Raw genomic sequence first — 57,671 nt, forward strand, 5'->3', positions numbered from 1 at the left:
GGTCGGCTACGCATCGTGGCCTTGGTAAGCCGTTACCTTACCAACTAGCTAATGCGCCGCGGGCCCATCCTACAGTGTTAGCCAAAGGCCAACTTTCAACGTTGCATCATGCGATGCTATGTATTACCCGGTATTAGCTCCGGTTTCCCGGAGTTATCCCAGTCTGTAGGGCAGGTTGCCCACGTGTTACTCACCCGTCCGCCGCTGAGAAATGGGAGCAAGCTCCCATTTCTCCGCTCGACTTGCATGTATTAGGCACGCCGCCAGCGTTCGTCCTGAGCCAGGATCAAACTCTCCGATAGAAAGTTCAATCTAGCTTTAAAACTTGTTGTTTCCGTAGAAACAATTTCTTGCATGGCGTTTCGTTCAGTTTTCAAAGATCGATTTGTTTCTTTCGTTTTCGCCGTTTTTTATCGGCGACTTAAATAATATATCATGGTAAGCATGATCCCGTCAACAACTTTCAACAAGTTTTTTATAATCAATTTGAAAGGAGTCAATAACGCCTCTCAAAGCGACGGAATTACATCTTACCACGTGCATTTAGTGGACGCAAGGGGTAAATACAAAAAAATAAGAAGAAGGTTTCCCCTCTTCTTATCTCTTCGTTATTCTTCACTATCGTCGGATTCATTGTTTCCTTCAATAGTTGTATTTTCATCTTCTTCATTACTTTCTTCAATTGTTTCTACTGTAGAATCGGACTCTAATGCTTCCTCTTCTAGATCTTCACCTTCGATACCCTCTTCATTAATCTCTACCTTAGCAACAGTTGCGACTGAGTCGCCTTCTGTTACGCGGATTAATTTAACACCTTGAGTATTACGACCTGTTTGAGAAATGTCCTTAACGTCGATTCTGATTACGACACCACTTTCAGTAATGATCATACATTCTTCATCAAGAGTGACAGTCTTTAATGAAGTAAGCAATCCGTTTCGATCTGTTAAGTTGCAAGTCTTAATCCCTTTACCGCCTCTAGTTTGAACACGATACTCATCTGTTGGAGTTCGTTTGCCATAACCTTTGTCGGTAACGATCAGTACATCTTGGTCTTCATCTAGCGTTCCAACACCCACGACACGATCGTCTTCTTGAAGAGTGATTCCTTTAACGCCAGTTGCAGTTCGGCCCATAGATCGTACGTCTGTTTCAAGGAAGCGAATAGCCATACCTTGTTTTGTACCTATTATAAGCTCTTTAGATCCATTAGTAAGACGAACCCCCATCAACTCATCATCTTCCTTGAAGTTGATCGCGATCAAACCGCCTTTTCGAATGTTTCCAAACGCTGATAGTGGAGATCGTTTTACAACACCTTGCTTTGTAACAAAGAATACATACCAGTCATCAACGAATTCTTCTACTGGAATAATCGCTGTGATGTACTCATCCTTTTCAATTTGAAGCAAGTTGATAATTGGAATTCCCTTAGCTGTTCTACTAAGGTCAGGAACCTCATAACCTTTTAACCTGTATACTTTCCCTTTGTTCGTAAAGAAGAGAATCGTATTATGAGTTAACGTTGTGAAGAGGTGCTCTACAAAGTCACCATCGTTCGTCCCCATTCCCTGCACGCCTCGACCACCACGTTTTTGACTGCGATACGTGTCGATAGGAAGACGTTTAATATAGCCATTATGAGTCAACGTAATAACGATATTTTGTTTCGGAATGAGGTCCTCATCTTCAATCATATCGAATCCGACTGTAATTTCAGTACGACGTGGATCTGCGAACTTCTCTCTTACTTCTAAAAGTTCTTCACGGATGATCTCAAGAACTTTTTCTTCATCAGCTAGAATTGCTTTTAGTTCAGCGATCCTTGCCATCAGTTCTTTATATTCATTCTCGATCTTATCTCGCTCAAGTCCAGTAAGTCGCTGAAGTCGCATATCGAGGATAGCTTGTGCTTGGTCATGACTGAGTGAGAACTTTGTCATTAAGCCTTCTCTTGCGATATCTGTTGTCTCAGAAGCTCTAATTAGTGCGATAACCTCATCAAGGTGATCAAGTGCTACTCGAAGTCCTTCAAGGATATGTGCTCTCGCTTCTGCTTTATTAAGTTCAAACTGAGTTCTTCTTCTAATAACGACCTTTTGGTGTTCAAGATAATGTTCAAGACATTCCTTTAGCGTCAACACCTTCGGCTGTCCGTCTACTAGAGCAAGTGTATTGATTCCGAAGCTCGTTTGCAGTGCCGTTTGCTTGTATAAATTGTTTAATAGAACGTTCGCATTCGTATCTTTACGAACTTCAATCACGACACGCATACCGTTACGGTCGGATTCATCTCGAAGATCCGTAATACCTTCTATTTTCTTATCTCGTACTAGTTCAGCAATCTTTTCTACTAATCGAGCTTTGTTCACCTGGTATGGAAGTTCATTTACGATAATGCTCTTCTTGCCATTAGCGTACTCTTCGATCTCGGCTTTTGCTCGCTGTATGATAGATCCTCTTCCAGTGGTATAAGCTTTACGAATTCCTTCACGACCAAGAATTTCAGCTGCAGTAGGGAAATCAGGTCCCGGTATATACTCCATAAGTTCAGGAATCGTCATCTCAGGATTTTTACTTAGTTCAAGTAGTCCATCGATTACTTCACCAAGGTTATGAGGTGGAATATTCGTTGCCATACCAACTGCAATACCAGAAGCACCGTTAACGAGAAGGTTAGGAAATCTAGCAGGAAGTACAATTGGCTCGCGTTCTGAGCCATCATAGTTATCTTGATAATCAATCGTATCTTTATTGATATCCCTTACCATTTCCATTGAAATCTTCGACATTCTCGCTTCCGTATAACGCATTGCAGCAGCTGCATCACCATCGATGGAACCGAAGTTACCGTGTCCATCGATCAACATGTTGCGATAGCTGAAGTCCTGCGCCATTCGCACCATCGTATCGTATACGGCAGAATCACCGTGTGGGTGATACTTACCAATTACTTCACCAACGATACGTGCCGATTTCTTATAAGCTTTATCTGACGTCATCCCAAGGTCATTCATCGCATACAGGATACGACGGTGAACTGGTTTAAGGCCATCACGCACATCAGGTAGAGCGCGGCTAACGATAACGCTCATCGCATAATCCATGAAGGAGGTGCGCATTTCCTGACTAATATTTATTTCTTTTACTCTCGATCTTTCCATATCAGACATACGGAAAACCTCCAATTGTACTCTTGTTCATCTTTTACATAAGATTGCTCTTCAGTTAAAACTGGACTTTTGCACAATCTTTTAAAGCCTCAAATCCATTGGTAATAGTAGTAAATACTATTTACAAGAAGAAAAAGGGGAGTGTATCCCCTTTAGATTTTGCTTATACATCAAGGTTCTTAACGTAATGTGCATTGTCTTGAATAAAGTTTCTTCGCGGTTCAACTTTATCACCCATCAGCATATTGAAAACTTCATCCGCTTCGATTGCGTCTTGCATAGTTACTTGCAGTACAGTACGAGATTCAGGATCCATCGTCGTTTCCCATAGCTGAGTAGGGTTCATCTCACCAAGACCCTTGTAGCGTTGTATGCCGGGCTTAGGATTTTTCGGGATATCTGCAAAAATCATGTCTCGCTCACGATCATTGTAAGCATAGGTTATCTTTTTACCCTGAGTGATTTTGTAAAGTGGTGGTTGCGCAATGTATATATAGCCATTTTCAATCAATGGACGCATATAACGATACAAGAACGTTAATAGTAGTGTACGAATATGCGCGCCATCAACATCGGCATCTGTCATGATGATCACTTTATGATAACGAGCTTTTGAAATATCAAAGTCCTCTCCAATTCCAGTTCCCAGTGCCGTGATAATAGCGCGAACCTCATTGTTGGAAAGAATCTTATCGAGTCTCGCCTTCTCAACGTTAATGATTTTACCTCTAAGCGGTAGGATTGCTTGGAAGTGACGATCACGTCCCTGCTTTGCAGATCCTCCCGCGGAGTCACCCTCAACGACATAAAGCTCAGAAATAGAAGCATCTTTCGATGAGCAGTCAGCTAGCTTACCAGGTAATGAGCTAACTTCGAGTGCTCCTTTTCTTCTCGTTAGTTCACGGGCTTTCTTTGCAGCTGCACGAGCTCTAGAAGCCATCAATCCTTTTTCAACAATCTGCTTACCTACAAGAGGATTTTCAAAAAGGAACGTAGAAAACTTCTCTGCAAAAACAGATTCCGTAATCGTTCTTGCTTCAGCGTTTCCGAGCTTCGTTTTCGTTTGACCCTCAAACTGAGGATCTGGATGTTTAATCGAGATGATTGCAGTCAATCCCTCACGCACATCGTCACCTGTTAGGTTCGGGTCATTTTCTCTAAATAAACTATTTTTACGTGCATAGTCATTGATCACTCTCGTCAAAGCGGTTTTGAATCCATATTCATGCGTACCGCCTTCATGTGTGTTGATGTTGTTAGCAAACGAGTAAATGTTACTCGAGAAACCATCGTTATATTGAACTGCGATCTCAATAGAAATTCCTTCACGTTCACCCTCAACAAAAATAGGCTCTTCATGCAGGGCTTCTCTTGTACGGTTCAAATGCTCTACATAGGATTTGATACCACCTTCGTAGTGGTATTCGAAGCGACGAACTTCTTCTGGACGCTTATCCTCAGCATTGATTTGAATGCCGCGATTTAAGAAAGCAAGTTCTCTCAAACGATGTGAAAGAATATCAAAATCGTATTCAATCGTTTCTGTGAAGATTTCGGTGTCAGGAATAAAGTGAATCATCGTTCCTGTAATGTCACTCTCACCAATTACTTTAAGGTCTTCGTCTGGAACACCTCTTGTGAAGCTTTGGTAATATACCTTTCCGTCTCGCTGCACAGTGATTTCAAGCTTAGAGGATAGTGCGTTAACAACAGATGCACCAACTCCATGTAGTCCACCTGAAACTTTGTAACCTCCGCCGCCGAACTTACCACCTGCGTGCAGTACAGTCATGATGACTTCAACAGCAGGTCTACCCATCTTTTCATGGATACCAACCGGAATGCCTCGTCCATTATCCTGAACGGTTATGCTATTGTCTTTCTCGATACTTACGGTTATTTCCGAACAGTAACCCGCAAGTGCTTCATCAATACTATTATCAACAATTTCCCAGACAAGATGATGCAGTCCTCGTGCACTGGTTGAACCAATGTACATACCAGGGCGTTTTCGAACAGCTTCAAGCCCCTCGAGAACTTGAATCTGGGTTTCATCATATGTTTGTTTATTAGATTGCTGTTCTAATGTCATATCGATCACCTACATTTCTCTATCAAAGATAGACTCTGATCCAGTTTGTTTACTGGCTTTATGATGATTCTCCTCGAATCGTTGTTTCAACACTGTCTGATACGGTGTACGCTCTTCGTTTCAACGTTAGTGAAGATAGTGGAGATAAGAACACCATATCCGTCGTAATAACGATTGATTTCGTTAGATCGCCACCGATATCTTCAACAAGCTTATCCTTCGAATGCCGATGAAGAAATTCGGTCGTAATTTCAGCTTCCTCCATTACGTGCCAGTCGAATATTCCTACAACATCTCTGGACTGCACGACGACATCTTCTCCTAAGTGTATAAACACATCTTCACCTCACTTCACTTTATCGATCAGTCCTTCATGAACCTCGAAAGTCGTTGCTTTCTTTAACGTTTCATGATTGATTCCTTCAACGCTGGTTGTTGTGACAAACGTCTGGACCTTACCTTGAATTGTATTTAAAAGATGAGACTGTCTGAAATCATCTAATTCTGACAGTACATCATCGAGAAGAAGTAATGGGTATTCACCAACTTCACTATGGATCAATTCAATCTCGGCAAGCTTTAACGATAAAGCAGTTGTTCGCTGTTGCCCCTGAGAGCCATAGGTTTGAACATCTTTTCCGTTGACAAAAAACGACAAATCATCCCTATGCGGACCTACGAGCGTGACACCGCGATCCACTTCTCTTTCTTTTATCTTATCAAACTTTTCTTTATATCCATCTACTATTTTCGACAAATCCGCAGGTTCTGATACCTCAACCGTAGGATTATACTTGATTTCTAACTTTTCAAGCCCTCTACTAATTCCATGATGGATTGGTTCAGCCCATTTTTGAAGGAGTCGAACGAATTTCACTCTTCTCTCATAGATATTCGCAGCTGATTCAATCAATTGATCGGTGAGAATCTCTAACATTACAAAATCAGGGTTCTTCTGATAGCGAAGATCTTTCAACAAACTGTTTCGTTGTTGAAGTAATTTTAGATACCGACCAAGATGATAAAGGTAGACAGGTTGAACCTGTCCAAGCTCAATATCAATGAAACGCCGACGAACACCTGGATTTCCTTTTACAAGGTTTAAATCTTCAGGTGCAAACATAACCACATTTAATGCGCCTATATAGTTGCTTAGCTTTTGTTGTTCCAATTGATTTAATTTAGCTTTTTTACCTTTATGGGAAATGACCAGCTGGAGGGATAGGGGACCGTTCCGTTTTTCTATTCTACCTTCTATTTTAGCATACTCCTCATCCCAATTGATTAATTCTTTATCTCTTGGTGTTCGATGGGATCTTGCCATCGCGAGTACATAAATTGCTTCCATGATGTTTGTTTTCCCTTGAGCATTCTCTCCAAGAAAAACATTCACATTGTTTTCAAATGTAAGCTCCTGCTTACCGTAATTACGGTAGTTCGTAACTGTTAACGTGTTTAGATGCAACGGGATACCCCCATTCAGCTAGTTACAACAAACTCTCCTACTCCAGGAATCATAACTTTGTCCTGATTATAGAGTTTTTTTCCTCGACGATCTTCTAATTCTCCGTTCACATACACTTCATACTCTGACAAAAACCATTTGGCCATACCGCCAGTATCTATAACCCCGGCTTCTTGAAGAAGTTGTCCGAGTGTAATATGTTCTTTTATCAATTTAACTTGTTCCATGCCATTCACCTCAATTGTCCTTTTGAATATGTTCTTCCATATTCAGATTCAAGGATGCCAATAGTTTATTATACCTCTTTTTCACCAAAAACGCATGAAAAAACGCCGAAAAATTTATTTAGAATACAAAACAAGCTGCCAGGATGTAAACCCTGACAGCTTGTTGGTTATTTCAGTTGCGAAAAATTAATAAGTTCTTACCGGAAGAATCAGCTGCATGATCGCTGAACCTTCGATCGGTTTAATCAAGAAAGGTCGCATCGCTCCAGTGAAGCTGATGGTTACTTCGTTAGAGTCCATTGCTCTTAAAGCATCCATCATGTATTTTGCACTGAATGAAATTTTTAGTTCCTCACCATCATAAGAATGAGCTTGAACTTGCTCAATTACTTTACCAATCTCAGGTGAATTGGAGGAAATCTCTAGCGATGATTCTTCAAGGCTTGAAAGTTTTACTACGTTGTTTCGACCTTCTCTAGCTAGAACAGACGCACGATCGATCGCTTGAAGTAATTCTTTCGCTGAAACCGTTACGTTCGTTTTACTATCATTTGGAATCAAGCGACTTGTATCTGGGTAGTTGCCGTCTAATAGTCTTGAGAAGAACAAAAGGTTGTTAGCTTTGAAAAGGATTTGGTTTTCAGCAACCGTAATATCGACTAAATCTTCAGTGTCATCGATGATTTTGGAAAGCTCACTCAAACTTTTCCCTGGGATGACAACATTCGAAAATGAAAAGTCATTGCTGTTCGGCTCTACCTTTACAGATCGTAGAGCTAGTCTGTGACTATCTGTTGCAGTACAGTTCAACTCATCGTTTTCAAGCTCCCAGTTTACACCTGTTAACACCGGTCTTGTTTCAGAAGTAGAAACAGCGAAAACCGTTTGTCTAACAATGTTTTTTAGTAGATCAGCTTGGATTTGGAATCCTTCTTGAGCTTCTACTTCAGGTAAGCGTGGATATTCTTCTGGATCTAGTCCATTTAGATTGAATTCTGATGATCCAGAACGAATTCTAGTCGTTAAGCTATCGTATACCTCTATTTCGACCTGATCACCTGGTAGTTTCTTAACGATGTCAGAGAAGAAACGAGCTTGAAGTACAATACTTCCCATCTGTGAAATCTCAACAATTTGTTTATCGTTTTCTTCTGATGGTATAAAGCATTCGATTGAAATGTCTGAGTCGCTTCCTGTTAATGTTACCCCTTCATCACTAGCAACAATTTTGATTCCCGTAAGGATAGGAATCGTCGTTCTTGAAGATACGGCTTTCATTACATCTGATACGTTCGATACAAGATGATCTCTTTCAATCGTAAAACGCATAATTTACCTCCTAAATAAATGAACCTGATTAGTATAATTATTATTTAAAAATGTCGTAGTCTTACTAGTAGGGGCTGTGAATGTGTGGATAAGTATACACAACCCCTTGATACGAAAGTTATCCACCTGTGGATAGAGTGTTAGTAACTCTCCCATTCTGTGCACACGTTATTCAGTAGTATCCACATAACGAGGGTTAACCGTTTTTTAGTTGCTCCACAATATCCTGCAATTTTTTCTGAAGATCTTGATCAGTATCTAGTAGTTTTGAGATCTTCTCATGTGCATGAATGACTGTCGTATGATCTCTGCCACCAAATTCTTCTCCAATTTTAGGAAGAGAGAAATCAGTGAGCTCCCTAGATAGGTACATCGCTATCTGGCGAGGAAATGCGACTGATTTTGTCCTTTTCTTTGCAGCAAAATCCTCGAGCTTAACAGAGAAATGATCTCCAATCACCGTTTGAATATCATGGATGGTGATCACTTTTGGCTGTGAAGAGGGAATGATGTTCTTCAATGCTTCAGCAGCGAGATCAGCGTTCATGTCTTGATTGATAAGAGATGAATAAGCAACTACGCGTATCAATGCCCCTTCTAACTCTCGAATGTTCGTATCGATTTGATTAGCGATATAAAGCATGACTTCATTCGGAATGTCGAGACCTTCCGCTTTTGCCTTCTTCCTTAAGATTGCAATTCTAGTTTCGAGATCAGGAGGAGTAATATCTGTGATCAATCCCCACTCAAAGCGGGACCGAAGTCGGTCCTCAAGTGTTGGAATCTCCTTTGGAGGTCTATCACTAGAGATGACGATCTGCTTGCTTTCCTCATGAAGAGCGTTAAATGTATGGAAGAATTCCTCTTGTGTTTGTTCTTTTCCAGCAAGAAACTGAATATCATCGATTAGTAGAACATCTACATTTCGATATTTGTTGCGGAAATTTACTGTTCTGTTGTCACGAATCGAGTTAATGAACTCATTAGTGAACTTTTCAGAAGATAGATAGACTACTTTTGCATTAGGATTATGATCGATTACATAGTGCCCAATCGCATGCATCAAGTGTGTCTTACCTAATCCTACACCACCATAAATAAATAATGGATTGTATGCTTTTGCTGGCGCTTCTGCAACTGCAAGTGATGCTGCATGAGCAAAACGATTTCCAGATCCAATTACAAACGTGTCGAACGTATATTTGGAATTAAGCATGCTTTGTGGATTTTCCTGAGCAGGCTTTGCTTTTGGTTTTTTCTTCATAGTTTGTTCAATATCAAGGTCATCATCAGAATTTGTCTGAGGAATGATGAATTTTGCCCTAAGTTCACTACCGGTCAATTCGAGGAGTGTCTCCGTAATTAGACTTGAATATCTAGATTCTAGCCAATCTCTTGCGAACTCGTTGGGTGCTGTAATAATTATGGTGTCGCCTTCCATCCTGTTGGCGGAAGTTGACTTTAGCCACGTTTCAAAGCTTGGTTTACTAAGTTTCTTTTCGATTTCCGCTAGCGCTTGTTGCCAGAGATCCGTGATGTTTTCCAACGAAGTCCCTCCTTCTGTTTGCAAAATAAAAACAGGCTGTCACCGCTGGCGCTTATCGCCCTATCTGCCAACGTACAACCTTTGTACAACCGTCTGAATATAAAGTAATAAATATACCGTCCACAATTTTTAGGTAAGTCATATAATATAGAAGAAAGTCGAATTATCGACTGTGTTCACAGGTTTGTGGACAGGCTCATAAACACCCCTGAATAAATGTCCACATGTTTATCCACAAGTTGTGGATTTAATTTAATGCTCATAGTCTTATCAACGAGTTAAAACACAAATATCATAACAAAAGAATCCCTTTATTGCAATGCTTTTCAATTAGTTATCCACAGAGAGCATATCTTGTGGATTTGAGATGTCCACAGCGCTAGATTTTGTGTAGAAGCTGTCGATAACATATGTGAATAAGTGAAAAGTGTCGAAAAAAGTTATCCACACTGTTTTTATGGGGGATGCTGTAGAATGATTCTGGAGGGAGTAAAGATTCTGATAGAACTTCTTAAGAGGACGACGATCAATGTTAAAATATCGAAGAGTTTTCAATAGAACTTGACATATATAGCCTCTCTTTTTATAATGATTTAGACTGTCTTTATACAGTTTTTCCTCAGGGAGGTGTAATAGAATGAAAAGAACGTTTCAACCAAACACACGTAAACGTAAAAAAGTTCACGGTTTTCGTGCACGTATGAGCTCAGCTAACGGACGTAAAGTTCTCGCTCGTCGTCGCCGTAAAGGTAGAAAAGTATTGTCTGCATAGACCACTGATCATCAGTGGTCTTTTTTCAAGATAAGGTTTATAATGTGCTTATCCAAGCAACACTGGGAGTGTGCGGATTGAATAGCAACTACCGGATTAAAAAAAATTCGGAGTTCCAGAGTGTATTCAAAAAAGGGAACTCTACTGCAAATAGGCAATTTGTTGTTTATGTAATGAAAAGAAATGATCAACCTCATTTTCGATTAGGTCTTTCGGTTAGCAAACGAATCGGTAACGCTGTAACGAGAAATAGAGTGAAGCGACTCATTCGTGAATCATTTCACCAACTTTCTGATGATATTCAGGTACCGTATGATTTTGTCGTAATTGCTCGAAAGCCTGCATCGGAAATGAATTTAGAAGAAGTGAAGAGCAGCTTGATTCACGTGTTGAAACGCGCACGTGTTTATAAAGGTGCAAAACGGAATGGGAAAGGAAGGGGTACAAGATGAAACGACTGGCTATGTTGCTAATTCGCGGATACCAGAAGTTGATATCACCTTTGACTCCTCCATCATGTCGATTTTACCCGTCTTGTTCCCACTACAGCTTGGAATCCTATCAGAAGCATGGGTTTCTAAGAGGTACATGGTTTACGGTTAAGAGAATATCGAAGTGCCATCCGTTTCATCCTGGAGGATTTGATCCAGTTCCAGATAAAAAGAATTAAGGCATTGCTTTCCTTACATAAGGTATTGTCATTGTCGAGTTTGATTGCAAGGAGGATGAAGCGTGAGGAAAAAAGTTACCCTCGCATTTCTATTGATTGGTCTCGTTGCGGTATTGGCCGGATGTAATATCAACGAACCAATTAATGCAGACAGCACAGGATTTTGGAGCGTATATGTCGTATTACCTCTATCACAGCTCTTAACGTTTTTCGCAGACCTAACGGGTGATGGGAATTACGGTCTGTCTATCATTATTGTAACGATAATTATTCGTTTAGTATTGTTACCATTAATGATTAAACAAACGAAGAGTTCTAGAGCGATGCAAGATTTGCAACCTCAGATGAAAGAACTGAGAGAGAAGTATAGTAGTAAAGATCAGAAGACTCAGCAGCAGCTTCAACAAGAAATGATGCAGCTTTTCCAAAAGAATGGCGTAAATCCACTCGCGGGTTGTCTTCCGATTTTGGTCCAGATGCCAATACTACTAGGTTTTTACCATGCGATTATGAGAACCACTGCAATTGAAACGCATACGTTCTTATGGTTCAGCTTAGGCGATGCAGATATTACGCTTGCATTACTAGCTGGTGTTACAACCTTTATTCAACAAAAAATCATGATGGGTAGCGGTGGAGCAGTTCAGCCTCAAATGAAAATGCTACTTTATGTTATGCCGATCATGATTATCGTATTCGCAATCAATTTCCCTTCAGCTCTAGCGCTTTACTGGGTAGTGGGAAATATCTTTATGATTGTTCAAACTTACTTTATTACGAGACCTGCCACGAAAACCGCTAGTACGGATACGGAGGGAGCGAAGAAGTGAGAAGCGTTACGGTTACGGGGAAATCAGTTGAAGAAGCGTTGAAAGACGCGTTATCTCAACTTGAAACTGTAGAGGAACAAGTTGAAATTGAAGTGATTGAAGAGCCCAAAAAAGGGTTTTTAGGATTTGGAGGAAAACCAGCACGTATTAAGGTTATTGAAAAACCTGATGTGCTTGAGCAAACAAAAGCTTTCTTAGAAAAAGTAATTAGTAATATGGGTGTTGAAGCCAGAATAGAAGGAGTAAAGAAAGATCGAGATCTTTATTTTACGTTGTCTGGTGAAAAAATTGCTATACTAATAGGGAAACGCGGCCAAACTCTTAACTCGCTGCAATATTTGACAAACCTCGCCGCGAACCGATTTTCAGATCGCTTTGTGAGAGTAGTTCTCGACGCAGAGAACTATCGAGAAAGACGAGAAGATACGCTCAAGAAGTTAGCTGATCGTCTTGCTGATAAAGCGATCCATACGAAAAGGGACGTGCAGTTAGAACCGATGCCGTCGCTAGAACGGAAAGTGATTCACCTTTACTTAAAGGACAAGAAGGGAATCACGACTCACTCTGATGGTAACGATCCGCACAGACGTGTGGTTATTGTTCCACGTAATAAATAATTTCAAACCTTCGGGCTACTGTCCGAAGGTTTTTTTATGCTTTTCACTCACTACATTAGGAACCGAAAGACAGTTTAGGAACTAGTCCCAATTCTAGAGCCTTGTTATTTCTTTTTTCTTAATAATGGGTTACACTAAAAGGTATTGTGGATTAATCTCTGTCTTTTTTGAAAGAGTTATCCACTGTGGATAATTGGTTAAACTAATACTAGTCTTCAATCATATAAGAAATATAGTAAATAGATCTTCATTTTTATAGATAAGAGAGGTGAACAAAATGGAATATGAAACGATAGCAGCGATATCCACTCCTATGGGTGAAGGGGCAATCGCAATCGTACGGTTGAGTGGTTCTGAAGCGGTAGAGATTGCCGATAAGCTTTATAAAGGCTCAAAGCCGCTCGAAAACGTAGACTCTCATACCATTCACTATGGACATCTTATCGACCCGGATACAAACGAGTTAGCTGAAGAAGTCATGGTTTCTGTCATGAGGGGACCTCGAACCTTCACAAGGGAAGATATTGTCGAAATTAATTGTCATGGGGGGCTCGTATCAGTCAACCGCGTTCTAGAACTTGTATTGAGAAGTGGTGCAAGACTTGCTGAGCCAGGGGAATTTACAAAACGAGCATTCCTTAACGGCCGAATCGACCTTTCTCAAGCAGAAGGTGTCATTGACCTTATTCGAGCAAAGACTGACAGAGCGATGAACGTGGCTTTAAATCAAATGGAAGGTCGTTTATCTTCATTGATTTCAACACTTCGAAGGCAATTACTCGAGACTGTCGCACACGTTGAAGTAAATATCGACTACCCAGAGTACGATGCAGAAGAAATGACTCAGGAGCTTTTAACAAATCAGTTAAAAGAGGTAGAAGAGGAGATCAGACGCATCCTCGTCACAGCGAGACAAGGTAAAATCCTAAGAGAAGGACTTTCTACTGTTATTGTAGGAAGACCAAACGTTGGTAAATCGTCTTTATTGAACAGTCTTGTTCATGAAAACAAAGCGATTGTCACAGATGTACCTGGTACAACAAGAGATGTGATTGAAGAGTATGTGAACGTGAGAGGAGTTCCGTTAAGACTCGTTGACACGGCAGGCATACGTGAAACCGAAGATCTTGTCGAAAGAATTGGAGTAGAACGATCCAGAGAGCGTTTGAAGCAAGCAGATCTCATATTACTCGTTCTTAATTATAATGATGAACTTACTCACGAAGATGAACAGCTTTTCAAAGCAGTCGAGGGTATGGATGTCATTGTCATTGTGAACAAAACAGACCTAGAGGAAAAGCTTGATATAGAGAAAGTCAAACAGTTAGCGAATGAGCACCCGGTTATTACGACTTCCTTAAAAAATGAACAGGGAGTAGATGAGTTAGAACAATCTATTTCTGAACTATTCTTTGAAGGAGCGGTTGAATCACAGGATTTAACCTACGTATCGAATTCCAGGCACATTGCATTGCTTGAGCAATCAAGGAAAACACTAGCGGATGCATTGAGTGCGATTGAAGCAGGGATGCCGGTTGATATGGTTCAGATTGATATTACTCGAACATGGGAATTACTAGGGGAGATTATCGGCGATACGGTATCTGAGAGTTTGATCGACCAGTTATTCTCACAATTCTGTCTTGGGAAATAAGAATATAAAAGGAGGAATACGGCAATGGGTTACAAAGCCGATTCTTATGATGTAATCGTCGTTGGCGCAGGTCATGCCGGTGTAGAAGCAGGTCTTGCTTCAGCAAGAATGGGTGCAAAGACACTTATGCTTACACTTAATCTTGACTCTGTCGCATTCATGCCCTGCAACCCCAGTGTAGGGGGTCCTGCAAAAGGGATCGTTGTTAGGGAAATTGATGCACTAGGCGGCGAAATGGCGCGAAATATTGATAAAACACACATTCAGATGAGAATGTTAAACACAGGTAAAGGACCAGCTGTACGAGCACTGCGTGCACAAGCTGATAAAGTCTTTTACCAAAGCGAAATGAAGAAAACACTAGAAGAACAAGATAATTTAACGCTACTGCAAGGAATGGTTGAAAAGCTAGTCGTTGAAGACGGTGTATGTACTGGTGTAGAAACAAAGACTGGTGCTCAATATGAAGCGAAGTCAGTCATTCTTACAACAGGTACGTTCCTGCGCGGCCGTATTATCCTTGGAGACCTTTCTTATGAGAGTGGTCCGAATAATATGCAACCTTCTGTGAACCTTTCTTATCATCTACAAGAACTTGGTTTCGATATGGTTCGATTTAAGACAGGAACACCACCTCGTGTGAACAACAAATCAATCGATTATAGTAAGACTGAAATTCAACCAGGTGACGAAAAGCCGAGAGCCTTTTCATATGAAACGACGGAATTTATCACTGATCAGCTTCCGTGCTGGCTAACGTATACAGGTGAGGAAACGCATAAGCTTATCAACGATAACCTTCATCGTTCCCCTATGTACTCCGGCATGATTGAGGGCACAGGTCCACGCTATTGTCCATCGATTGAAGATAAGATCGTCCGATTCAATGATAAGCCGCGTCATCAGATTTTCTTAGAGCCTGAAGGTCGCAATACGAAAGAAGTTTATGTGCAGGGGCTATCAACGAGTCTTCCTGAAGATTTGCAGCGTAAAATTCTTAAGACGGTACCTGGCCTTGAAAACGTAGAGATGATGCGTGCAGGCTACGCGATCGAGTATGATGCCATCGTCCCTACTCAGCTTTGGCCTTCTTTAGAAACAAAAACAGTGAAGAATCTATTCACTGCAGGGCAGCTTAACGGTACGTCAGGCTATGAAGAAGCTGCAGGTCAGGGAATTATGGCAGGAATCAATGCGGCACGAAATGCACAGGACCGTGAACCAGTTATTCTAGATCGTTCTCAAGCTTACATCGGAGTATTGATCGATGACCTTGTAACGAAGGGTACAAATGAACCTTATCGTTTATTAACATCACGTGCAGAATATAGGTTGTTACTTCGACATGATAATGCTGACTTAAGATTAACTGAGATTGGTCATGAGATCGGTATGATCAAAGAAGATCGATACAGTCGCTTCACAGCTAAGAAGCAGCTTATTGAAAAAGAAATCAAGCGTCTTGAATCTGTTGTTATTAAACCGACTGAAGAAGTAAATGAAGTGCTAAGTAACTATGGTACTGACCTAAAAGAAGCTGCACATGCGGCTAACTTAATCAAACGTCCTGAAGTAAGCTATGAAGCGATCAAACAGCTTACTCCTGCTGACGAAGAAATACCAGAAGATGTAGCAGAACAAGTAGAGATCCAAATTAAATACAAAGGCTATATTACTAAGAGTTTGCAACAAGTTGAGCGTATGAAGAAGATGGATGAGAAGAAGATTCCTGAAGATATTGATTACGCTGCAATCAATGGACTAGCAAATGAAGCGAAACAGAAGCTACACGAGGTTCGTCCTCTATCGATCGGCCAGGCTTCACGCGTATCTGGAGTTAACCCGGCAGATATTTCTATTTTACTTGTCTATATTGAGCAAGGCAAAATAGCGAAGATTGCTAAATAATCGATAAAGTGAGGTAGCCATGAACGAAAAACAATTCATGGAGTTGCTGGAGGAGAAAGGGATTTCCCTTTCTTCAGAGCAACTTCAACAATTTCAAACATATTATGATACTTTGGTCGAATGGAACGAAAAAATGAACTTAACTGCCATAACTGATAAAGAAGAAGTGTATGAAAAGCATTTTTTCGACTCTATTATGGCAGCATTTTCATTTGATTTTTCATCTGATTTACATATTTGCGATGTAGGAGCAGGGGCAGGGTTTCCAAGTTTACCAATAAAAATTTGCTTCCCTCACCTACGCGTCACAATCGTCGATTCACTTAATAAACGAATTGGATTTCTAGAACACTTAGCATCAGAATTGAACCTGAAAGGTGTTTCTTTTTGTCATGATCGCGCTGAACTATTTGGAAAGAACAAAACGTATCGCGAACAGTATGATGTTGTCACAGCACGAGCTGTAGCACGGATGTCTGTTCTTGGTGAGTTGTGTTTACCGCTAGTGAAACCAGAAGGGTATTTTGTTGCACTAAAAGGACCAAATGTTGAAGAAGAACTTAAAGCTGGCAAACAAGCCATAACCTTACTTGGTGGTAAAATAGAAAAGATCGACAAGCTTTCTCTGCCTATCGAAGAAAGCGAGCGGAATATCGTCACTATTAAAAAAATCAAATCGACACCAAAAAAATATCCAAGAAAGCCAGGCACACCCAACAAAAATCCTTTATAATAGAAATGGTCTGCATTTGAACGGAAAAGTGTTTCACGTGGAACGCTATGTCTAGAAGGATTTTTAGTTCAGGGTAACGAATCAGTTAAGGAGTCGATTAAAGGTGGTGTTGGGCGATGAAACATACGTTTTCACGTCTTTTCGGATTGAACGAAGAAAAAAATGAGGCGATGGAATCTGACCAGGACGAAGTAAAGCACATCCTCGTTGAAGAAATTATTCCGAATCGTTTCCAACCTCGAACAATTTTTATAGATGAAAAAATCGCTGAACTATCTCAGACTATTAAAACACATGGCATTATCCAGCCAATTGTGGTGCGAGAACGTGAAGGCAAATATGAAATTATTGCCGGAGAACGCCGCTGGAGAGCAGTGAAAAAGCTCGGGTGGGAGCGAATTCCTGCAATCGTTAAAGAATTTAATGATTCTCAAACAGCTTCGATCGCTTTAATAGAGAACTTACAGAGGGAAGAGTTAACGGCAATTGAAGAAGCAATGGCTTACTCTCAGCTGCTAGAGCTTCATAATTTAACTCAAGAAAGCCTCGCGCAACGACTTGGAAAAGGACAATCAACAATTGCTAATAAGCTTCGGTTATTGAAACTGCCGGAACCTATTCAGCAAGCGCTTTTAAATAAACAAATTACTGAAAGACATGCGAGAGCATTGATCCCCCTAAAGAATCCCGAGAATCAAGTGAAGGTACTTGAAGAGGTGATCGAGAAGCAATGGAACGTTAAACAAACGGAGGAACGAGTCGTGCGGATGCTTGAAGGCACCACTCCAAAGCCAAAGCCGACAAAGAAGTCCTTTAGTAAAGACATGCGTCTTGCTGTGAACACCATTCGCCAATCTCTTGATATGGTTACGGAAAGTGGTTTATCGATCGATACCGATGAAGAAGAGCACGAAGAATATTACCAGTTTACAATTCGCATTCCGAAAAAGAAGTAAAACTCATCCGAGCAGGATGAGTTTTTAGTTTGGGTAAGGTGTTTTTATTTGTCAAAACAACATCCAAAATATTCTAATCATGATAAAATATGAGGTAGAAATGTCGTTCTAAGGAGTAGGTGAAACATTGGCTAATATTATTGCTGTTGCGAATCAAAAAGGCGGAGTTGGTAAAACGACGACCTCTGTTAATTTAAGCGCATGTCTAGCTTCACTTGGTAAAAAGGTGCTTCTCGTAGATATCGATCCACAGGGTAATGCAACAAGTGGTGTTGGTGTTGAGAAGGGTGCGATCGATCACTGTGTGTACAATATACTAGTGGATGATAAAGATGCCATCGATATTATGCAGCAGACCTCGATTGAAAATCTACACGTTATTCCTTCAACAATTCAGCTAGCTGGAGCAGAAATTGAACTCGTACCTACTATATCAAGAGAAGTTCGCTTAAAAAGAGCGTTGGCGAAAGTTGAAAAAAACTATGATTATATTATAATAGATTGTCCTCCATCACTAGGTTTACTTACAATCAATTCTCTAACAGCGGCTAATGCAGTTCTTATCCCAGTCCAATGTGAATATTACGCGTTGGAAGGGTTAAGTCAGCTATTAAATACTGTTCGACTCGTACAAAAACACTTAAACACTGATTTGAAAATTGAAGGTGTTCTACTTACTATGTTAGATGCTAGAACAAACTTAGGAATTCAAGTTATTGAAGAAGTGAAGAAGTACTTCCAAGAGAAAGTCTATAAAGCGATCGTTCCAAGAAATGTTCGATTAGGAGAAGCGCCAAGCCATGGCAAACCGATTATAGCGTATGATTCTAAATCTAGAGGAGCGGAAGTTTATTTAGAACTTGCAAAGGAAGTGTTAGGTAATGACTAATCGTGGATTAGGCAAAGGGATCAATGCATTTTTTCCTTCCCAAAAGGAAGATGAAACGGTTAAAGATATTCCTTTGAACGAACTGCGTCCTAACCCCTACCAACCAAGAAAAAAGTTTAATGCGGAAGCGATCGAAGAATTGAGTTCCTCTATTCAAACATACGGGGTTCTTCAGCCTGTGATCGTGAGAAAAAGCATAAAAGGGTATGAAATTGTTGTAGGGGAACGACGCTATCGCGCATCAAAAGAAGCGGGGCTGAAAACAATCCCGGCCGTTGTGCGAGACCTTACAGATCGAAAAATGATGGAAATTGCCTTGATTGAAAACCTACAAAGAGAGAATTTGAACCCAATCGAAGAGGCATTGGCTTATCAGAAATTAATGGAAGAAACAGACGTTACACAAGAAGAACTATCGAAGCGTCTTGGTAAAAGCAGACCTCATCTAGCGAACTTTCTTCGGTTGCTCCAACTTTCTCCTGAAGTACAGGATTATATAGCAGAAGGTAAGATAACGATGGGGCATGGCAGAGCTCTATTAGGCTTAAAAAAGAAAGAAGCGAGAAAAGCATTAGCGGAACGAGTAATCGATGAAAAGCTAAATGTCAGACAGCTTGAACATCTTATCAATGGGATGAATAATAACGTTCCACGTGAAACAACAAAGGATGAGAAGCCAGATCCTTTCTTAAAAGACAAGGAAAATGTGCTTAGAGAACGGTTCGGAACGTCCGTTTCAATTAAAAGAACGAAGAAAAAAGGCAAAATCGAAATCGAATTCTTCTCACAGGATGATTTAGATCGCATTCTTGATGTACTAGAAAAAGGTGAGCAATAGCAGTCAGCATAAACTGAAGAGCAGTTTATGCTTTTATTATAGGTGAAAAAGCGGAGGTGTTTGTGTTATGTATCTCGATCAAGCAGCAACGTCATTTCCAAAACCGCCAGAAGTGGTAGAAGCTATGACAAAGGCGCTAACAGAATACGCTGCAAATCCAGGGCGAAGCGGGCATAGGATGTCTGTGAAAGCGAATGAGGTGATCAGTCAAGCAAGAGAACAGCTTGCTGACTTTTTTGGTTTTTCGTATCCAAATCGCGTCTGCTTTACATCCAATGCAACGTCTGCGCTTAACCAGGCGCTAAAAGGGTTTCGTTTTCAAAGCGGGGACCACGTGTTGACGACATCTTATGAACATAACTCTGTACGTCGTCCTCTTGAGAATCTAAAAGAGAAGACGGGGATTAAGATTACCTACTTTGATCCTGGAGTAGGTGAGAACTTTGATATGGATGCATTCGAAAGGGCAATCACACCCCATACAAAAATGATTGTTGTCTCACATGGCTCGAATTTAACAGGCAAAATCACCCCAATCGATGAAATTGGAAAGCTTGCAAAGGAAAGTGGGATCGCATTTCTCGTAGATGCTGCGCAAACTGCAGGTGTACTACCGATTAACTTAGAGGAAATGAATATTGATCTGCTCGCATTTCCCGGTCATAAAGGATTGCTTGGTCCTCAAGGAACAGGGGTTCTTATGGTAGGAAAAGGGGTAGAATTAGACCCGATTTTTCAAGGGGGGACTGGCAGTCGATCAGAGTCCACCCAACAACCAGCAGTTTACCCTGAATTCCTAGAAAGCGGCACATTAAATACGCCGGGGATTGCAGGACTTCTGGCTGGACTTGAAACTGTAAAGAAATTAGGACTCGACTCTATCTATAGTCATGAACTGCAACTAACCCAAAAACTCATCGAAGGATTACGTGCCATCGATTATGTAACAATCTATGGTCCACAAACGAATCGTCTTGGTGTTGTTCCATTTACAATTGAAGGAATCGACGGTCAAGAAATTGCGATTATTTTGGACCAGCACTATAATATTGCTGTACGTGCAGGACTTCATTGCACTCCAATCGGCCATGAGTCGATTGGAACATCTGAAAGTGGCGCTGTAAGGATCAGTGTAGGTCCTTACAATACAGAAGAAGAAATCGAACAAGCTTTAAAAGCGATTGAAGAAATTGTAGAAGGTTATTTTGGCTAAGGAGAGGTAAGATGGTCCTATTAGGTACAGTAGTTAATGGTCTTGCAATCATACTAGGAACATTGATCGGAACGTTTAGTAGAAGAATACCAGAACGAATGAAAACGACGATCATGCAGGGATTAGCACTTGTTGTTGCTGTAATCGGGCTTCAAATGGCTATGAAGAGTGAACAATTTCTTGTAGTGATCGGTAGTTTAGTAGTCGGGGGAATTCTTGGAGAGTACTGGGACCTTGAAGGGAAGCTTAAAAGCTTAGGTCGCTGGATCGAAATAAAAACAGGGGCTGCGTCTGAAGGAAGTGTTGCACAAGCTTTTGTAACGGCGACGCTTGTTTATGTCGTTGGAGCGATGGCGATCCTTGGAGCGTTAGACAGTGGGCTTCGTGATGATCACTCTGTGCTTTTCACCAAATCACTGATAGATGGCTTCACGGCAATCATGTTCACGGCTACCCTTGGGTATGGTGTGCTGTTTTCTGCATTCCCCGTCATGATCTACCAGGGATTTATTGCTCTCTTTGCATCTCAAATCGACCGCTTTGTCCCTCAAGCGTTGCTTGATGCATTCATTGCAGAAGTAACGTCTGCAGGTGGCATTATGATCCTAGCTATCGGATTGAACCTATTAGGATTAACGCAAATTCGAGTAGCCAATTTCCTTCCGGGCTTACTTGTGGCAGTGTCACTCGTCACGTCCCTTTATTACATTCAATAAAAACCCCCTTTTCCGGACTAGCGTTCCGAGAAAAGGGGTTTTTTTATGGTATTTGAAAAAGGTCATCGCTCCATGATTTGATTTGCTTATTCACTTTACTTTCCTGCTCTGTCGAAGAGTAATAAGTTCCTATTGCACCGTTGAGACTCTCAGCCATAATATCGGCCATTTTCATGACAAGATTTAAGCGTGTGTTCTGTAGAACAAAGTATTCCATAAACCCACTCACATTTACGATCCCTGTTAAATGGATATGACCTACCTCTGGAAGTTCTTTCTTCACGCCAGCTCCTGGTTTCACTGGCCCATCTCCAACCGTAATGATACCGACTGAATGAAGACGGCCAAGGCAAGCGTCAATTCCGATCACAAAAGGATTGTGATGAGTCTTCTCGATTGTTGTCATCACGTCGTTTAAATTTACAGCATGTACTGGAGACTCTAGCGTACCATATACAGAAGCATGTAAATTAAGCTTACTCAGCTTGCTTCCTACGAGAGGGCCAAGCGCATCTCCTGTAGAGCGGTCCGTACCGATACAAACGATTACAATCTCCTCGGCTCGTTTTCTAGGGAGCATATTCGTAATCTTTTCCCCAGTCGTTTTTATGGCAAGAGCATCCTCATGATGGATTCGATATGCTACAGGCTTTTTTTGAAAAAACTTGTCTCGAAGATTCATAGGATTCTCTCCTTTGTAATAGTAGTAACAGTATACGGAAAGTTAAGGTGATCTATACATAAAGCTTAGTTTTTCTTCTACATAAATGAAATAAAGTTGAAGAACTGGCAAAGGAGGGAATGCCATGTTAAACGGTGGGATGAAATGGATGTTCCTCATACTTGGTACGATGATCGGAGCGGGGTATGCTTCTGGAAGAGAGCTTTGGCAGTTTTTTGGTCATGAAAGTGTCCTAGCTATCGCTCTGTTTACAGTCATGTTCAGTATCTGTTGCTATGTCATCATGAAAATTAGCTTTGAAACACAATCATCACATTATTTACCGATACTCGAACGATTAGTAGGAAAGAAACTCACTGGGCTTTACGATCTATTAATCATCCTATATTTGTTCACCACTACGATCGTCATGCTTGCAGGCGGTGGTGCTACAATGGAAGTGTTGCATTTCCCTTATTGGCTAGGTATTGGAATCCTTGCCGTCCTAGTCGTCGTCTTATTCTTTTGGGATATAAATGGCATGCTTTCCATGAATGCGATCATCCTACCTCTACTCATCATTTTGCTGTTAGCAGTCCTTCTACTATTTATAAAATCAAATATGAATGCGATGATGTTCGATTGGATGAAGCAATCGAATTGGCCAGCAGCATTCACCTTCACAGCTCTGAATATATTACCTCTCGTAGCCGTTCTTTCAGCTATTGGTCACCAGATTAAACACAAAGGCGAAATTTGGATAGCAAGTATAGGAAGCGGATTAATACTCGGAGGACTATCATTTCTATACAATCAATCATTAATACAGGTGGCGCATGATTTACTTGTTTATGAAATTCCGTTGTTTGCTATTCTAAAAAACTATCCTTACTATATGGTTTTGATCATGTCATTCTTATTATGGACAGCGATCTATACAACAGCTGTCAGCGGGGTTTTTGGTCTTACTGCACGATTCCGTGATTTGGTCAATCTGCCTCTTTGGATCATCGCATGTATTACCGTAACTGTCATGATTCCTTTTACAACGTTCGGATTTTCAGCATTAGTTGCTTTTTTATACCCTCTCTACGGCGTACTTAACCTTTATATTTTGGCTTCTATCTTGATTTTTCCGGTTCTGAAGCGTTATGATTTGTTATCATAACAGTAGGATTAATTTTGGAACGGGAGAGATGAGGTATGGGTGCGGTAGAAGTACTGTGGCTCCAGGTTTACGAGTTTTTAGCCGATCGCGAATTATGGATCGACATCTCAGGAAGAATCTTTAGAATTCTCGCCATTCTAGTTGGAACATGGGTGTTTCTTCGTTTAGCCAAAACAGCTTTGAATCACATCTTTGCCATTCGTTTGAAAAGCCCACTCCGATTGTCAGAGCGAAGAGAAACAACCCTCATTCGCTTGATTGAGAATGTCTTAACGTACGTAACTTACTTTATAGCACTCGTCATGATTTTGAGCGAATTTGAGGTTGATGTTCGAACACTGATTGCAGGTGCTGGTGTTGTAGGCCTTGCAGTAGGTTTCGGGGCTCAAAACCTCGTTCGAGACGTCATCACAGGGTTCTTTATTATTTTTGAGAAGCAATTTTCTGTTGGTGATTATGTTCGCATCACTGGAATTGAAGGGTTCGTAGAAGAAATTGGTCTCCGAGTTACAAAGATTAAGAGTTGGACAGGAGAACTCCATATCATCCCGAATGGAAACATAAACCAGGTTACAAACTTTTCTATTCATAATAGTATCGCAGTAGTTGATGTTAGTATTGCTTATGAAGAGCAGATTCAAGAAGCAGAGGGAATCATTATCGAATTGTTGGACGAGCTATATGATCAGTTCGAAGCGATGATCGTTAAGCCTGAGTACTTGGGTGTACAGACATTAGGCGCTTCAGAAGTCGTTCTTCGGATCATTTCTGAAACGAGACCTATGGAACACTGGGGTATAGGAAGAGAAGTACGTAAAGCAGTCAAGCAGCGTCTTGACGAAAGAGGAATCGAAATACCGTTCCCTCGTCTCGTTATGTATCAGCGGGATGAACAAGCAGAGGTCCAGGAAAAAGTATAGAAGGGATGGAGCATTGTGAATGAGAAAGAATTTGAGCTGAACGATGTAGTCGAAATGAAAAAACCCCATCCATGTGGTGAAAACAAATGGAAAATTATTCGCATGGGTGCAGATATTCGGATTAAATGTCTCGGCTGTAATCACAGTGTGATGCTACCTCGTAGAGAATTTACTAGAAAAATAAAAAAAGTACTAGAGCGTGCTGATTCTTGACCGTTGATGAGACGGTCTTTTTTTGTGCGAAGCAGTTGACGAAGCTTGTATTTTCCCCTTTCAATCTCTATAATTGGAAAAGGTATGTCTCTAGTTTATTCGTTGAAAAGTAATATTAAAGACAGCTTTTGTAAGCTGTTAACTGTTATAAAAATAGATGCCTATATACGGCTGATTTATTGAAGGAGTGACCGAGATGGCTTTAACCACCGGTATTGTAGGACTTCCGAACGTAGGGAAGTCAACTTTATTTAATGCAATCACACAAGCAGGAGCAGAATCTGCTAACTACCCATTCTGTACGATAGACCCTAACGTGGGTATCGTTGAAGTTCCAGACGAGCGTCTTCAAAAGCTAACTGAGCTTGTTAAACCTAAGAAAACCATCCCTACTGCTTTTGAATTTACTGATATTGCAGGAATTGTTAAAGGCGCAAGTAAGGGTGAAGGTCTTGGGAACAAGTTCCTTTCACATATTCGTCAAGTAGACGCAATTTCTCAAGTTGTTCGTTGTTTCGATGACGAGAACATCACTCACGTATCAGGTAAAGTCGATCCTATTTCTGATATCGAAACAATTAACCTTGAGCTCGTCCTTGCTGATTTGGAAAGTGTTGATAAGCGTATTGGCCGTGTTGAAAAGATGGCGAAACAGAAAGACAAGGATGCCCTAGCTGAATATAACGTATTGAAAAAGATTAAAGAAGCACTAGAAGATGAAAGATCAGCTCGTAGTGTTGAACTAACAGAAGAAGAAGAGAAGATCGTATATGGTCTACACCTTCTTACGAAAAAGCCTGTACTATATGTGGCAAACGTTGATGAAGATGATTTGCTAGATCCAGCAGATAACGAATATGTTGCAAAAGTGCGTGAATATGCTGCAAAAGAAGGCGCAGAAGTGATTGTTGTTTGTGCAAAGATCGAATCTGAACTCGCTGAGCTTGAAGGTGAAGAGAAGGATGCGTTTCTAGAAGATATCGGAATCGCTGAACCAGGTCTTAACAAGCTTATCAGAGCATCATACGATTTACTTGGGCTCGCTACTTACTTTACTGCAGGTGAGCAAGAAGTTCGTGCTTGGACATTCCGTCTTGGTATGAAAGCTCCTCAAGCAGCTGGTATCATTCATACTGATTTCGAACGTGGTTTTATCAGAGCTGAAATCGTTGCGTATGATGATCTAGTCGAAGCAGGAACGATGGCAGCAGCGAAAGAAAAAGGAAAAGTACGTTTAGAAGGAAAAGAATATCTCGTGAAAGATGGAGACGTTATTCACTTCCGTTTCAACGTATAATGAATAACACCTTGCTAAAGTAGGTGCATTTTGATATAATCTAAAGCTGTGAGTAATTATCTTTGTATACTTACTCCTTGCTCTTATTTATAAGAGCCGTTAGACCAAAAGGAGGTGAACGGAATGCGTAACTACGAAATTATGTACATTATCCGTCCAAACATCGAAGAGGATGCACAGAAAGCTCTTGTTGAGCGTTTCAACGGAATCCTAACTGACAATGGTGCGGAAATTAATGAAGTCAAGCAAATGGGCAAAAAGCGTCTTGCTTATGAAATCAACGATTTCAACAGCGGGATCTACATTGTACTTGACATTAACAGTAACACTGAAGCGATTGATGAATTCAGCCGTTTGATGAAAATCAACGACGATGTTCTTCGTTTCATGACGCTTAACCTTGAAGAAGCTAAAAAGTAATTGTTTTATAAATAGGAGGGGTTCTGATGCTGAATCGCGTCGTATTAGTTGGGCGTTTAACAAAAGACCCTGAATTGCGTTATACCCCTAGCGGCGTAGCGGTTGCGAACTTCACTCTTGCAGTGAATCGCCCGTTTACTAACCAACAGGGAGACCGTGAAGCAGATTTCATCAACATTGTTGTATGGCGCAGACAGGCAGAAAACGCAGCCAATTTCTTGAAAAAAGGCAGCCTTGCTGGTGTAGATGGACGAGTTCAAACTCGTTCTTATGATAATAGCCAGGGACAGCGTGTGTTTGTGACAGAAGTAATGGCTGAAAGTGTCCAATTTCTCGAGCCTAAAGGCGCAAGCCAAGGCGGCGGAGGCGGCAACTACGGTGGCGGCTCTCCAAACAGAGATAGCGGCGGTTACGGAAATCAGAACCAAGATCGCAATAACAATCGCGACCAATCCAATTTTGGAGATGATCCGTTTGCGAGCGATGGCAAGCCGATTGATATATCGGATGATGACTTGCCGTTCTAATAATCTCTGTTTCGAGCGGTGAAAACAGAGAAACCAAATTTAAAAGCAAAGGAGGTACTAACCATGGCAAGACCAGGTGGACGTAGAGGTCGTCGTAAAAAGGTTTGTTTCTTCACAGTAAACAAAATCACTTACATCGACTATAAAGATACAGATCTTCTTAAGCGTTTCGTATCTGAGCGTGGAAAGATTCTTCCACGTCGTGTGACAGGTACTAGCGCAAAATATCAGCGTCAATTGACTCGTGCGGTTAAACGTGCTCGTCAAATGGCACTACTCCCTTACGTTGTAGGAGAGTAAGTTGATAAAGGAAGGGACAGCAGGATTTGATCTTGCTGTCTTTTTTCTTTATATTGGAAAAAGCAAAGTGGTTTAACATTATACAGAAAAAGGTATATATTCCTTACAATCGACTGTAAGGAGGAACTATCTCACGATGATGAAAACCACTAAACTAACAGTACATAAACAGCATAGTATGAATGCGCTCATCTCTTTTGTGAAACAAGCAAAGTCATTCGACAGCCATATTACACTTTATCATGATGGACATAGCATAAATGGTAAAAGTCTTACTAGCGTCATTGCGTTTAATTTGATGGTAAGTGAGGCTGATACGATCCTATTGATTGCAGAAGGTCCAGATGCAGAAAATGCAACCGAGACGCTGAGTGAGTTGCTAGAAAGTGAACAGAGTGCTACAGACCAACCACTATCTTTCATGTAGTTGATCAGGCTGTTGTGGAAACAGCCTTTTTTATATGTTAGTTTATTTATAAATGAAAAATTTGCTGTTACGGGCAGAAATTCTTACAATATAGTAAGGGGATTTCGACCCGTTTTTTATTAGACATAAGGTAGGTCAAAAAACTTGAAAAATCAAACCGTAAAGCAATTAGTGGAAGGTGCTGCCCTGGCAGCCGTTTTTGCTGTATTATTTTTGATCACAACGTTCGTACCAATTCTAGGGTCCATTACTTTTTGGGTCTTACCTATTCCGTTCATACTAATGGTTGTTCGAAATGGCATCGGAAGCGGATTTATTATGTGGGGAGTTGCAACTGTTCTTGGTTTAATTATTGCCGGATTTCCATCCGTTGTCGCTTCCTTTCCGTTCGGAGTTGGAGGATTAACAGCAGGATATCTTTATGCCAAACGTAAGTCCGCCTTGGCTGTTTTGATTGGTAGTGGAATCAGCTATGTTATCACCATGTTATTCCTCTTTATCGGAAGTATCGTACTGATAGGTGAGAACCCGGTCGATGTGGCGATCACGATGTTAAATCAGTCCATCTCGCAAGCCGAATCAATTACCGATGCATTGGGGCAAGATACTAAACAGTTCGATCTAATGTTTGAACAAATTGAGGTTATCCGATATCTGGTTCCTACAGTGCTTGTTATTTTGGGAGTCACGATGGCCTTGATCTCGCAGCTCATTTCTATTCCTGTCCTAAAGAGGGTAGGCGGATTTCAACCTCCAGTGTTTAAACCGATTCGAGAATGGGCATTTCCTAAGAGTTTTTTATGGTATTATTTAGTTGTTACCATTCTAATGATGGTCGGTTTAGAAGAAGGTTCTGCTGCTTATGTAGCTTCTATTAATGTCTATTCAGTATTGAATGCGTTGATATTTGTGCAAGGACTAGCAGTTATATACTTTTATAGCCATAAGAAAGGTTGGCCAATCGCTGTGCCGATACTTTTAACATTTCTTGGCTTCGCACTAACGTCGCTTGTTGTTATCATTGGAATAATTGATTTAGGTTTTGAACTGCGAAGGAGAATGAAATCATAGGTAGGAGCTGAAAATATGCCAAAGTTTTTAACGAAACGGTGGCATGGTTATCATGTGGTAGCCTTGTTCGTCATTTCCATCCTTTTTATCGGCATTATTACTTATTACAACTGGATAATTGGAATTGGAAGCGTGCTCGTCACAACGCTCCTTATTTATACAGCTATACGAGCTGAGTCGAATTTTCAGGATGATCTACGCGACTATGTCTCCACTCTTTCACATCGGGTAAAAAAAGTGGGCGATGAAGCATTAATGGAGATGCCAATCGGTATATTGTTGTATGATGAGGATTATCACATCGAATGGACGAATCCTTATATGCCAACAGTAACGAAGCAAGAACCACTGATAGGGCTTTCGTTAAACGAGATTTCTGAGAAGATCATTCCATTTTTGAAATCAGAAGCTGAGGATGAAATCTTGACCATTAATGAGCGTATGTATAAGACATACTTCAAACAGGAAGAGCGCCTTCTGTATTTCTTTGATGTGACTGAGAAGATTGATATTAAGCGAAGATACAATGAAGAAAAAACGGTTGTAGGTATTATATACCTCGATAACTATGAAGAGGTAACGCAAGGATTAGGAGATCAGGTACGTAGTAATTTGAATAGTGCTGTTACGTCTATCTTGAATAAATGGGCAGATGAACATGGCGTATTTCTTAAACGAAGTTCTTCAGAAAAGTTCTTTGCAGTACTCAACCAAAAAATCCTTCAAGAACTTGAAAAGAATAAGTTTTCCATTCTTGATGAAGTCCGTGACGTGACGTCTAAAGAAAACATTCATATCACGTTGAGTATAGGAATCGGTAGTGGTCATAGTACCCTTACAGAGCTCGGACAGCTTGCACAGTCTAGTCTAGACTTAGCACTTGGTCGAGGTGGTGATCAGGTAGCGATTAAGCAAACCAGCGGTAAGGTTAAATTCTATGGCGGTAAAACGAATCCGATCGAGAAACGAACAAGGGTTAGAGCGCGTGTTATTTCTCACGCTCTTCGCGAGCTTGTATTAGATAGCGATCAAGTTATTATAATGGGTCACAAAAATCCTGATATGGATTCGATCGGTGCATCCATCGGTATTCTGAAAGTAGCTCAGGCGAATGGTAAAGAAGGAAACATCGTCTTCGATCAAAATCAAAAGACTAGTGGTGTATCGAGGTTAATTGAAGAGATCGAGCAAAATGAGCAACTATGGGCTCGTTTTAGAGACCCAGAAGAAGCCCTTGAGAAAGCTACTTCGAACACACTTCTAGTTGTTGTCGATACTCATAAACCGTCATTAGTAATGGAAGAAAAGCTCCTTCAAAAGATTGATCGTGTTGTGGTGATCGACCATCATAGACGTGGAGAAGAGTTCATAGAAGATCCGGTTCTTGTTTATATGGAGCCATATGCGTCATCCACAGCTGAACTTGTGACTGAGCTCTTCGAATATCAGCCTAAGCGTCTTAAGATGGACATCTTAGAAGCGACAGCATTGTTAGCAGGTATCATCGTAGATACAAAGAGTTTCACGCTTAGAACCGGCTCAAGAACGTTTGATGCAGCTTCTTACTTAAGAGCGCATGGTGCCGATACAGTTCTTGTACAAGAATTCCTTCGCGAGGATATTGCACAGTATATTCGTAGAGCCCGTATTATAGAGAATGCCAATATCTATCGTAACGGCATTGCGATCGCTCTAGGTGAAAACGATAAGACGTATGACCAAGTTATGATTGCCCAGGCTGCAGACACCCTGCTATCGATGAGTGGTGTTATTGCTTCCTTTGTTATTTCAAAGCGAGACGATGGGAAGATCAGCATTAGCGCAAGATCTCTTGGCGATGTGAACGTACAAATCATTATGGAAGGTCTAGAAGGCGGAGGGCATCTAACGAATGCAGCCACACAACTAGACGTAAATACAATAGAAGAAGCAGAAAGTATGCTTAAAGAAGTCATAGATGACTATCTAGAAGGGGGAGACGAAGAGTCATGAAAGTAATTTTCTTAGAAGATGTAAAAGGTAAAGGTAAAAAGGGTGAAGTTAAGAATGTAGCAGACGGGTATGCTCGGAATCACCTTCTAAAGAATAATCTTGCTGTGGAAGCAAATAATGCAAATATGAAGCAACTGAAAGCAAAACAGCGCAGCGATGAAAAGAAAGCGCAAGAAGAATTAGAGAAAGCGAAGGCACTTAAAGGAACGATCGAAAGCCTTGAGGTGGAAATCTCAACAAAATCTGGTGAAGACGGCCGCCTATTCGGGTCGATTACAAGCAAGAACATTGCTGAAGAGCTTAAGAACCATGACATTAAAGTCGATAAAAGAAAGATCGAACTTGATGAACCAATCCGTTCACTTGGTTACACAAATGTACCCATTAAATTGCATCAAGATGTGACAGCAAAAGTTAAAGTACATGTCGTTGAGCAATAATAGGTGTTAACGGGTGGAAAAAGCGAAATGCTCAGGGGGAAAACAACATGAGTGATTTATTTGCTGATCGTACGCCACCTCAAAATATAGAAGCAGAACAGGCCGTTATAGGGGCGGTGTTTTTAGAGACAGATGCGCTAACTACCGCGACTGAAGTTCTCCAACCAGAGGACTTTTATCGTGCAGCGCATCAAAAGATCTTCTCTGTCATGATCGAGCTTTCCGAAAAAGGTGAACCTGTCGATCTAGTAACGGTGACATCTGAACTTCAAGATCGCTCGCTCCTTGAGGAAATTGGCGGAGTTTCGTATTTAAGTGACCTAGCTAATTCGGTACCTACTGCTGCAAACGTTGAATACTATTCAAAGATTGTAGAAGAGAAATCGATACTAAGACGTTTGATTCGGGCTGCAACCGATATCGCTTCAGACGGCTATGCAAAAGAGAACAAAATAGAGAACCTCTTGTCTGAAGCGGAAAAATCAATCATGGAAGTATCGCAGCGAAAGAACACAGGTGCTTTTATCTCTATCAAAGACGTTCTAGTCGATGCATACGATAATATCGAAATGCTTCAGAACAACACAGGAGATATTACAGGTATTCCTACAGGGTTCTCAGAACTTGATCGTATGACGGCAGGCTTCCAGCGAAATGATTTGATCATCGTAGCTGCACGTCCTTCTGTAGGTAAGACTGCTTTCGCCCTGAATATCGCTCAGAACGTCGCAACGAAAACAGACGAGAATGTAGCGATCTTCAGTCTTGAGATGGGTGCAGAACAACTTGTTATGCGTATGCTTTGTGCAGAAGGAAATATTGATGCACAACGCCTCCGTACTGGTGCACTAACAGGAGATGACTGGCAGAAGCTTACGATGGCTATGGGGAGTTTATCAAATGCAGGTATCTATATCGACGATACGCCTGGTATCAGGGTCGGAGATATTCGAGCGAAATGTAGACGTTTAAAGCAAGAAAAAGGGCTCGGCATGATTTTGATCGACTACATGCAGTTAATCAGAGGGGACGGCTCTACTGAAAACCGTCAGCAGGAAGTATCCGAGATCTCCCGTTCACTTAAAGGAATTGCGAGGGAACTTGAAGTTCCTTTAATTTCGCTATCTCAGCTTTCACGTGGGGTAGAATCCAGACAGGATAAACGGCCGATGATGTCTGATATACGTGAATCAGGAAGTATCGAGCAGGATGCGGATATCGTTGCATTCTTATATCGAGACGATTATTACGATAAAGAATCAGAGAATAAGAACATCATTGAAATCATCATTGCGAAGCAGCGTAACGGACCAGTAGGCACGGTAGAGCTTGCTTTCGTGAAAGAATATAATAAATTCGTAAACCTCGAGAGACGTCACGATGAGAGTGACATTCCTCCCGGTGCGTAAAAAGTCCCAATTTGGGGCTTTTTCTTTTGCATGTATGTGATGAAAAATGGGTAAATTAACCCTAATAACGAACATAAAAAGGCTCCATGAGTAAATCGTTCGGTTTTGTTGACTTAATTAAGATGAATTGGTACACTTACTCTGGGTTTTTTAAAAAGAGCATGCTTCAACGAGCGAATTCGAATGAAGCATCTGGAGGTGCTGAAATGCCATCAGTAGTAGTCGTAGGAACGCAGTGGGGCGATGAAGGTAAAGGAAAGATTACCGATTACCTTTCTGAAAATGCAGAAGTTGTTGCTCGTTATCAGGGCGGTAACAATGCTGGACATACAATTGTATTCAACGATACCAAATACAAGCTTCACTTGATTCCATCAGGTATTTTTTATGATGATAAAATTTGTGTGATTGGAAATGGAATGGTTATTGATCCGAAGGCAATCGTAGAAGAACTTGCATACTTACACGAACGTAACGTGAGTACTGATAACCTTCGCATTAGTAATCGTGCACACGTCATTCTTCCGTATCACTTACGATTAGATGCAGTTGAAGAAGAATCTAAAGGTGCTAATAAAATTGGTACGACTAAAAAAGGGATAGGACCTGCATACATGGATAAAGCCGCACGTGTCGGAATCCGTATCTGCGACCTTCTCGATAAAGAAGTGTTTGAAGAGAAGCTAGAGCGTAACCTTGCAGATAAGAACCGTCTTCTTGAGCGTATGTATGAAGCAGAAGGGTTCAAGAAAGAAGATATTCTCGAGGAATACTATGAATATGGGCAACAGATTAAAAAATACGTTGTGGATACATCAGTAGTCTTAAACGATGCTATTGATGAAGGGCGCCGCGTTTTATTTGAAGGTGCTCAAGGAGTAATGCTTGATATCGACCAGGGGACTTATCCGTATGTAACGTCATCTAACCCAATTGCAGGCGGCGTAGCAATCGGTTCTGGTGTAGGGCCTAGTAAGATTAACCACGTTGTAGGAGTTTCGAAAGCTTACACAACTCGTGTTGGCGACGGACCTTTCCCAACTGAACTTCATGATGAAATTGGAGACAAAATCCGTGAAGTAGGTAACGAGTATGGGACTACTACAGGACGCCCTCGCCGTGTAGGTTGGTTTGACAGCGTAGTTGTGCGTCATGCTCGTCGAGTTAGTGGCATCACGGATCTATCTCTTAACTCGATCGACGTTTTGACTGGTATTGAGAACCTCAAGATTTGTACTGCATACAAGTACAAAGGTGAAGTGATCGAGGAATTTCCTGCAAGCCTAAAAGTACTTGCAGAATGTGAACCAGTATACGAAGAAATGCCTGGTTGGACTGAAGATATTACAGGTGTGAAAGATTTAGGAGAACTTCCTCCAAACGCTCGACACTATATTGAACGTGTATCTCAGCTTACTGGTATTCCGTTGTCTGTTTTCTCTGTTGGACCAGATCGTAAACAAACAAATATGGTTCGTGGCGTATTTGCATAACAAGAAGCTGGCAGTGATGACTGCCAGCTTTTTTTGGTGTATCTTACCATAAAAAATCAGCGTGAATCGTCTTTATATGATAAGATTAATACTGTTAGAATTTCCTATATTTTATGAGGTGGGCTTAATGAATCGGGATAAAAGGCAAGTCTTTCGTCATCAACTCTCTGTTCCTCTTGCAGCTAAAATGAGAGTAATAGAAGCGGGTGACAAACCTGATAGTAAAGAATGTAATCATAAAATTTATATACATGACATCGGTCTTGAAGGTATTGGCTTCTCTACTGATCCTGAGTTAACAAAGCATACGGACTTAGAATTTGAATTAAAATTAAACGAGACGTTATTTCGAGTAACTGGTGAAGTCCTATGGCTAAAGGCAAACAACCCAGAGGATCCTAATACCAGGGCTAGTTTTAGTTACGGAGTAAAATTCTATCTCAAAACCGAAAAACAATACTCCCTTGTCTTCCAGGAAGTGAATCGCTTTGCTATTAAGCGTCATAAGCGAAAACAAGAAATTCGCCAAATGATGAAAGAAAAGCTACGACAAAAAGGTGAGACAAGGTAACAGTTCTACCTGTTATCTTCTCATTTATTATTTTTATTTGAAGAATCCTTGCTTTTTTCAAAAAGCAATGATAAGATAAATCTTGTCGTCATTAAAGAACACTTTAATGAGCCATTAGCTCAGTTGGTAGAGCATCTGACTTTTAATCAGAGGGTCGAAGGTTCGAATCCTTCATGGCTCACCATTTTCTTTCCGCAGAGATACATAAATTGCTGAAAAGAAAGTTAACACGATCAATTTTATACCGTCGCGGGGTGGAGCAACGAGCGTTACTTCCATGAACCAACATCGAGTTGTTTGGACGGATACGCATCGTAGCATAACCTTGTAGAGGAAGAAACACAGCACTGCATATAGAAGCAGGTGCAGCACCATTTTCATTCATACCGTCGCGGGGTGGAGCAGTTCGGTAGCTCGTCGGGCTCATAACCCGAAGGTCGCAGGTTCAAATCCTGCCCCCGCAACCAAAATAAAATTTTAACTACGTCGATTATGCTTCGAAGTTAAAATTTAATGGTAGTCCTTTAGGGCAACCTAAACTCATAATTAATAGTTTACAGTTTACTACGTAATAGTACGGTCCCGTGGTGTAGCGGTTAACATGCCTGCCTGTCACGCAGGAGATCGCGGGTTCGATTCCCGTCGGGACCGCCATTTAATCTTTAAGGCTCTGTAGCTCAGTCGGTAGAGCAACGAGCAAAGCATCACTGAATATCCGACGAGTTGTCCCGACACAGCAAGCTGCGAAGCGTTGCTAGAAGAGGAAGGGACAGTGGTTTTACTCAGCATAACCTGATGGACATTTAAACAAACATGGCTCTGTAGCTCAGTCGGTAGAGCAGTGGACTGAAAATCCACGTGTCGGCGGTTCGATTCCGTCCGGAGCCACCATTTCTAACTATTAATATGACTATATACAAGCATGTCTCTACGGAGATGTGCTTTTTTGTGTTTACAGAACACTGCAATTTATAGCATTACTACCAAGGAATACCACAATCATGACGAATAGACTACATTTGTGTTACAAAATGGGGAGTAATACCCTATTGACTTTGTATGTATGTTAAAGTTCAAATCGTGAGTAAATTTATAAGCGTAAGCAAATCGCAGGAGGAAACATTATGGCAACATCTAAGCTAGTAAAAAGAGTGTGTCAATCCGTAGCTCTATTCTCGTTAATAAGTGTTAGCATGCTTACTGGTGTCGAGCCAGCAAGTGCTACTGTATATAATATGATGAAACCAGTCTATCACGTATACATAGATGGTAATAATGTAGGAACGATCGATGATAAAGAACTTTTTACAAATAAAATAGATAAGATGAAAGAAGAAAGACAAACAGACGATTTAACCTTAATGGTCAAAAACGATCTTGAAATAGTCCCGAAACGGTTGTTTCAGCCTTCATATGATAATGAAGAAACCTTAAATAAAATTGATAATGAATTAACCTTTGTAGCAAAGGGATATGAACTATCATTTAACAATGAATCTGTAGGAGTCTTCCCGAATGAGTCCCAAGCTAAACAATCACTTTGGGAATATGCAAAGCCGTTTCTATCAGAAGACAAAGTGAAAGAAATCGAGAGCAAGGTTGAGGAAGATGATAATAAACATCCAGCTGATTTCTTAGAGCTTTCTACTACTTTTTCCATTGAAGAAGTTGAAACAAAGAAAGAGAATGTGTTAACTGATGAAGAAGGCGTAACTCGAATTGAAGAGGGCTACACGAAGGAAGTGGAGAAAGAAGTCGGTGAGGGTGAAACACTAGCTGACCTCGCTGAGGAATTCGATATGGATGAATCAGAGATTAGAGAACTTAACGATCTCTCAAATGAAGAAACAATAGAAGATCTTAATCAGGTGAAAGTACTTGAAAAGAAAATCGTAAAAGTACTTGAAACTGAAGAAGTGATTAAAGATGAAGAAATTGGTTTTGATACAGAAACTACTGAAAGTGATTCGCTTTTAAAAGGTAAGAAGGAAGTTACCCAGTCTGGTGAAAAAGGCGAGAAGAAGGTAACATATAGCGTTTCTAAAGAAAACGGTGAGGTAATAAAGGAAGATATCATCAAAGAGGAAGTTACGAAAGAGCCAGTTAAGAAGAAAGTAATGATTGGCACGAAAGAGATTCCTTCGAAAGGTACAGGATCCTTCGCATGGCCAGCTGTCGGTGGTACGATAACAAGTAAACAGGGAGAGCGCTGGGGATCTTTCCATAAAGGAATCGATATCGCAGGCGTCTCAGATCGAACGATTAAGACTGTAGATAATGGTAAAGTTACTGCAGCTGGTAAACGAAATGGTTATGGCAATCAAGTAACCATTAATCATAACAATGGAATGAAAACGACCTATTCTCATCTTTCTTCTATTTCTGTCTCTGTAGGAGACACAGTGCAGAAAGGCGACAAGATTGGCGTGATGGGTACTACAGGGAAATCTACAGGAATCCACCTTCATTTTGAAGTGTACAAAAACGGTAAGCTCCAAAACCCAATGAAATACCTTTAAGAAGAAAAACCTTCAGTTGTTGCTGAAGGTTTTCAGTTTATTTGAAAGGTACTCCTCCTACATTTGTAGCAAATGCAGGCTCACCGCCCGCCCCGCGGAAAGCGAGCATCCTGGAGCGGAAATCTCCACCATACTATTGGATAGTACTGTTTTTTCTAAACTGTCTCGACAGTCTGAAAATCTTCAGCTCTTACTGGAGGTTTTCTTTTTACATGTGCCGCTTTAGGGTAGATGATAAATAAAATAGTTATAATATGATAGAATAGACGAAATAAGACATGACTTTTACTTGAAAATACATAAATCTGTATTACTAAAAAGGAGCGTTCATAATGGACAAGAAGATTCTTGTTGTAGACGATGAAAAACCCATTGCTGATATACTTCAGTTTAACCTTGAAAAGGAAGGCTTTACTGTTGTATGCGCTTACGATGGAGATGAAGCAATTGCAAAGGTTGAAGAAGAAAATCCTGATATGATTCTCCTTGATATCATGCTGCCACAGCGTGATGGTATGGAAGTATGCCGAGAAGTGAGAAAGAAATACGAAATGCCAATCATCATGCTGACAGCGAAGGACTCTGAAATAGACAAAGTTCTTGGACTTGAGCTTGGTGCAGATGACTATGTTACGAAACCTTTCAGCACGAGAGAGTTGATTGCGAGAGTTAAAGCAAACTTAAGACGTCGTCAGCAAGAGCCTGAGAAAGAATCATCAACGAACTCCGTAATCAATGTTGGAGCTCTGACGATTCACCCTGATGCTTATTTAGTGACAAAACGAGAAGAGTCAATCGAATTAACACACCGCGAGTTTGAGCTACTACACTACCTCTCTAAGCATATAGGACAGGTCATGACACGTGAGCACCTTTTACAAACGGTATGGGGCTATGATTATTTTGGTGATGTAAGAACGGTAGATGTAACAGTGCGTAGACTTCGGGAAAAGGTAGAAGATAATCCGAGCCATCCATCATGGATCATTACTAGACGTGGGGTTGGTTACTATATGCGTGAGCCGGAACAGGAGTAGTTAGATATAAATGGGGAAAGTCGGCTTTTTTAAATCCATACATTTTAAGTTTGCAATTGTATATGTTCTGCTTATTCTTATCGCTATCCAATTTATTTCGGTGTATTTCAACGATAAGCTTGAAGAACAGTTTGAGCAAAACTATGTTAATTCCGTTAAAGATCGCGCACAACTGCTTGCTGAAAATGTTTCTGGTCAAATAAACAGTAAGAGTGATGAAGAAAGTAATTCTATATCTGATTTAATAGCGAATTTTAATCAAAAGGAAATTCGCCAAATCTATGTCATCAATTCACTCGGTCAGATTGTAGGGTCTCTCTACGACGACGAATTAGTCGGGTCACTTTCAACGAATGATTATGTGAACAGTGCTCTAAACGGAATTGATGATCAAGATATATTAGTAGATGAAGATGGAGAGCGGTTTTTCGTTTACAGCGTGGCGGTTGAAGGGGATTCAAATTCCACTGTAGGCGCTGTCTACATTCAAGCAGATATGGAGCATGTATTTAAACAAGCAAACGAAGTAAACAAGCTATTAGCTCAATCCGCACTTATTGCGCTTGTATTAACCGGCTTATTAGGAATCGTAATCTCTCGTACGATTACGAGGCCTATATCAGATATGCGTAAACAAGCGCTTGTTATGGCACGGGGAGATTTCACCCGTAAGGTAAAAGTATATGGAGAAGACGAAATTGGTCAACTTGCGTTAGCTTTTAATGATTTAACAAGAAGGCTGCAGGAGGCTAATGCGATTACTGAGGGTGAACGCCGGAAGCTAACATCAGTCCTCGCATATATGACAGATGGCGTTATTGCTACTGATCGTGAAGGAATGATCATCCTTATGAATGATCGAGCTGAAGAGATGATGGATGTTTCGCGTGAAACAGCTCTAGGTACGCCTATAAATAAAGTGCTCCAATATGCTGAAGAGAAGACGTGGGATGATCTCTACAATGGTCCAGACTCAGTCATTCTCGATTTAAGCAACGACCATCAAACGTTTATCATCCGAGTGAACTTCTCTATCATTCACAAAGAAGATGGCCCTATAAATGGCTTAATTGCCGTTCTACACGATATTACAGAGCAAGAGCAGCTAGAGCAAGAACGTAGAGAATTCGTCGTGAACGTCTCTCATGAGCTTCGTACGCCTCTTACAACGATGAGAAGCTACCTTGAAGCTCTTCAAGAAGGAGCCCTTTCTGATCCGGAGATTGCGCCACGTTTCTTAAGCGTGACCCAAAATGAAACGGAACGTATGATCAGACTTGTAAATGATCTACTTCAACTATCAAAAATGGATAAAAAAGAATATCGTCTTGAATTTAGTGAAATCAATTTTGTGGAAATGTTTGATGAAGTTCTAGATCGGTTTGAAATGTCGAAGCGGGAGAACATTGAGATCGTTCGTCAGCTACCTACTGCCGCAATTTATACAAGAATCGATCGAGATAAAATGACGCAGGTTCTTGATAACATCATTTCAAATGCGATTAAGTATTCTCCAGAAGGTGGTACGATTACAGCTCGATGTTGGACGATAGGTAAAAAGGTTCGTATTAGTATTAGTGATCAAGGTGTAGGAATTCCTAAGAACAATTTATCCAAAATCTTCGACCGTTTTTACCGTGTTGATAAAGCACGCTCTCGCCAACTTGGTGGTACTGGACTAGGGTTAGCAATTGCGAAGGAAATGATCAATGCCCATCATGGAGACATCTGGGCAGAAAGTAAGTGGGGTAAAGGGACAACTATTTACTTTACACTTCCTTATAAGCGCATAAGGGAGGCCGAAGACGAATGAGAATGACCAAAAAGCATTTAGAGACGATTAAGACCATTCTGTTGAACGTCTTAGTTATTTTAAGTCTCGTCTTAACCTGGCAAATCTGGACATTTGAAGAGGATTATGAGAAAGAAACTACGCCTACTGAGAATAAGACAGTCGGTGTAAAGGAAGTGGACTTGAATCAAGTCATAAAGCCGAATCAAGTTGTCTTTCATCAAGACGATCGGCATTTCACATCATTTGAACGGAAAACAATCGATTCCTATTATACTGACTTCATCTCAGGCACTAGAGTGAAATCAGTGATGATGGTAGATAACATCGATAGTTTAGTGAATCGTAATGAAAGTATTGAGTTTGTGTTTCCTACATCTCTATCAAACGATGTATTGAAAAGCCTTGTTAGTGTCGCAAAAGGTGATATTCCTCTCGAAGTTTTTGATCGAATTATTATACCTTCAGCTCAATCGGGGAAAAACAATGAAGTCATCTTCTTAAATAGCTCAAACCAGAATGGGATGAGAGCAACGGTTGATGTGTCTAGCGATATGAAAGCTTGGTTCAGTGATAACTTTTCAACTCTAGAATCTTCAGAATCGAAAGTGACAAGAGCTAGGTCGTATCAAATCAGTGACAATACTCCGGTCTTCTATTTGCCTACAAATGAAATTCAGATGAAATCATATCGTGTCAGCACGGATGAACTGACGAATATTGACTCATTCATCACGGCGCTATTTCCTGATGAGAATGCGGTAGAAGAAAATACCGTTATCAACTCATCATCTCTATATACAGATGGAAGCCGTGATTTGAAATATGATAAACCGAGCGATTATATGGTTTTTCAAAACCCGTCATCTACATCGAGTAACTTTGTTGCAAATGAAGCACCAATAATGAACGCCTATGGATTTATCAACAAGCATTTCGGCTTTCAGGTAAGTGATCCAAACGATGATTATTTTCTTAGTGAGTGGGTTACATCATCAAAAACTAAAACGGATCGTATAACATTTAGGTTGAATACACAAGGATACCCAGTATTCAGTCCTTCTCAGGATGACTTAGATGAGATCGTCGTGACCTTAAAAAACAATGAAATTAGCACGTATAAGCGCATGCTTAAAGTCATTCAATACGCAAATGATACCGATACGAGTAACATCCCTTCCTATGATGAAGTAATTTCTTTATTAGACGAGGGAAATTTCAAAAAGAATGCGATCACGAATTTTACGATTGGATATACGATTACTCCCAACAGATCAGACAGCTTGTATGATGATTATGAGATTGTCCCTCAGTGGTACATTAAATTGAATCAAACGTGGACACCTCTTCAGAATGTAGATCAAGGAGGGGACGATATTGGATTGGAATAGAACAAAAACAATACTCATTCTCACCTTCCTTGTGTTTAATATTTTTCTTTTGAGCAACTTGATTAAGAAACAAACCGCAATGAGTGGTCATGAGCAATTAAAGCAGGTAACACTAGAAGAAAAGCTTGCTAGCTACAATGTGACTTACAAACAAAAGCCATCTATACAATCTCAGAACATGCCTTTCATTAGTGGGAAAGTACATGAATTTAATGAAAAGGAAGAAAAAACGCTTGAAGAAGGCACGGGTCAAGAAATCGAACTAGATGGTAATAAGTTGATCTCTACATTGGAAAAGCCATATCCAATCAAGGATCCAACCCTACCTTCAGCCTTTTCTATTTTCTTAGAAACCTACGTTTATGAAGGGTCTAAATACGAGTATTCTCATTCTGCAAATGATAAAAACATCATTTATTTTGTGGAAACGTATGAGGATGATCGACCGATTTATAATCAGAGTTCTGGAATGCTAATCGTTACGATGGAAGACGATAAGGTAATTTCCTACACGCAAACATACCTCAATCTTGATGCGATTACAGATGAGAGAAAGATAGATCCTGCTTCAGACGCAATAGAAGTGTTATTAAATCAACAAGAATTAGAGTTAAATGACGTTGTGGAAGATGTTTCTTTAGGGTACTATACGGTGACGAGTGAGGATGAAAGAGAGAAGATTGTCTTTGTTCCAACATGGCGTGTTGTACTAACGAATTCAAAGAAGGAAGATGAAGAGCCTGAGGTTTATTACGTAGATGCAATAGAAAAGAATGTTTTCAGTGATCCGAAAGATAATGAAGAGGTCGAAGAAAGTGAGAAAGGCAATGATGAGACGAACGATACATCCATCATAGATCCATCTACACCACAACCTTCGACAGGGGAAAAATAGGAGAGGAATGTAATATGTCTCTTAAATTCAGCGTGCTTGCAAGCGGTAGTACAGGAAATGCACTATTTGTAGGTACCGAAAAACAGAAATTCTTGGTTGATGCCGGGTTGAGCGGGAAGAAGCTTGAAGAACTCCTCGCGAAAGCACACATCGACCCAAAGGAAATAGATGGTTTGCTCGTAACTCATGAACACAGTGACCATATCAAAGGTCTCGGCATCTTTGCACGCCGTTACAAACTACCGATCTACGCCAACGAAAAAACATGGCAGGCGATGGAGCGGTCGATTGGTGAAATCCCTCTCGATCAGAAATTTCATTTTGATATGGAAACTGTTAAAACGTTTCATGATTTAGATGTAGAGACGTTCGGTGTGTCTCATGATGCAGCTGAACCTATGTTTTATGTGTTTCACCATGAAGGTAAGAAATTAAGTCTAGCAACTGATCTTGGATACGTTAGTGAACGGATAAAGGGAACTATTCGTAATTCTGATATGCTTATTTTTGAGGCAAATCATGACATCAACATGTTGATGATGGGAAGGTATCCTTGGAACGTCAAAAGAAGAATACTTGGAGATATGGGGCATGTTTCGAATGAAGATGCAGCAGCGGCCCTTGCAGATATCATAGGTGAAAAAACGAAGCGTATTTATTTAGCCCATTTAAGTAAAGATAATAACATGAAGGACCTGGCAAGGTTGTCAGTCCAACAGTCTCTTGAACAAAATGGCTTTGGTGTAGGTGAACAGTTTGATCTCTATGACACAGATCCTACAGCCCCTACGCTTCTAACGAAAATATGATAAACGTTCAAGGGTTGAAGTTGGAAGGATAGTCTCACTAAGGTCCACCTTTTTGATAGGAAAGGAAAGGTGAGAAAATTGGGCTTTTATGATGGTGAGGATTATAGCCGGACCACCAAACAGAAGGGGAATCGTGGTGGTGCATTAGTTGCTGGATTTCTTGGTGCTATTCTAGGAGCATTGATCATTCTTTTTACGATTCCGGCATTATCTGATCTAGGAGTATTGCCAGAGGTGACATCTCCCGCACCTGAAGAAGAATTAAACGATGAGCTTGCTCAAGACCCCATTACAAAGAGCATCAGTGTCGATGTAACGAACGACATTACTACAGCGGTAGAGAAGGTTAATGAGGCTGTTGTAGGGGTTATTAATCTCCAGAAGACTGATTTCTGGGCTGAAGATTATGGAGAAGCCGGTGCAGGTTCAGGTGTTATCTACAAAAAGCAGGGTGATACAGCGTTTGTTGTCACAAATAATCATGTTGTTCAGGGTGCAAGTCAGATAGAAGTTAGTTTAAATGCTGAGCAACGTGTCGCTGCTGAGTTGGTCGGTACGGATCCACTCATGGATCTTGCGGTTTTGAAGATTCCAGCAGAAAATGTAACGATGGTGGCTGATTTTGGAGACTCAGATAAGCTAAAGCCTGGTGAGCCAGCCGTTGCTATTGGAAATCCCTTAGGCTTTCTTGAAGGAACTGTTACGCAAGGCATCGTAAGTAACCCTGAGCGCTCATTTCCTGTTGATACAGACCAAAACGGTACGATCGATTGGAATGCTGATGTTATTCAAACGGATGCATCGATTAACCCTGGGAATAGCGGAGGCGCTCTAATTAACATCTCAGGGCAGTTAATCGGAATCAATTCGATGAAAATAGCGAAATCAAGTGTTGAGGGCATCGGATTTGCGATTCCTATCAACATTGCAGAGCCTATCATTAATGATCTAGAAACGTATGGAGAAGTGAGAAGACCGCAAATTGGGGTTGGAACGAAATCGCTGTCTGAAATTCCAACTTACCATTGGAGTGAATCCTTGAAACTTCCGGTTGATATTGATTACGGCGTAGTCATTATGAGTGTCTTTCCAACATCAGCCGCATACCAAGCGGGTCTAAAAGAACTAGATGTGATTACAGCTCTGGACGGTGAAACCATCAAAAATTCAATCGACCTACGAAAATTCCTATACTCTCAAAAAGAAATTGGAGATACAGTCACGATGACGATCTATCGTGAAGGAAAGAAACAAAATGTAAAAGTGACATTATCTGAGCAACAAACCTCATAATCAATGAACAGGAGAGGAAACTCTCCTGTTTACTATGTTTATGAGTTATGCACAGTGGATAACTTAGAAGGGATGAGAATGATGAAGATCTATAGTTGCGAAGAACATGTAGAGCTTGCTCTTGATGTGACAGTGGATGAAACAGAGCATTTTCCAGTGTTAGAAAAGCTCGAAGAGAACAACGAAAACTTGTCCACAACATGCGAATATTGCAGTGAAACTGCCGTATATATGGTGTCGAACTAATATTCGGTCACGATATGTGGATAGAAAATGTGTATATGTGGATAAGTCCTGTTGATAACATGTTTATTAACTGTGGATGTACTATATAAAGAACGACTTGGGGGAAGGTGTTTAACATGAATATTAGTATCATTACGGTTGGTAAATTAAAAGAGAAATACCTGAAGCAAGGAATAGCAGAGTACACGAAACGTCTCGGTCCTTTTGCCAAAATAGAAGTGATCGAGGTGCCAGATGAAAAAGCCCCTGAGAACCTTAGTGATGTTGAAATGGAGCAGGTGAAGAATGCAGAAGGCACACGCATCCTCTCAAAAATCTCTCAGGATGCTCACGTAATAGCTCTAGCGATAGAGGGGAATATGAAAACCTCTGAAAAACTAGCAAAAGACCTTGATCAGCTCGCTACATATGGAAAAAGTAAAGTCGCGTTTGTGATAGGAGGCTCTCTAGGCTTAAGCGACGACGTTATGAAGAGGGCGAATGATACACTATCCTTCTCGAAGATGACGTTCCCTCATCAGCTTATGAGACTGGTTCTCGTTGAACAGATCTATCGTGCGTTTAAGATTAATCGCGGGGAGCCGTATCATAAGTAAATATGCTCTGAGCAAAGCGTTTCTTTCTAAGGAGGAACGCTTTCATAAGGGTTAGGTAATCGTACCGTCCTCACAAAACTATCAGAATACTCACTTTAATCACAAACTCTAGTTTGCATACATAGCTGTCTAAACTCTTTATAAAAAGGGAACATATATGAATAGATATTTTTAACAATTGTGAATTTCAAATATGATATGGTTATAATGGAGATAGAAACGGAATGTTCCAAAGTGACGCCTTGCGAGACGTAAGCTTGTGCGCCTACTCTTTATTAAAATTAATAAGATAAGGAAGGATACCATGAGTAACAATCACAAAAAAGACGTTATCTTAATTGGTGCTGGAGTCATGAGTGCGACTTTGGGATCATTACTGAAAGAGTTAGCACCGGAATGGAATATAAAAGTATTTGAGAAGCTCGGCAGTGCAGGCGAAGAAAGCTCCAACGAGTGGAATAATGCAGGGACAGGCCATGCCGCCCTTTGTGAGCTGAATTATACATCTGAGAAAGCTGATGGATCGATCGACATTAGTAAGGCTGTAAAAGTAAATGAACAGTTCCAGCTATCAAGGCAGTTTTGGTCATTTCTAGTAAACAAAGGTTTAATTGATAACCCTCAAGATTTTATTATGCCAATCCCACATATGAGCCTTGTACACGGGGAAGCAAATGTCGCGTTTTTGAAAAAGCGCATGGAAGCGTTGTCAACGAAACCAATGTTTCAAGGCATGGAATTTACTGAGGATCCCGAAAAGCTAAAAGAATGGATCCCATTAATAATGAATGGTCGTACAACGAATGAACCGATAGCAGCGACAAAAATCGACTCGGGCACTGATGTTAATTTTGGTGCGCTAACTCGCCTGATGTTTGAGAATTTGGAAAGTGAAAACGTTGCCATCAACTATAAGCATAGTGTTGAAGATATTAAGCGTACAAAAGAAGGTCTGTGGGAAGTAAAGGTTAAGGATATGGAAAACGATACACTAGGGTATCATTCTGCTGACTTCGTTTTTATAGGCGGCGGTGGTGGTAGTCTCCATCTGCTACAAAAGACTGGTATTCCTGAATCGAAGCATATTGGAGGATTTCCTGTTAGCGGGCTATTTATGGTTTGTAAAAACCCAGATGTTGTAGAGCAGCATCATGGAAAGGTATATGGCAAAGCGAAGGTAGGAGCACCTCCGATGTCTGTTCCACACCTTGATACAAGATATATAGGCAACAAGAAAACGCTTCTTTTCGGTCCATTTGCTGGTTTTTCACCAAAGTTTTTAAAAGGTGGTTCAAACCTCGACTTGATTAGCTCAGTTAAGCCAAATAACGTGTTTACAATGATGGCAGCTGGATTAAAAGAAATGGGGCTTACTAAATACTTAATTCAACAAGTGATGCAATCCCATGAACAGCGTATGGAAGATATTCGAGAGTTTATTCCTAATGCAAAAGCAGAAGATTGGGAAATCGTCGTTGCAGGTCAACGTGTTCAAGTTATTAAGGATACTGAAAGCGGAGGCAAAGGGACACTTCAGTTTGGTACTGAGATTGTTAACGCTTCTGATGGCTCAATTGCCGCATTACTTGGTGCTTCGCCAGGTGCTTCTACAGCTGTTCACGTTATGCTTGATCTTTTCGAAAGGTGTTTCCCTCAACAGATGGCAGATTGGGAACCGAAAATTAAAGAAATGATCCCTTCATATGGTCAGTCGTTAGCTGAGAACCCTGATCTCTTTCAAGAGATTCATACCTCTACAGCAGAGACATTAGGATTAAATAAAAACGAAGTTGTTTATAGTTAATATGCTGGAACCAAAAGCTAAGCGAACGTATTGTTCGCTTAGCTTTATTGTGTGAATAGGTCGTATGTAACCAACCGCTAAGCATAATAAAGATAGAAGGAAAGTGGGCTTTCTGTAATAAAACTTAATGTACACAAAAGTGTGTACTTGTTTGCAATATCGTTTACATGTACACATAATATGTATACAAGTTTACATTAATGTACACATGCTGTTACAGAGGGATGTATACGTATTTGTAAACAAGTATACAAATGTTGTTTACATGTATACATTTTTGTAAACAAGTATACGTAATTGTAAACTAGATACTAAGACTTATTGACGAATGGAGAAATCTTCTATAACTTTTAATTTAATAGTAGAAATACTAGATTGAATTTAATTTGAAAGGGTGGATTGATTTATGAGTAATTCAAGAATCGCTGCTGTTGATGTTGGAAATGACTCTTTAAAAGGAATCTATGGGAAACTTGAATCCGACTTATACATACCAAACGTTATTGCAAGAGACATTGAAGACCGTCCTGTAATTGGAATTGAGGAACTTGATACGAAGGATCCCCTCGATGGTATTCACATTAAAGTACACTCCCCTGCTCTCCAGGACAACAATGCAATTTACAGAGTGGGGAACCTTGCGACGACGAGTGATAACCCTACTGAGCTTGATCCAGGTAGCGCTAAATCAGAAGAAGATCAAACGCTGATCATGCTATTTGCATCACTAGCTTTGGATGCTGTTAATGAAAACAATACAGCTAACTTTAAGAATCAGAATGGTGTCATCGATGCTAATTACACACTAGGTACTGGACTTCCCCTTCGTGAAGTAAAGGAAGGAAAGGACGTTGGTTATCGTTCTAGACTTCTTGGCTCTGTGCACCAGGTAGAATTCTTAGTAACTCCTAAACATCAAGGTAAGAAAGTTAACATTAAGTTTGATGAAGTGAAGGTATACCCTGAAGGATTTGCTGCTTATATTAACCTAGTAATGGATAATGACCTTAACGTTATTAACAAAGATCTAATCGATAAGCGTATTCTGATACAGGATATCGGAGGATTGTCTACTGATATCGCTGTTATTAAAAACAGAAACGTTGATGATGACAAAGCACAAGGATTTAATATCGGTGTAGCGGAATCACTAGAATTAATTCGTGAAGAAATTCGTTCGAAGCATGGAGTTGAGCTAGATAGCAGACGTGACGTCGTTGATATTATCACGAAGAAAAACGATCGTAATCACATTATGGTTCGCGGAAGTCGTACGAGCGTTCATGATATTACGGATCGTATTCTTCTTGAACTTGCTAAAAAGCAATATCGTCACCTTCGTAACGTTTGGCAGAAGAATTCTCAAACAGAAATTTGTTACTTCGTAGGTGGAGGGTCAATCGTTCTTAAAGATTACCTTAAAACACTTAACAACAACCTTGATGGCTATAATATCGACTTTTTCGAGGACGAAAAAGAAAGCATCTGGATGATGTCTAATGCTTATTATAAGCTCATTTCTGATTATAGAAGAAAGCTTCAGAAAGAGGCATCTAAAGATAAGAAGGAAGATAAGCATAAGGTCAAAAGCTAGGGTGATTTGATGAAAAAGGCGGGGATGACAGGGGTTCAAAGGGGACAGGCGATCACTTTTCGGCTGCCCTCTGACACGCCTGATCATATTCTGAAACAATTGCAAAAATTAAAAGAAGAAGAGAAGCGAAACTTTTCAAGTCGCATTGCAGAGTATGTACTTGAGGGTGTGACTCAAACGATCAAAAGAGATAACGAGGCGATTACTGTTCCTCTGCCAAAGGGTTTAAGTAAAGCCCAACGTGATTGGTTGAAGCATGAACACTCTGAGGCTCTTCTAGGCAATATTGTTTATCAGATTTTATCAGATCCTCTTCGTGCTGCTTCCATATTAGCCACGTTTACTAGTAGTTCTCTTGATATTGAAGAAGCTTTATACTGGCAGGAGAAAGGCTCTCTAGCCGCATATAAACCTGAACGTGATGAAGAAGATCAATCTGTGTCAGAGATTCAACCTAATGATGATGATTTAATGAATTTCGATTGGGATCAAGCAAAGCAAGAGCAAAGTTCATCGATCGAAGAAGATGCTGAAGATAACGATGATGATTTGCTTGGTGGTTTCTTAGACAAGATGAATAAATAAGAACGAGGCAGAAGAGATACGCTCTCTTCTGCCTCTTTTTATCATATTTTCCGGGCAATAGTGACTAAAGTTTCCGCATAGCATCTGCTACGAACTCTACGTCCGTTCCAACAATGATTTGGAGATTGCGGCTATCAACTTTTATTACTCCTCTTGCACCGTGTTTTTTCAATTCAGCTTCATTCACAGCCGATGCGTCTTTAATTTGTAAGCGGAGCCTAGTCGTGCAGTAATCGATCGAGGAGATGTTATCAATTCCCCCGATGCTTCTTACAAAGTGACCAGCCATGAGGTCGTATTTATCACCTTCAGCAGGTGCGTCGTCCTGTGCAGTCATATCTTCATCTTCACGCCCTGGTGTTTTCAAGTTGAAAGTACGAATAAGGACGTAGAAGATGATGAAGTATATTACTCCGTATGCTAGCCCAATTATAAGCAATAGAACAGGTTTTTGGGCTAGTCCGAAGTTTAGGAAGTAATCGATTGCTCCTGCCGAGAACCCAAATCCATGATGAATGTCCAATACATATGCTAGAACCATGGAGCTTGAGGTTAATAGCGCGTGAATAACATAGAGAAACGGTGACAGGAACATAAAGGCAAATTCGATCGGTTCTGTAATTCCTGTTAGGAATGAGGCGAAAGCAATCCCGATCAGCATGCCGCTTACCTCAGCTCTTCTCTCTCTTTTTGCAGTAGCAATCATTGCTAGACACGCGGCTGGTAAGCCGAACATCATAATTGGGAAGAACCCTGTCATGAAGATACCTGCTGATGGATCTTCCGCAAAGAATCGGTTGAGGTCACCCGTTGCCCCGTTATATTCTCCGAAAACGAACCATACTAAGCTGTTTAACACGTGGTGAAGTCCAAATGGGATTAAGAGTCTATTTAAGAACCCAAATACCCCTACTCCAAGTGCACCAGCGTCGATAATCCACTGTCCGAGTGCATTGATACCATCCTGAATCGGCGGCCACACAAACCCGAATATTCCAGCCAGTATAACCATTGTGGCAGCAGTTATAATCGGTACGAAACGTCTTCCTCCAAAGAACCCAAGCCAACTCGGTAATTTTATATCATGAAACCGGTTATACAATAAGCCAGCGACAATCCCTGAGATGATTCCCCCTAGCACTGCCATTTCTATTTCTTTATCAATCGATTGTGCGCCTTGTGTCAGTACAAGATAGCCAATTGCACCTGATAATCCGGCAGCCCCGCTTCCATCTTTAGAAAACCCTATAGCGACTCCAATAGCGAAAATAAGTGCAAGATTATCGAATATAGCTCCACCTGCAGCTGCTACGAACGGAATTCCTAACAAATCATCTTGCCCCAAACGAAGCAATAATGCTGCGGCAGGTAAAACCGCAATCGGTAGCATCAACGACTTTCCTACCCGTTGCAAAGCTCCTAGCATAATACTTTCAACCTCCTTATGGTCGTTTTGAAAACGTTTTATCTCCAAACCAATCATAACAACAATTAAATATAGTTGTCTATACCAATTTATACGCACTCGAAGTTTGTGTTCTTCCTCTGGTATAGACAACTGTACTTTAAGGTGATAAAATTTATATAACAAGCCAACGATAAGGAGTTTGATCGTATGAATGAGGACAGCTTTGTTATTGATCACGTACGGATATATGCTGAAGATGAAACCATAAGTAATGGATATATTAGAGTAAGAGATGGAAAAATTGTGGATGTTGGTCACTCTAGTACTCTCACTATCGATTCTGATGAGAGCGTCTTTCCTGTTTCAGACAGCTTGAGTTTATTGCCGGGGATGATCGATGTGCACATCCACGGTGTGAGTGGAGCAGATACGATGGATGCCACTCCAGAAGCCCTAGATACGATCACTAGAACGCTACCATCAGAAGGTACAACAAGCTTCCTTGCTACCACGATTACGAACGAAGCCGCTGCAATTGAGAAAGCATTGGACAATGCTTCAGATTTTCTAGTAAATCACCAAAAACCAGGGAATGCGGAAATTTTAGGTATTCATTTAGAAGGTCCATTTATCAATAACGTTAGGGCGGGAGCACAACCTTCTGATGCTATTCAGGAACCAAACATCGACTTGTTCAAGAAATGGAACAAACTAGCACGTGAAACAATAAAGCTCGTAACATTAGCTCCTGAGCTTGATCGTGGAGTAGAGATGGTGCGATACTTATCAAAAAAAGGAATCGTTGCTTCGATTGGCCATTCTGATGCAACGCATGAGCAGGTTAAATTAGCAGTTGATAACGGCGCAACTCATGTGACACACCTTTACAATGGAATGAGAGGTCTACATCATCGCGAGCCCGGGGTTGCTGGAGCTGCTTTACTGTTCGGTGAACTTAGAGCGGAAATCATTGCGGATGGTTATCACGTACGTCCGGAAATGATTGATTTAGCTTACCGCCAAAAAACAGATGAAGGAATTGTATTGATAACAGATTCAATGCGTGCAAAATGCTTAAAAAATGGAAGCTACGACCTTGGTGGTCAGGACGTTTTCGTTCAAGATGGGAAAGCGGTATTAGACAATGGAACGTTAGCAGGAAGTGTTCTGAAAATGAACGACGCTTTGCGTAACATTCAGGAGTTCACTGGCTGCTCCCTAGAAAGTGCGATCAAAATGGCGGCAGAAAATCCCGCTCGACAAATCGGTGTGTATGATCGGAAAGGTAGTATTGCTGTTGGAAAGGACGCAGACCTCATCCTACTCGATAATCAAGGAGAAATCTTTGCGACATTCTGTAAAGGTGTGCTTTCAGAAACAAAATAAGGAGGGGGCAGTATGAGAGTCATAGAAGCAGAGGATTATCAGGAACTCAGTAATCTCGCAGCTGACTACTTTATTAATAAAATAAAAGAAAACCCAGAAATAACGCTCGGATTGGCAACTGGCGGAACGCCTAAAGGCACCTACAAGAAAATGGTGGAGGATCATGCCAAACATGGTACCTCTTATCGTCGTGTAACAACATTTAACTTAGATGAATATGTTGGCCTGGGTTCAGACCACCCAAATAGTTATCATCAATTTATGGAGACTCACCTTTTTAAAGATATCGATCTTCCTTCAACTCAAAAGCATCTTCCAAATGGGATTGCTTTAGATATTAATAAAGAATGTATCGAATATGAACAAGCGATCGAACGTTCTGGTGGAATTGATGTGCAACTTCTTGGATTAGGAAGCAATGGGCATATCGGATTTAATGAACCTGGCACTGCTTTTGAGACTAGGACTCATGTAGTGGAGCTCGCACCATCGACGCGCCAGGCAAATGCGCGTTTTTTTAATCATGCCGACGAAGTTCCACAGAGAGCGATAACAATGGGCATTTCTACGATTATGCAAAGTAAGGAGATCGTATTGTTGGTTTCAGGAGAGTCGAAGCATCATGCGCTCAAAGAGTTACTTATCAGACAAAGCGATGAGGGATTTCCTGCTTCGGTTTTAACGAAACACCCTCATGTTACAATAATTGCTGACAGAAGCGCATTGTCAGGAATTCCTGTAAACGGCTGAAAGGAGAATCATACGAATGATTGATAAAACATCCCCTTTACCAATATATTATCAACTTGTAGAACTGATCAAAGGGATGATCGAAAAGGGAGAGCTTAAGCCAGGAGATTCACTTCCTTCTGAACGAGAATATGCAGAAAGGTTCAAAATCAGCCGGATGACAGTGAGACAAGCGATTACAGAGCTTGTAAATTCAGGTTATCTATTTCGTCAAAAAGGGGTAGGTACATTTGTCGCTGAGAAAAAGATTGAGCAACAGCTTTTAGGACTCACCAGCTTTACTGAGGATATGCAGAGCAGGGGGATGGTCCCTAGTAGCAAATTGATCAGCTTTGAAATCGTTTCGTCTCCTGCATATATTTCTGAACAGTTGAACATCCAAGAGCATGCTCCTGTTTATGAAATCAAGCGAGTCAGACTTGCGGATGGTATACCGATGGCACTAGAAACCACGTTTGTTTCTGCAAACCTTGTGAAAGGAATAACGGAGGATACTGTTAGCCAATCACTCTATGATTATATTGAGAAACAATTATCCATCAAGATTGGCGAGGCAACACAAGTATTAGAGTCTTCTATTGCAACACAGCAAGAATCTCAGTACCTTAAGATCAAAAAGGGTTCTCCCATCCTGCTTATACAAAGAAACACGAAACTTGCAGATGAAACTCCTCTAGAGGTTGTGAAATCATCTTATAGAGCCGATCGTTACAAATTTATGATCACATTGAAGAGGTAATCGACAGGAGGCATTCGTATGCTCTCAGAATACTTTTCAGAAATAAAACATGCACTAGATGCTGTTGAAAATAATGAACGTAAAAAGATAGATAAAGCAGTTAAGGTAATTACCAAAGTGGTGAAATCAGGTAACATCATCCATGTGTTTGGTTGTGGACATTCTCATATGATGGCTGAGGAGATGTTCTATCGAGCGGGAGGGTTAGCTGCTGTTCGCCCTATTTTGATAGAAGAATTAATGCTTCATCAAGGTGGTAGCAAATCTTCAGAGTACGAGCGGATGAATGGGTTTGCGGATACCTTTATGCAAAAGCAAGATATCCGGAATGGTGATGCCGTTATCATCGTGTCTAACTCAGGCCGAAATCCTGTACCGGTAGATGTAGGCCGTATCAGCAAAGAGAAGGGGGCGTTCGTAATAGGGTTAACGTCTTTAGAAGCAAGTGAGGACCAACCCTCACGCCATAAAGAAGGACTTTATTTAAAAGATACTGTAGACCTTGTACTCGATAACCACATCAAACCGGGTGACGCGGTATTTTCGCTTGAAAGCAAAGGCTTTTCCTATGCACCTCTTTCATCTGTTATAGGGATGGCGCTACTCAATGGTATCGTTGCTCAAGTCATTGATGGACTGATTGCTTCTGGAGGAGAACCTCCTGTCTTTCGTAGTGGCAATATCGATGGCTCAGACCTTCATAATAAAAAATTGATCGAGGCCTATCAAGAAAGAATTTCACTTCTGTAATTCTCGGCATAATGCACATATAAAAGGAGGAGAGATTTTTGTATCTCTCAATAAAGGAAACAGCTGAATATTTATCACTTCCGGAAGAGTATATTGAAACGTTGATACGAGAAAAACGGATACGAGTCATTCATGATGGCGAACAGTATCTGATTTATAAAGAACAATTCAATACTCACCTAGAACAATTAGAGAAATACAAGAAACGGATGGAAGAAGAGATGAATGAACCACTTCCAGAAGACCCAGATGTGAAAGACGAAGATTGATTTTCAAGGGTAGCCGTATTAGACGTAATGCCGTTTATGAATTCTAAAATCGGGAATAGCATCCTTATAGAGGGAGGCATTCGTTATGAAGAAATTAATCAAACGAGCAATCAAGTACGGTCCCATAATCTATCCAATCGTAAGAAAGATGAGAAATAAAAGTAAAGCAAAACGTATGTAAAAAAACCCGGAGGATTCTAGATTCTCCGGGTTTCATTTTTTGGAACACTCATTATTTTTCTGTTCCCTATGCCGTAGGAGTTTGAATACCGCTTGCTTTCCAGTGGACGAACGCCCGTTTTCCACGGGAGCAGGCGATATTCACTCCTACTAGAACGCAATAAACACAATAAACTTTCCGCCAATTATAAGTATTCATCTGTTAATCAGTTTTGCTTTTGTCTCGTTTTGATATAATACATTTACATGTTGATTGGAGCGGAAGGATGCTCGACTCCTGCGGGATGTGCGGGACAGGTGAGACCCCGGAGGCGCAAGTTCTTGTGCGCTGAGAAGGCTCACCGCCCGCCCCGCGGAAAGCGAGCATCCTGTAGCGGAAATCACCACCATATCCCTGGCAGATGGTCCTTAAGACTGTCTCCACAAACTAATAAGTTGTTACCTGGAATAGTTTTTGTAGAATATACATGATGTATTTAAATGCCGATAACTTGTTTTGATATGTTGAGTACTCAACCGTGTAAACGCCGTCCTCGTTATTCCAAATACGTTCAAAGTAACGATCAACATCTTGGACGACCTTAGAATCATTAGAGGCTTTTAGGTGAATATTTGATTCCATGTTATAGTCATCCATATTTCTTGATGTATAGTTACCCGATCCTCCTATAATTGTGCTTTCCTGTTTCCCTTTCACATACAACATTTTCGTATGAAACTGCTCCTTATTCGTGTCATACCAACGGATCTTTAAATAGTCGTCACCTTGTTTGTGCAGTTCCCCTGTGATCGGAAGGTTTGGCAACCCCATCTTCTGATGACCGAATGCGTTTTGGTTAGGATCAAGAACCATTCGAACCTTTACTTTCCGCTCTGTGGCATCAACGATAGCGTCAATAATATCCCTGTCAGCGAGATAGAACATACCGATGTTGATCTCATCGCCTTCTTTTGCATCGTCAATTGCGGTAACAACGCTATCTTGAATCTTACTTTCAGTGACGATTTGTCCTTTAACAGTAGCTTCTTTTTCTTTTTCCGCTGCCTGTACAGCAGGGAGCTCTGGAAACGTCGATAAGTCTCCTCCAGAAAAAGCAGCGACCGCTTTTTCAGATCGAATCAAATCATTTAGTATAGATCCTTTCACTTTAAATGCGATATTGGAATGAAATCCACTCGCATCATGCGGATTAGCTGACATAATGATACCCGCGTCTTCATTCATAACCGTTTTTCGGTGATTTGCTTTTATATTGAATAAATCTAAGTACGAGCGCATTGTGACCTCTGGAGCAGAAGATGCAAGAGGATTAGGTATCCATCCAGGACCACTCTGACCGAACCATGATAACGTCATGCGCCATAGTCCTGAATAGAACAAGTTAGGATCTCGTAAACGGTTCAAGTCCGTATAAATAACTTCTGCTCCCATCTCCCTTAATTCGTTGATTTGTGGAGCCTTATGGGAATTGTAGGATGTATTGATCTCATCACTGATCAAAACGACCTTTAGTGAGGGGTTTTCCTCCATCACATCTATAACTGAATTTGCTAATCGCTCGCTGATTTTCGGATAATCTCTTTTCCCATCTGTAAATCCGTTGAAAAGAAAAAGGTCTAACACAAGAAAATCGTCCGATTCTTTGATGGTCTTATTCACTTCATCGAAAATGGACTGATCATAGACTTCCTTATCGCCTTTGTCATATGTTAAATCGTACAAAAACTCAATTTCATCTTCTTGCAAAGAGTGAACGTCTGAAGCGTAAGATATCCCTTCAGGTAGAGGTTTGAAACGATGATAAAGTAACACACCACTATAAATAAGAAGAAAGATACTTAATGCAATCCAGCGTTTTTTCTTATACCATGACTTTTTCTTCATTAGGCGGACTCCTCGAAATTGTTTACTGTTCTTATACCCTAAGGAGTGCGCGTTAATCCTTTTTAGGAAAGAAAGAAAAGCGCTCCTGAAACCTTTTATTGCAAAATACGTATTACATACTAACAATCACAAGAAAACAGGGGGAAGTAAGGTGGAAAAACAATCAGATAAGGTGCTTTCTATAAAAGGATTAACAAAACGATATGGTGACAAACTTGTCTTAGATGAGATCGATCTAGATGTGTACAAAGGACAGATTATTGGTTATATAGGCCCAAACGGTGCGGGTAAGAGTACGACAGTGAAAATTATGCTCGGACTTGAAGGTTCTTACGAAGGTGACGTAGAGATATTTGGTGAAAGTATTAAAGAAAATAACGTAGATTACAAATATAGAATTGGCTATGTCCCAGAAATGGCAGACATTTATGATAATTTATCAGCTAGAGAATATCTTTCCTTTACTGGTGAGTTGTATGGATTGGAGCCTGAGAAAGCAGAAACAAAAGCAAGAGAGTTAATGAAGATCTTTGATCTTGAAGAAGTCTATGATTCTCGTATTTCATCATATTCGAAAGGAATGAAGCAAAAAGTATTGCTCATTTCGAGTTTGTTGCATGACCCAGATCTCTTGTTTTTAGATGAACCGATCAATGGTCTGGATGCGAACAGTGTGATGATTTTCAAAGAGATTCTTGCCAAACTATCTGAGCAAGGGAAAACGATCTTCTATTCTTCACATATCATGGAGGTCGTTGAGAAAATCAGCAGCCGCATCTTGCTCCTTAACGAAGGAAAGATTGTTGCGGACGGGAGTTTTGAAGAACTTCGACAGAAGAATAAAGAAGGGTCACTAGAGGAGATTTTTAATCAATTAACCGGATTTAAGGAGTATAAGGATCTATCTGAGGAGTTTGTGCAAATCGTACAACGTGATAAAACATGAAGAATTTCAACACGTTGAAGCTGTTGGATCTATTTAAGGTGTTTTTTGAGAAAGCAGGAATCGATTATCGTATGATGCGTCGTATTCTCCAAGTGAAGCTTACAATGGATGGGAGGCGAACCTCCACCGTTATGAGTCAGAACATGGGCAGTAATAAAAAGAGTGATCAAAACCAGTTTTTAAAATCTCTCTGGTTTTATGCCTTTATTGGGCTTACTCTTGTACCCATCCTCTTTGTAGGCGACAACTACATGTTCCAG

Annotated in this window: 57 protein-coding genes, 4 tRNA genes and 1 rRNA gene (1 of these 62 running past the window's edge); 51 read left to right on the forward strand and 11 right to left on the reverse strand. The window is 40.7% G+C overall.

What is annotated here, in order from left to right; translation table 11 throughout:
• The 8 genes from LCM09_RS15775 to dnaA form a co-directional block, all read right to left on the reverse strand.
• Nucleotides 1–302: ribosomal RNA gene (locus LCM09_RS15775) — 16S ribosomal RNA — on the reverse strand; the annotation flags it as partial.
• A 306-nt stretch (nt 303–608) separates the two neighbouring features.
• Complete coding sequence (gyrA, locus tag LCM09_RS15780) at nt 609–3,173, reverse strand: DNA gyrase subunit A (protein WP_224883926.1); 2,565 nt, start codon at nt 3,171–3,173, stop codon at nt 609–611.
• Between the two features lie 163 nt (nt 3,174–3,336).
• Nucleotides 3,337–5,265, reverse strand: coding sequence for a DNA topoisomerase (ATP-hydrolyzing) subunit B (gene gyrB / locus LCM09_RS15785; protein ID WP_224883928.1), 1,929 nt, complete (start codon nt 5,263–5,265; stop codon nt 3,337–3,339).
• Between the two features lie 58 nt (nt 5,266–5,323).
• Nucleotides 5,324–5,602 carry an extracellular matrix regulator RemB gene (gene remB / locus LCM09_RS15790; protein ID WP_224883930.1) on the reverse strand — a complete coding sequence of 93 codons (279 nt, stop codon included), beginning with the start codon at nt 5,600–5,602 and terminating at the stop codon, nt 5,324–5,326.
• Nucleotides 5,603–5,611: 9 nt separating this feature from the next.
• Nucleotides 5,612–6,730 (reverse strand): DNA replication/repair protein RecF, encoded by a 1,119-nt coding sequence (gene recF / locus LCM09_RS15795; RefSeq protein ID WP_224883932.1) that lies wholly within the window; start codon nt 6,728–6,730, stop codon nt 5,612–5,614.
• A 14-nt stretch (nt 6,731–6,744) separates the two neighbouring features.
• The gene (yaaA, locus tag LCM09_RS15800) at nt 6,745–6,957 is read right to left on the reverse strand and encodes a S4 domain-containing protein YaaA (protein WP_224883934.1); all 213 of its coding nucleotides are present in this window, start codon (nt 6,955–6,957) and stop codon (nt 6,745–6,747) included.
• 186 nt (nt 6,958–7,143) lie between these two features.
• Nucleotides 7,144–8,286, reverse strand: a complete 1,143-nt coding sequence (dnaN, locus tag LCM09_RS15805) for a DNA polymerase III subunit beta (protein ID WP_224883936.1) — start codon at nt 8,284–8,286, stop codon at nt 7,144–7,146.
• Between the two features lie 196 nt (nt 8,287–8,482).
• Nucleotides 8,483–9,832: a chromosomal replication initiator protein DnaA gene (gene dnaA / locus LCM09_RS15810; protein ID WP_224883938.1), complete on the reverse strand. Its 1,350-nt coding sequence runs from the start codon at nt 9,830–9,832 to the stop codon at nt 8,483–8,485.
• Nucleotides 9,833–10,469: 637 nt separating this feature from the next.
• On the opposite strand from dnaA, the gene rpmH reads away from it, so the two are divergent.
• The 13 genes from rpmH to LCM09_RS15875 all read left to right on the forward strand — a co-directional run bounded on the left by rpmH (nt 10,470) and on the right by LCM09_RS15875 (nt 21,628).
• Nucleotides 10,470–10,604: a 50S ribosomal protein L34 gene (gene rpmH / locus LCM09_RS15815; protein WP_048311109.1), complete on the forward strand. Its 135-nt coding sequence runs from the start codon at nt 10,470–10,472 to the stop codon at nt 10,602–10,604.
• Between the two features lie 77 nt (nt 10,605–10,681).
• A complete protein-coding gene (gene rnpA, locus LCM09_RS15820) occupies nt 10,682–11,056 on the forward strand; it encodes a ribonuclease P protein component (protein WP_224883940.1) in 375 nt (124 codons plus the stop codon).
• Nucleotides 11,053–11,274 (forward strand): membrane protein insertion efficiency factor YidD, encoded by a 222-nt coding sequence (gene yidD / locus LCM09_RS15825; RefSeq protein WP_224883942.1) that lies wholly within the window; start codon nt 11,053–11,055, stop codon nt 11,272–11,274. The genes rnpA and yidD overlap by 4 nt, the downstream gene beginning before the upstream one ends.
• Nucleotides 11,275–11,336: 62 nt before the next feature.
• A complete protein-coding gene (gene spoIIIJ / locus LCM09_RS15830) occupies nt 11,337–12,104 on the forward strand; it encodes a YidC family membrane integrase SpoIIIJ (protein ID WP_224883945.1) in 768 nt (255 codons plus the stop codon).
• A complete protein-coding gene (gene jag, locus LCM09_RS15835; RefSeq protein ID WP_224883947.1) occupies nt 12,101–12,721 on the forward strand; it encodes an RNA-binding cell elongation regulator Jag/EloR in 621 nt (206 codons plus the stop codon). The genes spoIIIJ and jag overlap by 4 nt, the downstream gene beginning before the upstream one ends.
• A 277-nt stretch (nt 12,722–12,998) precedes the next feature.
• A complete protein-coding gene (mnmE, locus tag LCM09_RS15840; RefSeq protein ID WP_224883948.1) occupies nt 12,999–14,375 on the forward strand; it encodes a tRNA uridine-5-carboxymethylaminomethyl(34) synthesis GTPase MnmE in 1,377 nt (458 codons plus the stop codon).
• A 24-nt stretch (nt 14,376–14,399) separates the two neighbouring features.
• A complete protein-coding gene (mnmG, locus tag LCM09_RS15845) occupies nt 14,400–16,283 on the forward strand; it encodes a tRNA uridine-5-carboxymethylaminomethyl(34) synthesis enzyme MnmG (RefSeq protein ID WP_224883951.1) in 1,884 nt (627 codons plus the stop codon).
• Between the two features lie 19 nt (nt 16,284–16,302).
• Nucleotides 16,303–17,016, forward strand: coding sequence for a 16S rRNA (guanine(527)-N(7))-methyltransferase RsmG (gene rsmG / locus LCM09_RS15850; RefSeq protein ID WP_224883952.1), 714 nt, complete (start codon nt 16,303–16,305; stop codon nt 17,014–17,016).
• 116 nt (nt 17,017–17,132) lie between these two features.
• Entirely contained in the window at nt 17,133–17,972 is an 840-nt protein-coding gene (noc, locus tag LCM09_RS15855) for a nucleoid occlusion protein (RefSeq protein ID WP_224883954.1), read from the forward strand.
• 127 nt (nt 17,973–18,099) lie between these two features.
• Nucleotides 18,100–18,861: a ParA family protein gene (locus LCM09_RS15860; protein WP_224883956.1), complete on the forward strand. Its 762-nt coding sequence runs from the start codon at nt 18,100–18,102 to the stop codon at nt 18,859–18,861.
• Entirely contained in the window at nt 18,854–19,699 is an 846-nt protein-coding gene (locus LCM09_RS15865) for a ParB/RepB/Spo0J family partition protein (RefSeq protein ID WP_224883957.1), read from the forward strand. Before LCM09_RS15860 ends, LCM09_RS15865 begins: the two co-directional genes overlap by 8 nt.
• A 67-nt stretch (nt 19,700–19,766) precedes the next feature.
• Entirely contained in the window at nt 19,767–20,912 is a 1,146-nt protein-coding gene (locus LCM09_RS15870; RefSeq protein ID WP_224883959.1) for an aminotransferase class V-fold PLP-dependent enzyme, read from the forward strand.
• An 11-nt stretch (nt 20,913–20,923) separates the two neighbouring features.
• On the forward strand, nt 20,924–21,628 hold the full coding sequence (locus LCM09_RS15875) for a DUF554 domain-containing protein (RefSeq protein ID WP_224883960.1): 705 nt from the start codon (nt 20,924–20,926) through the stop codon (nt 21,626–21,628).
• A 43-nt stretch (nt 21,629–21,671) separates the two neighbouring features.
• On the opposite strand, the gene yyaC is transcribed toward LCM09_RS15875, so the two are convergent.
• Nucleotides 21,672–22,310, reverse strand: a complete 639-nt coding sequence (gene yyaC / locus LCM09_RS15880) for a spore protease YyaC (protein ID WP_224883962.1) — start codon at nt 22,308–22,310, stop codon at nt 21,672–21,674.
• A 124-nt stretch (nt 22,311–22,434) separates the two neighbouring features.
• On the opposite strand from yyaC, the gene LCM09_RS15885 reads away from it, so the two are divergent.
• The 30 genes from LCM09_RS15885 (at nt 22,435) to LCM09_RS16030 (ending at nt 49,098) form a co-directional block, all read left to right on the forward strand.
• On the forward strand, nt 22,435–23,457 hold the full coding sequence (locus tag LCM09_RS15885) for a YkvI family membrane protein (protein ID WP_224883964.1): 1,023 nt from the start codon (nt 22,435–22,437) through the stop codon (nt 23,455–23,457).
• A 35-nt stretch (nt 23,458–23,492) separates the two neighbouring features.
• Nucleotides 23,493–24,377, forward strand: coding sequence for a mechanosensitive ion channel family protein (locus tag LCM09_RS15890; RefSeq protein ID WP_224883966.1), 885 nt, complete (start codon nt 23,493–23,495; stop codon nt 24,375–24,377).
• A 15-nt stretch (nt 24,378–24,392) separates the two neighbouring features.
• The gene (locus tag LCM09_RS15895) at nt 24,393–24,590 is read left to right on the forward strand and encodes a DUF951 domain-containing protein (protein WP_224883968.1); all 198 of its coding nucleotides are present in this window, start codon (nt 24,393–24,395) and stop codon (nt 24,588–24,590) included.
• A gap of 196 nt (nt 24,591–24,786) precedes the next feature.
• The gene (gene ychF / locus LCM09_RS15900) at nt 24,787–25,887 is read left to right on the forward strand and encodes a redox-regulated ATPase YchF (protein ID WP_224883970.1); all 1,101 of its coding nucleotides are present in this window, start codon (nt 24,787–24,789) and stop codon (nt 25,885–25,887) included.
• Between the two features lie 123 nt (nt 25,888–26,010).
• Nucleotides 26,011–26,307, forward strand: coding sequence for a 30S ribosomal protein S6 (gene rpsF, locus LCM09_RS15905; protein WP_224883972.1), 297 nt, complete (start codon nt 26,011–26,013; stop codon nt 26,305–26,307).
• Nucleotides 26,308–26,333: 26 nt separating this feature from the next.
• Entirely contained in the window at nt 26,334–26,834 is a 501-nt protein-coding gene (gene ssb, locus LCM09_RS15910; RefSeq protein ID WP_224883974.1) for a single-stranded DNA-binding protein, read from the forward strand.
• 63 nt (nt 26,835–26,897) lie between these two features.
• Entirely contained in the window at nt 26,898–27,134 is a 237-nt protein-coding gene (gene rpsR, locus LCM09_RS15915) for a 30S ribosomal protein S18 (RefSeq protein ID WP_224883976.1), read from the forward strand.
• Nucleotides 27,135–27,270: 136 nt separating this feature from the next.
• Nucleotides 27,271–27,561 carry an HPr family phosphocarrier protein gene (locus LCM09_RS15920; RefSeq protein WP_224883978.1) on the forward strand — a complete coding sequence of 97 codons (291 nt, stop codon included), beginning with the start codon at nt 27,271–27,273 and terminating at the stop codon, nt 27,559–27,561.
• 144 nt (nt 27,562–27,705) lie between these two features.
• Nucleotides 27,706–28,632 carry a YybS family protein gene (locus LCM09_RS15925; RefSeq protein WP_224883980.1) on the forward strand — a complete coding sequence of 309 codons (927 nt, stop codon included), beginning with the start codon at nt 27,706–27,708 and terminating at the stop codon, nt 28,630–28,632.
• Nucleotides 28,633–28,647: 15 nt separating this feature from the next.
• On the forward strand, nt 28,648–30,624 hold the full coding sequence (locus LCM09_RS15930) for a DHH family phosphoesterase (RefSeq protein WP_224883982.1): 1,977 nt from the start codon (nt 28,648–28,650) through the stop codon (nt 30,622–30,624).
• Nucleotides 30,621–31,064, forward strand: coding sequence for a 50S ribosomal protein L9 (gene rplI, locus LCM09_RS15935; RefSeq protein WP_224883984.1), 444 nt, complete (start codon nt 30,621–30,623; stop codon nt 31,062–31,064). The genes LCM09_RS15930 and rplI overlap by 4 nt, the downstream gene beginning before the upstream one ends.
• 47 nt (nt 31,065–31,111) lie before the next feature.
• Nucleotides 31,112–32,473 carry a replicative DNA helicase gene (gene dnaB, locus LCM09_RS15940; protein ID WP_224883985.1) on the forward strand — a complete coding sequence of 454 codons (1,362 nt, stop codon included), beginning with the start codon at nt 31,112–31,114 and terminating at the stop codon, nt 32,471–32,473.
• 206 nt (nt 32,474–32,679) lie between these two features.
• Nucleotides 32,680–33,966, forward strand: coding sequence for an adenylosuccinate synthase (locus LCM09_RS15945; protein ID WP_224884390.1), 1,287 nt, complete (start codon nt 32,680–32,682; stop codon nt 33,964–33,966).
• A 127-nt stretch (nt 33,967–34,093) separates the two neighbouring features.
• Nucleotides 34,094–34,537 carry a PilZ domain-containing protein gene (locus LCM09_RS15950; RefSeq protein WP_224883987.1) on the forward strand — a complete coding sequence of 148 codons (444 nt, stop codon included), beginning with the start codon at nt 34,094–34,096 and terminating at the stop codon, nt 34,535–34,537.
• A 108-nt stretch (nt 34,538–34,645) separates the two neighbouring features.
• Nucleotides 34,646–34,721, forward strand: a tRNA-Lys gene (locus LCM09_RS15955).
• 206 nt (nt 34,722–34,927) lie between these two features.
• Nucleotides 34,928–35,004 (forward strand) — tRNA-Met (locus LCM09_RS15960).
• Nucleotides 35,005–35,115: 111 nt separating this feature from the next.
• A tRNA-Asp gene (locus LCM09_RS15965) sits at nt 35,116–35,191 on the forward strand.
• 161 nt (nt 35,192–35,352) lie between these two features.
• Nucleotides 35,353–35,428, forward strand: a tRNA-Phe gene (locus LCM09_RS15970).
• 233 nt (nt 35,429–35,661) lie between these two features.
• On the forward strand, nt 35,662–37,056 hold the full coding sequence (locus LCM09_RS15975; RefSeq protein WP_224883989.1) for a peptidoglycan DD-metalloendopeptidase family protein: 1,395 nt from the start codon (nt 35,662–35,664) through the stop codon (nt 37,054–37,056).
• Nucleotides 37,057–37,388: 332 nt separating this feature from the next.
• Nucleotides 37,389–38,093, forward strand: coding sequence for a response regulator YycF (yycF, locus tag LCM09_RS15980; RefSeq protein ID WP_224883991.1), 705 nt, complete (start codon nt 37,389–37,391; stop codon nt 38,091–38,093).
• 10 nt (nt 38,094–38,103) lie between these two features.
• Nucleotides 38,104–39,906: a cell wall metabolism sensor histidine kinase WalK gene (walK, locus tag LCM09_RS15985; RefSeq protein WP_224883993.1), complete on the forward strand. Its 1,803-nt coding sequence runs from the start codon at nt 38,104–38,106 to the stop codon at nt 39,904–39,906.
• On the forward strand, nt 39,903–41,276 hold the full coding sequence (locus LCM09_RS15990; RefSeq protein ID WP_224883995.1) for a YycH family regulatory protein: 1,374 nt from the start codon (nt 39,903–39,905) through the stop codon (nt 41,274–41,276). The genes walK and LCM09_RS15990 overlap by 4 nt, the downstream gene beginning before the upstream one ends.
• The gene (locus tag LCM09_RS15995) at nt 41,263–42,171 is read left to right on the forward strand and encodes a two-component system regulatory protein YycI (RefSeq protein ID WP_224883997.1); all 909 of its coding nucleotides are present in this window, start codon (nt 41,263–41,265) and stop codon (nt 42,169–42,171) included. The genes LCM09_RS15990 and LCM09_RS15995 overlap by 14 nt, the downstream gene beginning before the upstream one ends.
• Nucleotides 42,172–42,185: 14 nt before the next feature.
• On the forward strand, nt 42,186–42,980 hold the full coding sequence (locus tag LCM09_RS16000; protein WP_224883999.1) for an MBL fold metallo-hydrolase: 795 nt from the start codon (nt 42,186–42,188) through the stop codon (nt 42,978–42,980).
• Between the two features lie 78 nt (nt 42,981–43,058).
• Complete coding sequence (locus LCM09_RS16005; protein WP_224884392.1) at nt 43,059–44,273, forward strand: S1C family serine protease; 1,215 nt, start codon at nt 43,059–43,061, stop codon at nt 44,271–44,273.
• A 78-nt stretch (nt 44,274–44,351) separates the two neighbouring features.
• Nucleotides 44,352–44,519, forward strand: coding sequence for a CxxH/CxxC protein (locus tag LCM09_RS16010; RefSeq protein ID WP_404800853.1), 168 nt, complete (start codon nt 44,352–44,354; stop codon nt 44,517–44,519).
• A 116-nt stretch (nt 44,520–44,635) separates the two neighbouring features.
• A complete protein-coding gene (rlmH, locus tag LCM09_RS16015; RefSeq protein ID WP_224884002.1) occupies nt 44,636–45,115 on the forward strand; it encodes a 23S rRNA (pseudouridine(1915)-N(3))-methyltransferase RlmH in 480 nt (159 codons plus the stop codon).
• A 259-nt stretch (nt 45,116–45,374) separates the two neighbouring features.
• Nucleotides 45,375–46,919, forward strand: coding sequence for a malate:quinone oxidoreductase (locus LCM09_RS16020; RefSeq protein ID WP_224884003.1), 1,545 nt, complete (start codon nt 45,375–45,377; stop codon nt 46,917–46,919).
• Between the two features lie 406 nt (nt 46,920–47,325).
• Nucleotides 47,326–48,513, forward strand: coding sequence for a ParM/StbA family protein (locus LCM09_RS16025; RefSeq protein WP_224884005.1), 1,188 nt, complete (start codon nt 47,326–47,328; stop codon nt 48,511–48,513).
• A gap of 9 nt (nt 48,514–48,522) precedes the next feature.
• Nucleotides 48,523–49,098, forward strand: coding sequence for a hypothetical protein (locus LCM09_RS16030; protein ID WP_224884007.1), 576 nt, complete (start codon nt 48,523–48,525; stop codon nt 49,096–49,098).
• Nucleotides 49,099–49,162: 64 nt separating this feature from the next.
• On the opposite strand, the gene nagE is transcribed toward LCM09_RS16030, so the two are convergent.
• The gene (gene nagE / locus LCM09_RS16035) at nt 49,163–50,524 is read right to left on the reverse strand and encodes an N-acetylglucosamine-specific PTS transporter subunit IIBC (RefSeq protein ID WP_224884396.1); all 1,362 of its coding nucleotides are present in this window, start codon (nt 50,522–50,524) and stop codon (nt 49,163–49,165) included.
• A 189-nt stretch (nt 50,525–50,713) separates the two neighbouring features.
• On the opposite strand from nagE, the gene nagA reads away from it, so the two are divergent.
• The 6 genes from nagA to LCM09_RS21025 all read left to right on the forward strand — a co-directional run bounded on the left by nagA (nt 50,714) and on the right by LCM09_RS21025 (nt 54,581).
• Nucleotides 50,714–51,892: an N-acetylglucosamine-6-phosphate deacetylase gene (nagA, locus tag LCM09_RS16040; RefSeq protein WP_224884009.1), complete on the forward strand. Its 1,179-nt coding sequence runs from the start codon at nt 50,714–50,716 to the stop codon at nt 51,890–51,892.
• Nucleotides 51,893–51,904: 12 nt separating this feature from the next.
• Complete coding sequence (gene nagB / locus LCM09_RS16045) at nt 51,905–52,642, forward strand: glucosamine-6-phosphate deaminase (RefSeq protein WP_224884011.1); 738 nt, start codon at nt 51,905–51,907, stop codon at nt 52,640–52,642.
• Between the two features lie 16 nt (nt 52,643–52,658).
• Nucleotides 52,659–53,381, forward strand: coding sequence for a GntR family transcriptional regulator (locus tag LCM09_RS16050; protein ID WP_224884014.1), 723 nt, complete (start codon nt 52,659–52,661; stop codon nt 53,379–53,381).
• A gap of 18 nt (nt 53,382–53,399) precedes the next feature.
• Complete coding sequence (locus LCM09_RS16055; RefSeq protein WP_224884016.1) at nt 53,400–54,131, forward strand: SIS domain-containing protein; 732 nt, start codon at nt 53,400–53,402, stop codon at nt 54,129–54,131.
• A 38-nt stretch (nt 54,132–54,169) separates the two neighbouring features.
• Nucleotides 54,170–54,400: an excisionase family DNA-binding protein gene (locus LCM09_RS16060; RefSeq protein ID WP_224884017.1), complete on the forward strand. Its 231-nt coding sequence runs from the start codon at nt 54,170–54,172 to the stop codon at nt 54,398–54,400.
• An 85-nt stretch (nt 54,401–54,485) separates the two neighbouring features.
• The gene (locus LCM09_RS21025; RefSeq protein WP_489753192.1) at nt 54,486–54,581 is read left to right on the forward strand and encodes a hypothetical protein; all 96 of its coding nucleotides are present in this window, start codon (nt 54,486–54,488) and stop codon (nt 54,579–54,581) included.
• A gap of 426 nt (nt 54,582–55,007) precedes the next feature.
• On the opposite strand, the gene LCM09_RS16065 is transcribed toward LCM09_RS21025, so the two are convergent.
• Complete coding sequence (locus LCM09_RS16065) at nt 55,008–56,465, reverse strand: phospholipase D family protein (protein WP_224884019.1); 1,458 nt, start codon at nt 56,463–56,465, stop codon at nt 55,008–55,010.
• 151 nt (nt 56,466–56,616) lie between these two features.
• Here LCM09_RS16065 and LCM09_RS16070 point away from each other — a divergent pair, with 151 nt between their 5' ends.
• Nucleotides 56,617–57,411, forward strand: coding sequence for an ABC transporter ATP-binding protein (locus LCM09_RS16070; protein ID WP_224884021.1), 795 nt, complete (start codon nt 56,617–56,619; stop codon nt 57,409–57,411).
• Nucleotides 57,408–57,671, forward strand: partial view of a hypothetical protein gene (locus LCM09_RS16075; RefSeq protein ID WP_224884022.1) — the start only. The gene runs 1,377 nt beyond the window's last position; 264 of the gene's 1,641 nt are visible here — the first part of the coding sequence; the start codon lies at nt 57,408–57,410; its stop codon lies beyond the right edge, outside the window. Before LCM09_RS16070 ends, LCM09_RS16075 begins: the two co-directional genes overlap by 4 nt.

It is taken from the genome of Guptibacillus algicola (assembly GCF_020171805.1).
Classification (GTDB): Bacteria; Bacillota; Bacilli; order Bacillales; family Guptibacillaceae; genus Guptibacillus; species Guptibacillus algicola.

Excerpts from the sequence above, each read along its gene's own strand:
- gyrA (WP_224883926.1), bottom strand. The coding sequence starts at position 3,173 with ATGTCTGATATGGAAAGATCGAGAGTAAAAGAAATAAATATTAGTCAG.
- gyrB (WP_224883928.1), bottom strand. The coding sequence starts at position 5,265 with ATGACATTAGAACAGCAATCTAATAAACAAACATATGATGAAACCCAG.
- yaaA (WP_224883934.1), bottom strand. The coding sequence starts at position 6,957 with ATGGAACAAGTTAAATTGATAAAAGAACATATTACACTCGGACAACTT.
- dnaN (WP_224883936.1), bottom strand. The coding sequence starts at position 8,286 with ATGCGTTTTACGATTGAAAGAGATCATCTTGTATCGAACGTATCAGAT.
- rpmH (WP_048311109.1), top strand. The coding sequence starts at position 10,470 with ATGAAAAGAACGTTTCAACCAAACACACGTAAACGTAAAAAAGTTCAC.
- yidD (WP_224883942.1), top strand. The coding sequence starts at position 11,053 with ATGAAACGACTGGCTATGTTGCTAATTCGCGGATACCAGAAGTTGATA.
- mnmE (WP_224883948.1), top strand. The coding sequence starts at position 12,999 with ATGGAATATGAAACGATAGCAGCGATATCCACTCCTATGGGTGAAGGG.
- mnmG (WP_224883951.1), top strand. The coding sequence starts at position 14,400 with ATGGGTTACAAAGCCGATTCTTATGATGTAATCGTCGTTGGCGCAGGT.
- rsmG (WP_224883952.1), top strand. The coding sequence starts at position 16,303 with ATGAACGAAAAACAATTCATGGAGTTGCTGGAGGAGAAAGGGATTTCC.
- noc (WP_224883954.1), top strand. The coding sequence starts at position 17,133 with ATGAAACATACGTTTTCACGTCTTTTCGGATTGAACGAAGAAAAAAAT.
- LCM09_RS15865 (WP_224883957.1), top strand. The coding sequence starts at position 18,854 with ATGACTAATCGTGGATTAGGCAAAGGGATCAATGCATTTTTTCCTTCC.
- LCM09_RS15870 (WP_224883959.1), top strand. The coding sequence starts at position 19,767 with ATGTATCTCGATCAAGCAGCAACGTCATTTCCAAAACCGCCAGAAGTG.
- LCM09_RS15875 (WP_224883960.1), top strand. The coding sequence starts at position 20,924 with ATGGTCCTATTAGGTACAGTAGTTAATGGTCTTGCAATCATACTAGGA.
- yyaC (WP_224883962.1), bottom strand. The coding sequence starts at position 22,310 with ATGAATCTTCGAGACAAGTTTTTTCAAAAAAAGCCTGTAGCATATCGA.
- LCM09_RS15885 (WP_224883964.1), top strand. The coding sequence starts at position 22,435 with ATGTTAAACGGTGGGATGAAATGGATGTTCCTCATACTTGGTACGATG.
- LCM09_RS15890 (WP_224883966.1), top strand. The coding sequence starts at position 23,493 with ATGGGTGCGGTAGAAGTACTGTGGCTCCAGGTTTACGAGTTTTTAGCC.
- ychF (WP_224883970.1), top strand. The coding sequence starts at position 24,787 with ATGGCTTTAACCACCGGTATTGTAGGACTTCCGAACGTAGGGAAGTCA.
- rpsF (WP_224883972.1), top strand. The coding sequence starts at position 26,011 with ATGCGTAACTACGAAATTATGTACATTATCCGTCCAAACATCGAAGAG.
- ssb (WP_224883974.1), top strand. The coding sequence starts at position 26,334 with ATGCTGAATCGCGTCGTATTAGTTGGGCGTTTAACAAAAGACCCTGAA.
- rpsR (WP_224883976.1), top strand. The coding sequence starts at position 26,898 with ATGGCAAGACCAGGTGGACGTAGAGGTCGTCGTAAAAAGGTTTGTTTC.
- LCM09_RS15920 (WP_224883978.1), top strand. The coding sequence starts at position 27,271 with ATGATGAAAACCACTAAACTAACAGTACATAAACAGCATAGTATGAAT.
- LCM09_RS15930 (WP_224883982.1), top strand. The coding sequence starts at position 28,648 with ATGCCAAAGTTTTTAACGAAACGGTGGCATGGTTATCATGTGGTAGCC.
- rplI (WP_224883984.1), top strand. The coding sequence starts at position 30,621 with ATGAAAGTAATTTTCTTAGAAGATGTAAAAGGTAAAGGTAAAAAGGGT.
- dnaB (WP_224883985.1), top strand. The coding sequence starts at position 31,112 with ATGAGTGATTTATTTGCTGATCGTACGCCACCTCAAAATATAGAAGCA.
- LCM09_RS15945 (WP_224884390.1), top strand. The coding sequence starts at position 32,680 with ATGCCATCAGTAGTAGTCGTAGGAACGCAGTGGGGCGATGAAGGTAAA.
- LCM09_RS15950 (WP_224883987.1), top strand. The coding sequence starts at position 34,094 with ATGAATCGGGATAAAAGGCAAGTCTTTCGTCATCAACTCTCTGTTCCT.
- LCM09_RS15975 (WP_224883989.1), top strand. The coding sequence starts at position 35,662 with ATGGCAACATCTAAGCTAGTAAAAAGAGTGTGTCAATCCGTAGCTCTA.
- yycF (WP_224883991.1), top strand. The coding sequence starts at position 37,389 with ATGGACAAGAAGATTCTTGTTGTAGACGATGAAAAACCCATTGCTGAT.
- walK (WP_224883993.1), top strand. The coding sequence starts at position 38,104 with ATGGGGAAAGTCGGCTTTTTTAAATCCATACATTTTAAGTTTGCAATT.
- LCM09_RS15990 (WP_224883995.1), top strand. The coding sequence starts at position 39,903 with ATGAGAATGACCAAAAAGCATTTAGAGACGATTAAGACCATTCTGTTG.
- LCM09_RS16000 (WP_224883999.1), top strand. The coding sequence starts at position 42,186 with ATGTCTCTTAAATTCAGCGTGCTTGCAAGCGGTAGTACAGGAAATGCA.
- LCM09_RS16010 (WP_404800853.1), top strand. The coding sequence starts at position 44,352 with ATGATGAAGATCTATAGTTGCGAAGAACATGTAGAGCTTGCTCTTGAT.
- rlmH (WP_224884002.1), top strand. The coding sequence starts at position 44,636 with ATGAATATTAGTATCATTACGGTTGGTAAATTAAAAGAGAAATACCTG.
- LCM09_RS16025 (WP_224884005.1), top strand. The coding sequence starts at position 47,326 with ATGAGTAATTCAAGAATCGCTGCTGTTGATGTTGGAAATGACTCTTTA.
- LCM09_RS16030 (WP_224884007.1), top strand. The coding sequence starts at position 48,523 with ATGAAAAAGGCGGGGATGACAGGGGTTCAAAGGGGACAGGCGATCACT.
- nagE (WP_224884396.1), bottom strand. The coding sequence starts at position 50,524 with ATGCTAGGAGCTTTGCAACGGGTAGGAAAGTCGTTGATGCTACCGATT.
- nagA (WP_224884009.1), top strand. The coding sequence starts at position 50,714 with ATGAATGAGGACAGCTTTGTTATTGATCACGTACGGATATATGCTGAA.
- nagB (WP_224884011.1), top strand. The coding sequence starts at position 51,905 with ATGAGAGTCATAGAAGCAGAGGATTATCAGGAACTCAGTAATCTCGCA.
- LCM09_RS16050 (WP_224884014.1), top strand. The coding sequence starts at position 52,659 with ATGATTGATAAAACATCCCCTTTACCAATATATTATCAACTTGTAGAA.
- LCM09_RS16055 (WP_224884016.1), top strand. The coding sequence starts at position 53,400 with ATGCTCTCAGAATACTTTTCAGAAATAAAACATGCACTAGATGCTGTT.
- LCM09_RS21025 (WP_489753192.1), top strand. The coding sequence starts at position 54,486 with ATGAAGAAATTAATCAAACGAGCAATCAAGTACGGTCCCATAATCTAT.
- LCM09_RS16065 (WP_224884019.1), bottom strand. The coding sequence starts at position 56,465 with ATGAAGAAAAAGTCATGGTATAAGAAAAAACGCTGGATTGCATTAAGT.